This is a genomic window from Methylobacterium nodulans ORS 2060 (assembly GCF_000022085.1).
Classification (GTDB): Bacteria; Pseudomonadota; Alphaproteobacteria; order Rhizobiales; family Beijerinckiaceae; genus Methylobacterium; species Methylobacterium nodulans.
The window spans coordinates 114,980-171,121 of record NC_011887.1 but is presented as its reverse complement, the minus strand read 5'-3'; the positions used below and the strand labels follow the sequence as shown (position 1 = coordinate 171,121).

At 65.0% G+C, this 56,142-nt stretch carries 51 protein-coding genes and 12 pseudogenes (1 of these 63 running past the window's edge); 35 read left to right on the top strand and 28 right to left on the bottom strand.

Annotated elements, in window-relative coordinates; all coding sequences use genetic code 11:
* The 3 genes in view from MNOD_RS39225 to MNOD_RS39215 are tightly spaced (each overlapping or abutting the next) and all read left to right on the top strand, a layout consistent with a single transcriptional unit that may run on beyond the window.
* Positions 1 to 1,170, top strand: partial view of an FAD-dependent oxidoreductase gene (locus MNOD_RS39225; RefSeq protein WP_012631152.1) — the 3' portion only. 201 nt of this gene lie to the left of the window's left edge; 1,170 of the gene's 1,371 nt are visible here — the last part of the coding sequence; its start codon lies beyond the left edge, outside the window; its stop codon occupies positions 1,168 to 1,170.
* The gene (locus MNOD_RS39220) at positions 1,167 to 2,564 is read left to right on the top strand and encodes an MmgE/PrpD family protein (protein ID WP_012631151.1); all 1,398 of its coding nucleotides are present in this window, start codon (positions 1,167 to 1,169) and stop codon (positions 2,562 to 2,564) included. Before MNOD_RS39225 ends, MNOD_RS39220 begins: the two co-directional genes overlap by 4 nt.
* Complete coding sequence (locus tag MNOD_RS39215; protein ID WP_012631150.1) at positions 2,561 to 4,000, top strand: dihydroorotase; 1,440 nt, start codon at positions 2,561 to 2,563, stop codon at positions 3,998 to 4,000. The genes MNOD_RS39220 and MNOD_RS39215 overlap by 4 nt, the downstream gene beginning before the upstream one ends.
* Here MNOD_RS39215 and MNOD_RS39210 read toward each other — a convergent pair.
* From MNOD_RS39210 to MNOD_RS45215, 3 genes are all read right to left on the bottom strand, one after another.
* The gene (locus MNOD_RS39210) at positions 3,988 to 4,251 is read right to left on the bottom strand and encodes a zinc-binding metallopeptidase family protein (protein WP_012631149.1); all 264 of its coding nucleotides are present in this window, start codon (positions 4,249 to 4,251) and stop codon (positions 3,988 to 3,990) included. The two genes, MNOD_RS39215 and MNOD_RS39210, sit on opposite strands and share 13 nt — an antisense overlap.
* A gap of 143 nt (positions 4,252 to 4,394) precedes the next feature.
* Positions 4,395 to 4,868, bottom strand: coding sequence for a YidB family protein (locus MNOD_RS39205; protein ID WP_012631148.1), 474 nt, complete (start codon positions 4,866 to 4,868; stop codon positions 4,395 to 4,397).
* Positions 4,869 to 4,928: 60 nt separating this feature from the next.
* Positions 4,929 to 5,210, bottom strand: a complete 282-nt coding sequence (locus MNOD_RS45215) for a hypothetical protein (protein WP_012631147.1) — start codon at positions 5,208 to 5,210, stop codon at positions 4,929 to 4,931.
* Between the two features lie 80 nt (positions 5,211 to 5,290).
* Here MNOD_RS45215 and MNOD_RS39200 point away from each other — a divergent pair.
* The 3 genes and pseudogenes from MNOD_RS39200 to MNOD_RS39190 form a co-directional block, all read left to right on the top strand.
* Positions 5,291 to 6,244 (top strand): annotated as a pseudogene (locus MNOD_RS39200) (acetyl-CoA C-acyltransferase); the annotation flags it as partial.
* A 22-nt stretch (positions 6,245 to 6,266) separates the two neighbouring features.
* Positions 6,267 to 7,016 (top strand): electron transfer flavoprotein subunit beta/FixA family protein, encoded by a 750-nt coding sequence (locus MNOD_RS39195; protein WP_012631146.1) that lies wholly within the window; start codon positions 6,267 to 6,269, stop codon positions 7,014 to 7,016.
* A 31-nt stretch (positions 7,017 to 7,047) separates the two neighbouring features.
* Complete coding sequence (locus MNOD_RS39190; protein ID WP_012631145.1) at positions 7,048 to 7,995, top strand: electron transfer flavoprotein subunit alpha/FixB family protein; 948 nt, start codon at positions 7,048 to 7,050, stop codon at positions 7,993 to 7,995.
* A gap of 138 nt (positions 7,996 to 8,133) precedes the next feature.
* Here the strand turns inward: MNOD_RS39190 and MNOD_RS42250 are convergent, their stop codons facing one another.
* From MNOD_RS42250 to MNOD_RS39160, 7 genes are all read right to left on the bottom strand, one after another.
* Positions 8,134 to 8,619, bottom strand: coding sequence for a transposase (locus MNOD_RS42250; RefSeq protein WP_050783625.1), 486 nt, complete (start codon positions 8,617 to 8,619; stop codon positions 8,134 to 8,136).
* Positions 8,597 to 8,980, bottom strand: a complete 384-nt coding sequence (locus MNOD_RS42245) for a transposase (RefSeq protein ID WP_050783624.1) — start codon at positions 8,978 to 8,980, stop codon at positions 8,597 to 8,599. Before MNOD_RS42245 ends, MNOD_RS42250 begins: the two co-directional genes overlap by 23 nt.
* A 95-nt stretch (positions 8,981 to 9,075) precedes the next feature.
* On the bottom strand, positions 9,076 to 9,846 hold the full coding sequence (locus MNOD_RS39180) for an aspartate/glutamate racemase family protein (protein WP_012631144.1): 771 nt from the start codon (positions 9,844 to 9,846) through the stop codon (positions 9,076 to 9,078).
* Positions 9,843 to 10,622 (bottom strand): maleate cis-trans isomerase family protein, encoded by a 780-nt coding sequence (locus MNOD_RS39175; RefSeq protein ID WP_012631143.1) that lies wholly within the window; start codon positions 10,620 to 10,622, stop codon positions 9,843 to 9,845. Before MNOD_RS39175 ends, MNOD_RS39180 begins: the two co-directional genes overlap by 4 nt.
* An 8-nt stretch (positions 10,623 to 10,630) precedes the next feature.
* Positions 10,631 to 11,092, bottom strand: a complete 462-nt coding sequence (locus MNOD_RS39170; protein WP_157091832.1) for an amidohydrolase family protein — start codon at positions 11,090 to 11,092, stop codon at positions 10,631 to 10,633.
* 2 nt (positions 11,093 to 11,094) lie between these two features.
* Positions 11,095 to 11,871: an ABC transporter ATP-binding protein gene (locus MNOD_RS39165; protein ID WP_012631142.1), complete on the bottom strand. Its 777-nt coding sequence runs from the start codon at positions 11,869 to 11,871 to the stop codon at positions 11,095 to 11,097.
* Positions 11,872 to 11,873: 2 nt separating this feature from the next.
* Positions 11,874 to 12,725, bottom strand: a complete 852-nt coding sequence (locus MNOD_RS39160; RefSeq protein ID WP_012631141.1) for an ABC transporter permease — start codon at positions 12,723 to 12,725, stop codon at positions 11,874 to 11,876.
* Between the two features lie 302 nt (positions 12,726 to 13,027).
* On the opposite strand from MNOD_RS39160, the gene MNOD_RS39155 reads away from it, so the two are divergent.
* The 8 genes and pseudogenes from MNOD_RS39155 to MNOD_RS45210 form a co-directional block, all read left to right on the top strand.
* Positions 13,028 to 13,693 carry a GntR family transcriptional regulator gene (locus tag MNOD_RS39155; RefSeq protein WP_012631139.1) on the top strand — a complete coding sequence of 222 codons (666 nt, stop codon included), beginning with the start codon at positions 13,028 to 13,030 and terminating at the stop codon, positions 13,691 to 13,693.
* Positions 13,694 to 13,721: 28 nt separating this feature from the next.
* Positions 13,722 to 14,729, top strand: coding sequence for an ABC transporter substrate-binding protein (locus MNOD_RS39150; RefSeq protein ID WP_012631138.1), 1,008 nt, complete (start codon positions 13,722 to 13,724; stop codon positions 14,727 to 14,729).
* An 18-nt stretch (positions 14,730 to 14,747) separates the two neighbouring features.
* Entirely contained in the window at positions 14,748 to 15,716 is a 969-nt protein-coding gene (locus MNOD_RS39145; protein WP_012631137.1) for an NAD-dependent epimerase/dehydratase family protein, read from the top strand.
* Positions 15,713 to 16,519: an SDR family NAD(P)-dependent oxidoreductase gene (locus MNOD_RS39140; protein ID WP_012631136.1), complete on the top strand. Its 807-nt coding sequence runs from the start codon at positions 15,713 to 15,715 to the stop codon at positions 16,517 to 16,519. The genes MNOD_RS39145 and MNOD_RS39140 overlap by 4 nt, the downstream gene beginning before the upstream one ends.
* A 130-nt stretch (positions 16,520 to 16,649) precedes the next feature.
* On the top strand, positions 16,650 to 18,074 hold the full coding sequence (gene hydA / locus MNOD_RS39135; RefSeq protein ID WP_012631135.1) for a dihydropyrimidinase: 1,425 nt from the start codon (positions 16,650 to 16,652) through the stop codon (positions 18,072 to 18,074).
* Between the two features lie 334 nt (positions 18,075 to 18,408).
* Positions 18,409 to 19,254 (top strand): formate/nitrite transporter family protein, encoded by an 846-nt coding sequence (locus MNOD_RS39130; RefSeq protein WP_012631134.1) that lies wholly within the window; start codon positions 18,409 to 18,411, stop codon positions 19,252 to 19,254.
* A gap of 51 nt (positions 19,255 to 19,305) precedes the next feature.
* The gene (locus tag MNOD_RS39125; protein WP_012631133.1) at positions 19,306 to 21,024 is read left to right on the top strand and encodes a bifunctional protein-serine/threonine kinase/phosphatase; all 1,719 of its coding nucleotides are present in this window, start codon (positions 19,306 to 19,308) and stop codon (positions 21,022 to 21,024) included.
* A gap of 193 nt (positions 21,025 to 21,217) precedes the next feature.
* Positions 21,218 to 21,364: pseudogene (locus tag MNOD_RS45210) on the top strand (transposase); the annotation flags it as partial.
* A gap of 171 nt (positions 21,365 to 21,535) precedes the next feature.
* Here MNOD_RS45210 and MNOD_RS39115 read toward each other — a convergent pair.
* From MNOD_RS39115 to MNOD_RS39085, 7 genes are all read right to left on the bottom strand, one after another.
* Positions 21,536 to 22,306, bottom strand: coding sequence for a class I SAM-dependent methyltransferase (locus tag MNOD_RS39115; RefSeq protein ID WP_012631132.1), 771 nt, complete (start codon positions 22,304 to 22,306; stop codon positions 21,536 to 21,538).
* A 15-nt stretch (positions 22,307 to 22,321) separates the two neighbouring features.
* A complete protein-coding gene (locus MNOD_RS39110; RefSeq protein ID WP_012631131.1) occupies positions 22,322 to 23,050 on the bottom strand; it encodes a queuosine precursor transporter in 729 nt (242 codons plus the stop codon).
* Between the two features lie 53 nt (positions 23,051 to 23,103).
* Positions 23,104 to 23,880: an SDR family oxidoreductase gene (locus MNOD_RS39105; RefSeq protein WP_012631130.1), complete on the bottom strand. Its 777-nt coding sequence runs from the start codon at positions 23,878 to 23,880 to the stop codon at positions 23,104 to 23,106.
* A gap of 7 nt (positions 23,881 to 23,887) precedes the next feature.
* Positions 23,888 to 24,496 carry a GTP cyclohydrolase I FolE gene (gene folE / locus MNOD_RS39100; protein WP_012631129.1) on the bottom strand — a complete coding sequence of 203 codons (609 nt, stop codon included), beginning with the start codon at positions 24,494 to 24,496 and terminating at the stop codon, positions 23,888 to 23,890.
* Positions 24,497 to 24,540: 44 nt separating this feature from the next.
* A complete protein-coding gene (locus MNOD_RS39095; RefSeq protein ID WP_012631128.1) occupies positions 24,541 to 25,269 on the bottom strand; it encodes a hypothetical protein in 729 nt (242 codons plus the stop codon).
* A 197-nt stretch (positions 25,270 to 25,466) separates the two neighbouring features.
* Complete coding sequence (locus MNOD_RS39090) at positions 25,467 to 25,856, bottom strand: VOC family protein (RefSeq protein WP_012631127.1); 390 nt, start codon at positions 25,854 to 25,856, stop codon at positions 25,467 to 25,469.
* 63 nt (positions 25,857 to 25,919) lie between these two features.
* Entirely contained in the window at positions 25,920 to 27,071 is a 1,152-nt protein-coding gene (locus MNOD_RS39085; protein ID WP_012631126.1) for an MFS transporter, read from the bottom strand.
* Positions 27,072 to 27,291: 220 nt separating this feature from the next.
* Between MNOD_RS39085 and MNOD_RS39080 the strand changes: the two genes are divergently transcribed.
* The 6 genes and pseudogenes from MNOD_RS39080 (at position 27,292) to MNOD_RS39055 (ending at position 32,410) form a co-directional block, all read left to right on the top strand.
* Positions 27,292 to 28,284, top strand: a complete 993-nt coding sequence (locus MNOD_RS39080) for an AraC-like ligand-binding domain-containing protein (RefSeq protein WP_012631125.1) — start codon at positions 27,292 to 27,294, stop codon at positions 28,282 to 28,284.
* 128 nt (positions 28,285 to 28,412) lie between these two features.
* A pseudogene (locus MNOD_RS39075) lies at positions 28,413 to 28,852 on the top strand (transposase); the annotation flags it as partial.
* A 32-nt stretch (positions 28,853 to 28,884) separates the two neighbouring features.
* Positions 28,885 to 29,136 (top strand): hypothetical protein, encoded by a 252-nt coding sequence (locus MNOD_RS39070; RefSeq protein WP_198157712.1) that lies wholly within the window; start codon positions 28,885 to 28,887, stop codon positions 29,134 to 29,136.
* A gap of 16 nt (positions 29,137 to 29,152) precedes the next feature.
* Complete coding sequence (locus tag MNOD_RS39065) at positions 29,153 to 29,704, top strand: hypothetical protein (RefSeq protein WP_012631123.1); 552 nt, start codon at positions 29,153 to 29,155, stop codon at positions 29,702 to 29,704.
* 6 nt (positions 29,705 to 29,710) lie between these two features.
* Entirely contained in the window at positions 29,711 to 30,277 is a 567-nt protein-coding gene (locus MNOD_RS42240) for a TetR/AcrR family transcriptional regulator (protein ID WP_012631122.1), read from the top strand.
* Positions 30,278 to 30,832: 555 nt separating this feature from the next.
* Positions 30,833 to 32,410 (top strand): PQQ-dependent sugar dehydrogenase family protein, encoded by a 1,578-nt coding sequence (locus MNOD_RS39055; protein ID WP_012631121.1) that lies wholly within the window; start codon positions 30,833 to 30,835, stop codon positions 32,408 to 32,410.
* A 213-nt stretch (positions 32,411 to 32,623) separates the two neighbouring features.
* Here the strand turns inward: MNOD_RS39055 and MNOD_RS39050 are convergent, their stop codons facing one another.
* Complete coding sequence (locus tag MNOD_RS39050; RefSeq protein WP_012631034.1) at positions 32,624 to 33,958, bottom strand: IS1182-like element ISMno38 family transposase; 1,335 nt, start codon at positions 33,956 to 33,958, stop codon at positions 32,624 to 32,626.
* Positions 33,959 to 34,060: 102 nt separating this feature from the next.
* Between MNOD_RS39050 and MNOD_RS47650 the strand changes: the two are divergent.
* A pseudogene (locus tag MNOD_RS47650) lies at positions 34,061 to 34,328 on the top strand (transposase); the annotation flags it as partial.
* Between the two features lie 346 nt (positions 34,329 to 34,674).
* Positions 34,675 to 34,926, top strand: a pseudogene (locus MNOD_RS50890) (DDE-type integrase/transposase/recombinase); the annotation flags it as partial.
* Between the two features lie 320 nt (positions 34,927 to 35,246).
* On the opposite strand, the gene MNOD_RS39045 reads toward MNOD_RS50890, so the two are convergent.
* Positions 35,247 to 36,047 (bottom strand): LysR family transcriptional regulator, encoded by an 801-nt coding sequence (locus MNOD_RS39045; protein ID WP_244424893.1) that lies wholly within the window; start codon positions 36,045 to 36,047, stop codon positions 35,247 to 35,249.
* A gap of 150 nt (positions 36,048 to 36,197) precedes the next feature.
* Here MNOD_RS39045 and MNOD_RS47640 point away from each other — a divergent pair, with 150 nt between their 5' ends.
* Positions 36,198 to 36,833: an alcohol dehydrogenase catalytic domain-containing protein gene (locus MNOD_RS47640; RefSeq protein ID WP_157091830.1), complete on the top strand. Its 636-nt coding sequence runs from the start codon at positions 36,198 to 36,200 to the stop codon at positions 36,831 to 36,833.
* A 238-nt stretch (positions 36,834 to 37,071) separates the two neighbouring features.
* Here the strand turns inward: MNOD_RS47640 and MNOD_RS45185 are convergent, their stop codons facing one another.
* Together MNOD_RS45185 and MNOD_RS39035 are read right to left on the bottom strand one after the other, a co-directional pair.
* A complete protein-coding gene (locus MNOD_RS45185) occupies positions 37,072 to 37,527 on the bottom strand; it encodes a helix-turn-helix domain-containing protein (RefSeq protein WP_012631119.1) in 456 nt (151 codons plus the stop codon).
* A 596-nt stretch (positions 37,528 to 38,123) separates the two neighbouring features.
* Positions 38,124 to 39,185, bottom strand: coding sequence for a tyrosine-type recombinase/integrase (locus tag MNOD_RS39035; protein WP_012631118.1), 1,062 nt, complete (start codon positions 39,183 to 39,185; stop codon positions 38,124 to 38,126).
* A gap of 174 nt (positions 39,186 to 39,359) precedes the next feature.
* On the opposite strand from MNOD_RS39035, the gene MNOD_RS39030 reads away from it, so the two are divergent.
* The 3 genes and pseudogenes from MNOD_RS39030 to MNOD_RS45175 all read left to right on the top strand — a co-directional run.
* The gene (locus MNOD_RS39030) at positions 39,360 to 40,595 is read left to right on the top strand and encodes an RHE_PE00001 family protein (protein WP_012631117.1); all 1,236 of its coding nucleotides are present in this window, start codon (positions 39,360 to 39,362) and stop codon (positions 40,593 to 40,595) included.
* Between the two features lie 147 nt (positions 40,596 to 40,742).
* Positions 40,743 to 41,078: a hypothetical protein gene (locus MNOD_RS49750; protein WP_244424888.1), complete on the top strand. Its 336-nt coding sequence runs from the start codon at positions 40,743 to 40,745 to the stop codon at positions 41,076 to 41,078.
* 48 nt (positions 41,079 to 41,126) lie between these two features.
* A pseudogene (locus tag MNOD_RS45175) lies at positions 41,127 to 41,414 on the top strand (DSD1 family PLP-dependent enzyme); the annotation flags it as partial.
* A 229-nt stretch (positions 41,415 to 41,643) separates the two neighbouring features.
* Here MNOD_RS45175 and MNOD_RS39020 read toward each other — a convergent pair.
* The 3 genes and pseudogenes from MNOD_RS39020 to MNOD_RS49745 all read right to left on the bottom strand — a co-directional run.
* The gene (locus MNOD_RS39020; RefSeq protein ID WP_012631116.1) at positions 41,644 to 41,937 is read right to left on the bottom strand and encodes a type II toxin-antitoxin system RelE/ParE family toxin; all 294 of its coding nucleotides are present in this window, start codon (positions 41,935 to 41,937) and stop codon (positions 41,644 to 41,646) included.
* Positions 41,934 to 42,242 carry a type II toxin-antitoxin system RelB/DinJ family antitoxin gene (locus tag MNOD_RS39015; protein WP_012631115.1) on the bottom strand — a complete coding sequence of 103 codons (309 nt, stop codon included), beginning with the start codon at positions 42,240 to 42,242 and terminating at the stop codon, positions 41,934 to 41,936. Before MNOD_RS39015 ends, MNOD_RS39020 begins: the two co-directional genes overlap by 4 nt.
* A 52-nt stretch (positions 42,243 to 42,294) precedes the next feature.
* Positions 42,295 to 42,506, bottom strand: a pseudogene (locus MNOD_RS49745) (hypothetical protein); the annotation flags it as partial.
* A gap of 2 nt (positions 42,507 to 42,508) precedes the next feature.
* Between MNOD_RS49745 and MNOD_RS45165 the strand changes: the two are divergent.
* Positions 42,509 to 43,586 (top strand): annotated as a pseudogene (locus tag MNOD_RS45165) (IS1380 family transposase); the annotation flags it as partial.
* Between the two features lie 151 nt (positions 43,587 to 43,737).
* On the opposite strand, the gene MNOD_RS45160 reads toward MNOD_RS45165, so the two are convergent.
* The 3 genes from MNOD_RS45160 to MNOD_RS39005 form a co-directional block, all read right to left on the bottom strand.
* Positions 43,738 to 44,157 (bottom strand): MaoC family dehydratase, encoded by a 420-nt coding sequence (locus MNOD_RS45160; RefSeq protein WP_198157707.1) that lies wholly within the window; start codon positions 44,155 to 44,157, stop codon positions 43,738 to 43,740.
* 379 nt (positions 44,158 to 44,536) lie between these two features.
* Positions 44,537 to 44,752 carry a helix-turn-helix domain-containing protein gene (locus MNOD_RS45155; protein WP_083786741.1) on the bottom strand — a complete coding sequence of 72 codons (216 nt, stop codon included), beginning with the start codon at positions 44,750 to 44,752 and terminating at the stop codon, positions 44,537 to 44,539.
* A gap of 473 nt (positions 44,753 to 45,225) precedes the next feature.
* Positions 45,226 to 46,395 carry a CaiB/BaiF CoA transferase family protein gene (locus tag MNOD_RS39005; RefSeq protein WP_012631113.1) on the bottom strand — a complete coding sequence of 390 codons (1,170 nt, stop codon included), beginning with the start codon at positions 46,393 to 46,395 and terminating at the stop codon, positions 45,226 to 45,228.
* Positions 46,396 to 46,732: 337 nt separating this feature from the next.
* Between MNOD_RS39005 and MNOD_RS39000 the strand changes: the two are divergent.
* The 6 genes and pseudogenes from MNOD_RS39000 to MNOD_RS38980 all read left to right on the top strand — a co-directional run bounded on the left by MNOD_RS39000 (position 46,733) and on the right by MNOD_RS38980 (position 53,976).
* Positions 46,733 to 48,408: pseudogene (locus tag MNOD_RS39000) on the top strand (AMP-binding protein).
* An 89-nt stretch (positions 48,409 to 48,497) separates the two neighbouring features.
* The gene (proC, locus tag MNOD_RS38995) at positions 48,498 to 49,328 is read left to right on the top strand and encodes a pyrroline-5-carboxylate reductase (RefSeq protein ID WP_012631112.1); all 831 of its coding nucleotides are present in this window, start codon (positions 48,498 to 48,500) and stop codon (positions 49,326 to 49,328) included.
* Positions 49,325 to 50,224: a methyltransferase gene (locus MNOD_RS38990; RefSeq protein WP_012631111.1), complete on the top strand. Its 900-nt coding sequence runs from the start codon at positions 49,325 to 49,327 to the stop codon at positions 50,222 to 50,224. Before proC ends, MNOD_RS38990 begins: the two co-directional genes overlap by 4 nt.
* 102 nt (positions 50,225 to 50,326) lie before the next feature.
* A pseudogene (solA, locus tag MNOD_RS49740) lies at positions 50,327 to 51,481 on the top strand (N-methyl-L-tryptophan oxidase).
* A gap of 69 nt (positions 51,482 to 51,550) precedes the next feature.
* Positions 51,551 to 52,077 (top strand): annotated as a pseudogene (locus MNOD_RS42225) (integrase core domain-containing protein); the annotation flags it as partial.
* A 105-nt stretch (positions 52,078 to 52,182) separates the two neighbouring features.
* Positions 52,183 to 53,976 carry an L-tyrosine/L-tryptophan isonitrile synthase family protein gene (locus MNOD_RS38980; protein WP_012631110.1) on the top strand — a complete coding sequence of 598 codons (1,794 nt, stop codon included), beginning with the start codon at positions 52,183 to 52,185 and terminating at the stop codon, positions 53,974 to 53,976.
* Between the two features lie 125 nt (positions 53,977 to 54,101).
* Here MNOD_RS38980 and MNOD_RS47635 read toward each other — a convergent pair.
* Positions 54,102 to 54,215, bottom strand: a pseudogene (locus MNOD_RS47635) (IS5/IS1182 family transposase); the annotation flags it as partial.
* 78 nt (positions 54,216 to 54,293) lie between these two features.
* On the opposite strand from MNOD_RS47635, the gene MNOD_RS50430 reads away from it, so the two are divergent.
* The gene (locus tag MNOD_RS50430) at positions 54,294 to 54,557 is read left to right on the top strand and encodes a VOC family protein (protein WP_341874512.1); all 264 of its coding nucleotides are present in this window, start codon (positions 54,294 to 54,296) and stop codon (positions 54,555 to 54,557) included.
* A 268-nt stretch (positions 54,558 to 54,825) separates the two neighbouring features.
* On the top strand, positions 54,826 to 56,061 hold the full coding sequence (locus MNOD_RS38975; protein WP_012631109.1) for an MFS transporter: 1,236 nt from the start codon (positions 54,826 to 54,828) through the stop codon (positions 56,059 to 56,061).
* Positions 56,062 to 56,142: the final 81 nt, after the last annotated feature.

Genomic DNA, 56,142 nt, shown 5'->3' with positions numbered 1-56,142 from the left:
CCGGCGCGCATGGTCCGCGACCTGATGGCGATCGCCCGCGAGACCGACGACCGCGCCCTGGTGGAGCGTCTCGCCGGCGTCTCGGCCGAGACCGTGGAATGGCTCGTTGACACGGTCGGGGCGCGGCTCGCGCTCATCACCGCCTACAAGCACATTGGCCATTCGGTGCCGCGCCTGCACGCCCCGGTCTCACGGCGGGGCCAGGACCTCGTCGACGATCTCGTCGCCGCGGCGGAGCGGCGCGGCATCCCGATCGCCGTCGGCAACGGGGCGACCGACCTCCTCGTGGAGGACGGCGCGGTCCGCGGCGCGATCGTCAGCGTCGAGGGCGAGCGCACGGAGATCCGGGCAGGCAAGACGATCCTCGCGCTCAACGGCTTCGCCGCGAACCCGGACCTCGTGCGGCGCTTCTGCCCCGAAATCGCCGGAGCGCAGTATTTCGGGGCCCGAGGCTCCACCGGCGAGGCGGTGCTCTGGGGCGAGCGCCTGGGCGCGGCCCTCGCCAACATGGCCGCTTACCAGGGCTATGCCGCCGTGGCCTACCCGCAAGGCAGCCTTCTGTCCTGGACCACGGTGGAGAAGGGCGGAATCATCGTAGGCGACGACGCCCGGCGGTTCGGCGACGAGAGCCTGGGCTATTCGGGCTATGCCCGGATCGTGCTGTCGCGCGGCGGCGACGCCTATGTCGTGTTCGACCAGAAGATCTTCGACGTCGCGGCGGCCGAGGAGGAGTTCATGGAACTCTGGACCTATGGCGGGCTCAAGCGCGGCGAGACGCCCGCCGAGATCGCCCGCCCGTTCGGCCTCGACGCGGCGGCGCTCGGGGAAGAGATCGCGATGCGCAACGCGGCCGCCGCCGGGACCGCGCCGGATCGCCACGGCCGGCGGGATTTCGGCCTCGGGCCGCTGGAGCCGCCCTTCTACATCGGCCGTGTCGTGCCGGGGCTCTTCCACACGCAGGGTGGGCTGAAGGTCGACGGGGACGCCCGGGTGCTGCGGCCCGATGGAACGCCGGTGCCGAACCTGTTCGCAGGCGGCGGCGCGGCGGCCGGGATCAGCGGCCGGTCCGGCGCGCTCGGCTACGCTTCCGGCAATGGCCTCCTGTCGGCCATCGCGCTCGGGCGCCTCGCCGCGCTCGCCGCGGCGCGCGAACTCGGACGGACGCCGTGACGATCGCCCGCAGCCTCGCCCGGCGCGTCCGTGCGCTCGCGCGGGACAAGCTGCCGCCGGCGGTCGATGCGGCGGCGCGCCTCCACCTGCTCGACGCGATCGGGGTGGGCCTCGCCGCGGCGGCCTCGGAGGCGGGTGCCCCCTACCGGCGCTACGCCGCCGGAGTGGCGCGCGGCGGTCCGGCCCCCATCCTGGGCCTGTCCGCGACGGCCGCGCCGGCGGATGCGGCGCTCGTCAACGGTGGGCTGATCCACGGCCTCGAATTCGACGACACGCATACGGGCTCGATCGTCCACGGCTCGGCGGTGCTCGCGCCGGCCGCCCTCGCGGCGGGTCAGGCCGCCGGAAGCTCGGGGGCGGCGGTGCTGTCCGGCTACGCCCTCGGCTGGGAAGCTCTGATCCGCATCGGCCTTGCGGCGCCGGGCGCCTTCCAGGCATGGGGCTTCCAGATCACCTCGGTGGGCGGTGCCCTGGTCGCCGCGCTGATCGCCGCCGAGCTCGCCGGCCTGTCGGAGGACGAGACCGTCGCGGCGGTTGGCATCGCGCTGAGCGGCGCCTCGGGCGGGTTCGAGTTCCTGACGAACGGCGCTTCCGTCAAGTCGCTGCATCCGGGCTTCGCCGCTCACGCCGGCCTGACGGCCGCAGCCCTGGCGCAGGCCGGCCTCACCGGGCCGGAGACCGCCTTCGAGGGGCGGTGCGGGCTGTTCGCGGCCTTTGCGGGCGATGCCCGGGCGGCGGAAGCCTTCGCGGCTTCGCTCGATGACCTCGGCACCGTCTGGCACCTGCAGGACGCCGCGTTCAAGTTCCATCCCTGCTGCCACTACCTGCACCCCTTCGTGGAAGCGGCCGGCATGCTGGCGGCCCGGGGCGTGGAAGCGGACGACATCGCATCCCTGACCTGCAGGGTTCCGGCGGGCGCAGGCCCCGTCATCTGCGAGCCCTGGGAGGCCAAGCAGGCCCCCGTGACCGGCCATGCCGCGCGCTGGAGCCTGCCCGTGGTGGTCGCCGCGCGGCTGGTGGAGGGCCGCGTCGACCTCGCCACCTTCGAGGCGCCAGCCGGCGAGGCGGTGCGGGCGCTCAGCCGACGCATCGGCTGGGAGCCCCTGGCCGGCGCGCGCTTTCCCGCAGTGTTCGAGGCCGAGATCCTGGCGCTCATGCGGGATGGCGAGCAGCATCACGTGCGGGTCGACGACGTCTATGGCAATGCCGGCCGGCCCGCCGAGGCCGCGGCGGTCCGCGAGAAATTCCGCAGCAACGCCGCCCGCGCCCTCGCATCCGACGCCATTCGAGGCGTGGAAGCGGCGGTCGACGAGCTCACGGCAGCTCCGAGCCTCGACGCGCTGGAGGCCGCGCTATCCAAAGCCGCATCACATCCCGCTCGGAGCGACGCATGAGCACGGACTACGATCTCCTCATCCGCGGCGGCGAAGCCGTTCTCCCAGGGCGCGGGCGCACCGCGTGCGACATCGCCGTTCGGGACGGCCGCATCGCCGCGATCCTCGCCCCCGGCGCGCCCGCAACGGCTCCGTCCGAACTCGATGCGCGCGGCCTCGTCGTCATGCCGGGCGCCATCGACGTGCACCTTCACCTCGGCCACGGCCGCGACATTGCGCGACCCCGAGTGCCGGAGGATGCCGCGCGCGAGAGCGCCGCGGCGGCATCGGGCGGCATCACCTGCTTCATCCCCTACCTGATGACGAGCGAGCCCTTCTCCACGGTGCTGCCGGAGGTGATCGCGGTGACGCAGGCCGGGTCGCGGATCGACTTCAGCTATCACCCGATCATCTCGACGGAAGAACAGCTCGCCGAGGTGGAGCGCTGCGCCCGGGAGTTCGGCGCCCCAACCTTCAAGATCTTCATGAACAACCGCGGCGGCGAGGGCGCGCGCCTCGGGCTGCCCGACATCGACGATGGCTTTCTCCTGCGCCTGTGCGAGGCGGCCGCGCGTGCCGGGGGCATGGTCTGCCCTCATCCCGAAACGATCGAGCTTGCCTGGGTGACCCGGGACCGCGCCAAGGCCGCAGATCCTGACGGAATCGGAGGCCTCGCCACCTGGAACGCGAGTCGGCCGCCCTTCGTGGAGGCCGATGCGGTGCAGCGCGCCGGCTATGTCGCCAAGACGGCCGGGGCACCCCTCTACGTGGTCCACACCTCCTCGGCCGAAGCCTTGGCGGCGGGCCTGCGTCAGCGGCAGGCAGGCGCGACTCTCTTCCTTGAGACTTGTCCGCACTACCTGACCCACGACATCGGCTGGACTGGGGGCGACCTCGGGAAGATCAACCCGCCCCTGCGCGAGGCGGCGGATCGCGAGGCGCTTTGGGCGGGAATCCTGTCGGGCGCCATCGACACCATCGCGACCGATCACGTGCATCGCGGGCTCGAAGCGAAGGCGGGAGGCATCTGGGCCGCGTCGCCGGGCTGCCCCGGCCTCGAGACCCTGCTCCCGGTGCTGCTCAGTGAAGGCTACCATGCGCGCGGTCTCTCTTTAGAGCGCGTGGTCGATCTCGTCTCGACCAATCCGGCGCGCCTGATGGGGCTCGCGCACCGCAAGGGTGCGATCGCACCGGGGCTAGACGCGGACCTCGCCGTCATCGACCTCGACGCCGCCTGGACCTTCGACCGGGGAGCCGTCCTGTCGAGCGCCGGCTACTCCTTGTACGAAGGCTGGCAGTTCAGGGGCCGCGTCGTGCACACTGCCGTCCGTGGCCACCTTGTGCTGCGGGACGGAGCGCTTCAGGACGAGAGAATTGGCATCGGGCGTTACGTTTCACGCAGCCTTGCGACTCAACATCGATGCGCAGCGCCCTCCGGCCTGCTTCACGCCCACTGAATGCCGTAGCACTCGTTCGTCTGATGCGCTTGGCTATGCTCGCCAGGGCCGAGGATGACTGTCGGACACCTGCCGAATGCTCCCTGCAACACCGAGCCGTCGGTGAAACAAGGCATCCCGATCACCTCGCCTGCGGCCTGCGTGACCTCGCGAACGATCCAAGACTTCGTCATCGCGAGCCGGTCCGATGGCTCGGTTCCGACGGCTGGCAGATCGGCGAGCGGGAGATCGAAAACGACATCCTGCCCCATCTACTCCTGCAGCATGGCGAGCGTGGCGGCGTGGTGTCTGGACGCGCTCCCCAAAGCGCTCAAGGTTGTAGCGGCCGCCAAGGAGGTTTCGCGTCCAGACAACTAGGTAGGCTGAAGTCAGCGGGTGAGAGGCCGGAACCTCGTTAGTAAGCTGGCACCCTGCCGTCGGGCGTGTAGCGGTCAACCGCCTGCGGCAGGTCTCGCGAGAGACGAGACAGCAATTCCTCTCGGGACAGCCCGGTGCGCTGCGACAGCGTGGCCAGGACGTCCGGGCCGATCGCCTGTTCAAGCTGCTGCGGGCTGATCTCCTGGTTCGGGCCGTGGTTCACCCACGACTGCGCAATCGGCCCATGTCCGCTCTGCTGGAAGCGCTCCAGCATCTCAGCGAGACCACTATGAAGGAAACGTCCCGCTCCAGCGCCGCCCGGAGCCCCACCGAGGCTGCCGAGAAGGCCCCCCAAGCCGCCCGAGTTGCCCTCTCCGCTTGGCGCACCGGCAACCGGTGCGCTTTGCTGCCCGCCCCCGCCGAACAGCTCTGCGAGCTTGTCCCGGTTCTGGTAGCCTGCCAGGGCTAGAAGGCCCAGAAGGGCCGTCATGGACGGATAACCCTCGCTCATGTCTTCCGCTCCGTAGCTGTTGCGCAGGCGTAATCCGGCGCGTTCCGAGCATCCTGCACCCTAGTAGTTGTACTCCCGGCGCGAATACGGACGTCCCGGCCCGTAGCCGCTGCCAGGCGGAGCAACGCGCGCGCCGTAATCGACCTCGCGCCGAGCGTTGCGAGACGCAATGTAACGACCGCCCAGGCAGCCGGCTACAGCTCCTACGATCCCGCGATTCGCAAGGTAGTGCCCGGCTACGCCGCCAATGATGGCGCCCTTGATACAGCCCTTCGCTTCGGCGGCTCCGATGCCGAGCGCGCTGAGCACGATCGCCACCGCTGCCGTTCCTGCGGTTCTCATTCCGGCCTCCCGTCACAAGGGCTTGGAGAACGACCCGACTCGCCGGGACGTTCCACATCGGCCCCTGACGAAGTCATCGGGGTGCTACCGTCAACCGCCTCTGCGGCTCGGGAATGGAGGCTGTCGCGCAGGCTGCCCGCGCGATCGCGTCGGGGCAGGGCGACTTCTACATCGCTGGCGGCGTCGAGAGCATGAGCCGCTCGCCGTTCGTGCTTCCCAAGGCCGAGACCGCCTTCGCGCGGGAGGCCACGATCCAGGACACCACGATCGGTTGGCGCCTGATCAACCCGCGCATGGAAGCGCGCTACGGCGTCGATCCCCTTGGGATCACGGCCGAGAACGTGGCCGAGGAGTACGGGGTCGGGAGGGCCGACCAGGACGCCATGGCGCTGCGCAGCCAGGAGAGGGCGGCACGGGCGCAAGCGAACGGCTGGCTCGCGCGCGAGATCGTGCCGGTTCGGGCCCGCCGCGGGCGGGAGATGGTCGAGGTGAGTGCCGACGAGCACCCGCGCGCCACCTCCCTGGAGCAGCTGGCCAAGCTGAAGCCGGCCTTCCGCCCGGACGGCAGCGTGACGGCGGGGAACTCGTCCGGCGTCAACGACGGCGCAGCGGCCATCGTGGTCGCCTCGGAACGAGCCGTTCGCGCGCATGGCCTCATGCCGCGCGCCCGGTTCCTCGGGGCTGCGAGCGCTGGCGTCGCCCCGCGCGTTATGGGCATCGGCCCGGTGCCGGCCACGATGAAGCTCCTGGATCGGCTGGGGCTGACGCTCGGCGAGACTGACCTGATCGAACTCAACGAGGCCTTCGCGGCGCAGGGCATCGCCGTCCTGCGCGCCCAGGGCGTCAAGGAAGACGCCGAGCATGTGAACCCGAACGGCGGCGCCATCGCGCTCGACCATCCGCTCGGGATGAGCGGCGCGCGCCTCATCATGACGGCCACAGAGGAGCTCGTGCTGTCGCGCAGGCAACGGGCGCTCTGCACCATGTGCATTGGTGTCGGCCAGGGCATCGCGAGTGTCATCGAGCGCGTGTGATCAGGGAGGGTAGGGGAGACGAATGAACATTCTTGTCCCGGTGAAGCGGGTGGTCGACTACAACGTGAAGATCCGGGTGAAGCCGGACGGCTCGGGCGTCGACCTCGCCAACGTCAAGATGGCCATGAACCCCTTCGACGAGATCGCCGTCGAGGAGGCCATCCGGCTGAAAGAGAAAGCCAAGGTCAGCGAGATCGTCGCCGTCTCGATCGGGCCGCAACAGGCCCAGGAGACGCTGCGCACCGCGCTCGCCATGGGCGCCGATCGCGGCATCCTGGTCAGGACCGACGCCCCCGTCGAGCCGCTCGCCGTCGCCAAGCTCCTCCGGGCCCTGGTCGACAAGGAGCAGCCCCAGCTCGTCATCCTCGGCAAGCAGGCCATCGACGACGATGCCAACCAGACCGGCCAGATGCTCGCCGCCCTGCTCGGCTGGCCGCAAGGCACCTTCGCCTACCGGATCGAGCTCGGCGAGGGCAGCCTCGAGGTCACCCGCGAGATCGACGGCGGCCTGCAGACGCTGACGCTGGCGCTGCCGGCGATCGTCACCACGGATCTGCGCCTCAACGAGCCGCGCTACGCCAGCCTGCCCAACATCATGAAGGCCAAGAAGAAGCCCCTCGACACCCTCGAGCCGGCGGCGCTCGGGGTCGATGTCGCGCCGCGGCTGAAGGTGCTCAAGACTGTCGAGCCGGGCGGCCGCCAGGCCGGGGTCAAGGTCGCCTCGGCGGCCGAACTCGTCAGCAAGCTGAAGGGCGAGGCCGGCGTCCTCTGACGCGCCTCCCGATCGAGAGGAAACACGGAAGATGGCCACCCTGCTTCTCGTCGAGCACGCCCACGGCGCGCCCAAGGACGGTTCCCTGAAGGCGCTCACCGCCGCCCGGCAGCTCGGCGCCCCGGTCCACGCCCTGGTGACCGGCGCCGGCAGCCGGCCGGCGGCCGAGGCCACCGCCCGGCTTGAGGGTGTCGAAAAAGTGCTGCTGGCCGAGAACGCCGCCTTCGACCACCTGCTGGCCGAGCCGACCGCGGCGCTGCTTGCCGAGCTGGCGGCGGGCTACGACGCGGTGATCGCGGCGGCGAGCACCGAGGGCAAGAACGTGCTGCCGCGCGTCGCCGCGCTGCTCGACGTGGCGCAGGTCTCGGACATCACCAAGGTGGTGGCGCCCGACACCTTCGAGCGGCCGATCTATGCCGGCAACGCGATCCAGACCGTGCAGGTGAGCGAGCCGAAAAAGGTGATCACGGTGCGCACCGCCGCCTTCAAGGCGGCCGAGGCGGGCGGCGCGCCAGCCCCGATCGAGGCGGCGGCAGCGGCAGTGGCGCCGGAGGTGAAGTCGGCGTTCAAGGGCGAGGAGATCGCCCAGTCGGACCGGCCGGAGCTGGCCTCGGCCCGGATCGTGGTGTCGGGCGGGCGCTCGCTGGGCTCGGCGGAGAAGTTCAGGGAGCTGATCGAGCCGCTGGCGGATGCGCTGGGGGCGGCGGTGGGGGCCTCGCGGGCGGCGGTGGATGCGGGCTACGCGCCGAACGACTGGCAGGTGGGCCAGACCGGCAAGGTGGTGGCGCCGGAGCTCTATGTGGCGGTGGGGATCTCGGGGGCGATCCAGCATCTGGCGGGGATGAAGGATTCCAAGGTGATCGTGGCGATCAACAAGGACGAGGAGGCGCCGATCTTTCAGGTGGCGGATTACGGCCTGGTCGGCGACCTGTTCCAGATCGTGCCTGAACTTATGGACGCGATCGAACACGGACGCTGAACGCAACCACGGATGCGGCGATTGCTGAAGCGAGACGCGATCCGCGGCCGGCAGCTTGGACGAGGTGCGCGGCGTCTTCTCAGACGCTGCAGCCGCAGCATCAATTCGGCCAACCTCTCCTGGTTCAAACGCTCAAGCTCAGCCTGATCGACCTCTTAGAGCCTGTTTGAGGGCGTGATCTCGGGCTGGATTGTTGAGGGCGTTGGCAGCCATGAGGCTGGCGACGCAGGCGCGGCGGCCGGTTGCGCCATCTAGGCGACCGGCGCGCTCGCGGTGGAGACCGCCCCCGTGGCTGAACCAGCCGAAGGTCCGCTCGACGAGCCAGCGGCGCTCCAGCACGACAAAGCCCTTCTGATCCGGGTCCATCTCGACGACGCGGCAACGCATGCCATGCCGATGGCACCCGTCCTCGCAACGCTCGGCCGTGAAGGCTCCGGCCAGGATGGCCAGGCGCAGGCTCGTCCACTCGACCTTGCCGGTGTCGAGCGCGGGCAGCGGGTCGCGACCCTGCCCATGGGCCGGCACGACGGCCAGTGCCAGGATATGTCCCTCGCCATCCACCAGCGCCACGCGCGTGCGCCCGACCCGCTTCTTGGCCCCGTCATCGCCGCGCGGGCCGCGCACGCCGATGCACCTGACGCTTTGCGTGTCGATGATCGCCAGGCGCGGACCGGCGACCGCAGCGGCGGCGCTGGCGGCGGGCCAGAGCTCGCATCAGGCGCGCGAACAGGCCCTTGTCGATCCAGCGCCGGAACCAGCCGCAGACCGTGCGCCAGGGCGGCAAGCCCGCCGGCAGCGCCCGCCACGCACCGCCGACCCGCAGGTGCCAGGCGACCGCCGCGAGCACCCATCGCGCAGGCTGTGCGTTCGCGCGGCCCGGCGGGTCCGCCCGCGCCAGGAACCGGGCCACCTCGTCCAGGCCCGCCGGCATCAGCATGTCCTTCAGACGCGCCTCATGACGCGTCCGATGCCGGTCCGTCCACATCTGCTCTCCTCTCCGCCCCGCCAAGCGGAACTTGTGTTTGCACAAGAGACAGATGGGGACGCCCGGCAAAGGACCTCAAACAGGCTTTTAGACAGCTAAGTCTCGAAGTTGCCGTCAGAATGTGTGATGCGGGCGGCGAGCGAGTCGGGCAGCCCGATCACGCGCTTGGCGGGCGGGCGTTTGAATGTGCCTTCGGTCGCCTTGCGGGGCTTGAGCGCAAGAAGCGCCTCGGCCTGCTTCACGGCGGCCGCCACCTGGTCGACGACCGGCACCAGAATGCGGTGGGCCACTTTGGCGGCGAGCCCCGACAGCGGCGCCCCGGCCAGGATCACGACATCGGCCTCGTCCTCGCGGACGGACTTGTTGGCCAGTTGAACGAGAAGGTCCTCCTTCTCTTCCTGCACCTCGGCCACTTGCTGGAAGGGGCTGTCGAGCAGGCGGATACCGGCGCAGCGGCCGGCGAGCCCGTGCATCGCCACGCATTCCTCGTACCAGGGGCCGAGCGCGCGGGCGAAGCTGACGATCGCGAAGCGGCGCCCGAGCATGCAGGCGGTCAGCATGGCGGCTTCGGCCAGCCCGACGACCGGGATGTCGAAGAGTTCCCGCGCGCCGAAGAGGCCCGGATCACCGAAGGCTGCGATGATGGCCGCGTCGACCTCGCGATGATGCTCGGCCAGCATTTCGAGCGCGATCGCGCCCCCGATCTGCGCCTCGGCCCGCGTCGCGATGTAGGGCACGCCGCGGCCGGCCGTTAGCGGCACAAGGGTCGTTCCGGGTGCCGCCGCCGATTGGCCGGCCGCAAGCATCCGCTCCGTCATCTCGGCGGAGGTGTTCGGATTGAGGAGCAGAATCCGCGGGCCGGTCACGCAATGGCCTTGACGTTGAGGCTCGCGCCCGATGCTGCGTTTGAGATAGAGAAGATCTGGCCCCAGTCGACGAAGTCACCCGTTGCGGCACCGATCAGGCGCAGGCTCGCCCAGAGCGTCACGGCGACGGAATCGATGACGGGGATGCCGAGCTCCCGTTCAAGCATAGGCGCGACCGCGGCGCCGCGCATGTTGGTGCACACGATCGCCGCCGCCTCGCACCCGTCCCGGGCGACCTGCCGAACAAGGTCCGCGATCACCTCCCCGGTGGTCTCGGCGAAGGAAAAGTTGTCGGCGAGGCCCAGATGCCGCTCCGCCGTGCACGGAAAGCCAGCCGCCTCCCAGTTCGCCGTGATTCGCCGCTGCACATCGGTCGTATAGGGCGTCACGAGCCCGACCCGCTTCGTCCCGAGGCTGCGGAAGGCATCGCGGAAGGCCAGGACCGAGCTCGTCGCCAGGATGCCGGTCGTGGCCGTGATGCGGGCGCAGAGTTCCTCGTCCTGCGGGAAGCCGAGCCAGCCGGCCGAGGTGCCGTTCCAGGCGATGACGTCGACCTTGGCATGGGCCAGCAACTCGGCCGCCTGCACCATGGCGTCGAAGGCGAATTGCCCGAGCCCCTGCTGTGAGAGCGAGATCTCGGTGACGCGGAAGCGGCTGTAATGAACGCTGATATCGGTCTGTGCCGTCATCCGCGCGAGCACGGGCTCGAGCACGGTGTTGGAGGACGGCGTCAACATGCCAAGCCGGATGGGCTTGGGCGCATGAGAAACGGTCATGTCTGGTCCTAGTGGGCGGGCCGGTGGGCCGGCCCGGTGATCGGGCGCTGGCCGGCACGGCTCCAGAGGTTCTCCGCGACGGCCTGGGCCTCGCGGACGATGGCAGGACCGTCGGCGGTCAGCAGCGTGCCGTCCTCAAGGACGAGGCGGCCGTTCACGACGACGCTGCGCACGTTCATGCCGTTGGCGCCATAGACGAGGATGCCCCAGCCATCGATCAGCGGCGCCATGGTGGGCGCATCGGTGTCCATCACCAGGATGTCGGCGCGCTTTCCGACCGCGAGCGAGCCGATCTTCTCGCCGAGACCCAGGCGGTCGGCGCTCGCGATCGCAGCGATCCGGCCATCCACGACGGCGCCGTCGGCCACGATCCGGTCCTCGGCGTCGAGCGTCAGGACTGTGCCGCCCGTGAGCAGGAGGTCGCAGGCTTGGCGCGGATCGCCCTTGTCCGTCATAGCCCCAGCCGCCACGGTCAGGCCGCCTTACGGCTCGTGCCGGCCTCTTCGCGGATGAGCCCGAGCACGCGCCGCTTGGCATCGTTGAACTCCGGCGAGGTGATGTCGCGCGGCCGCGGCATGTCGAAGTCGAAATAGTCGCGGATGCGGCCCGGCCGGCGAGTCATCACGGCGATCTTATTGCCGAGCACGAGCGCCTCGTCGACGCTGTGCGTCACGAACACGATCGTGCACCTGATACGCTGCCAGATGGCGACGAGCTCCTCCTGCATGTCAAGCTTGGTCTGCGCGTCAAGCGCCGCGAAGGGCTCGTCCATCAGGATCACGCGCGGGTTCATCAGGAGCACACGGGCGATGCCGACGCGCTGGTTCATGCCGCCGGAGAGTTCCGAGGGATAATGCCCCTCGAAGCCGTTGAGCCCCACGAGGTCGATGAAGTGCTGCGCGCGCTCGCGCCGCTCGGCGCGGCGGACGCCCCTGAGTTTGAGGTGGAAGGCGACGTTGTCGGCCACATTCAGCCACGGCATCAGCGTCGGCTGCTGGAACACGACGCCGCGATCCGCGCCGGGCCTCGTGACCAGACTGCCGCCGACCTCGACCCGCCCCGAGCTCGGCCCCTCGAAGCCGGCGATCATGTTGAGCAGCGTCGACTTCCCGCAGCCGGACGGGCCGAGCAGGCAGACGAAGTCGTGGTCGCCGATATTCAGGCTGACATTGTCGAGCGCCATCACCTCGCGGCCGCGCGCGCGGTCCGTAAAGGTCTTGACGATGTTGCGGATCGCGATCTCGGCCATGCTCAGCCCTCCCGGCCCTGGACGGTCGTGTTGCGCTGCCAGCGCAGGACGACGCTCATCAGCTGCTTGATCGCGAAGTCGGACAGGTAGCCGAGCAGGCCGATCGACACCATCGAGGCGATGACCATATCGTAGCGGAGGAAATAATAGGAATCCCACAGCACGTAGCCTACGCCGCTCTTCACCGCGACCATCTCGGCCGTGACCGTCAGCATCCAGGCCGACCCGATCGCGATGCGCAGGCCTGCGAAGATCGACGGCAGTGCGGCCGGCACGACGATGTGCATGAGGAGCTGCCGGCCGGTCGCGCCCATCATGGCGCCGGCGCGGATGAGGTTGCGGTCGATCGTCTTCACCCCGTGGATCGTGTTCATCAGGGTCGGGAAGAAGGCGCCCAGGAACACGAGGAAGATCGCTGGCTTGTCGGCGATGCCGAACCAGATGATCGCGAGCGGGATCCAGGAGACCGGCGGAACGGGGCGCAGCATCTGCAGCGTCGGCTCGAGCGTCTTCTCGGCGGAGCGCGACCAGCCGATCGCAGTGCCAATCAGGATGCCGGATAGGCCCGCGATCACGAATCCGGCGAGCACCCGCCACGTGCTCGACAGGGCGTGGCGGAGCCAAGTGCCCGAATAGTCCTGCGTGCTGCCGTCGACGCCCAACACCCAGTCGCCGAGCGCGTGCAGCACCGCCGAGGGTGGCGGCAGCAGGCTCTGCGGCAGGTAGCCGGAGCGCGAGAACGCCTCCCAGCCCGCCAGGATGAGCACCGGAACGACCACGCGCTCCAGTTTCGACCAGATGCGCCAGGCCGCGGCATGACGCACGGCCGGCAGCCTCTCGCTTGCCGTCTGCATGATTGGCTCCGGATGGGATCGTCGCGAGCCCGCCCGGGCAGGATCATCGCGGTTGCAGAACACTACTTGGCGAGCCGGCGGCGCAGCGCGCAAGCACTTTCTGGCGGCTGCATGCAATTTGCGCGAAGTGGCTGTAGAAGCGCCGATAAATGCGCAATCTATCGGCATCGGCGTCGCGAAAATGGGGGTATGAAGCGTTCATGCAGCGCCCTCCACCTACGCCGACCGAAGCAGCCGCCCCTCGCCGTCGCGGTCGTCCGCGCAAACGCCTCGAACCAGCGATCGGCGCCGATCAGCGCGTCGTGCGGGCGGGTCTGCACGAGCGGGCGGCCGAACGTCTCCGCAACATGATCGTGCGCGGCGACCTGGCGCCCGGCGCAGCCTTAATCGAGGTGGAGCTTTCGGAGATGCTCGGCATCTCGCGCACGCCGATCCGGGAGGCGATCAAGCTTCTCGCCCAGCAGGGCCTCGTCGAGTTGCGGGCGAACCGCTCACCTTGCGTGCGGCCGTTGCGGGTGGCCGAGATCCGCGAACTTTTCGAGGCATTGGCCGGGATCGAGCGCATCGCGGCCGAGTTCGCCGCCATGCGCATCACGGAGGCGGAGCTCAAGCGCCTGCACGAGCTCCAGGCCGAGATCGTGCGCGAGCACAAGGCGGGGCGCCGCGACAGCTATTCGGCCGCGAACCGCACCATCCACCGCACCATCGTGCTTGCGGCGCGCAACGCGCCGCTCGCCGAGGCGCATGCCGCCCTGCTCTCGCGCGCCGAACAGGTGCGAGTCTTCGCGCTCGGGCTTGAGGATCGCTGGGAGCAGTCGATCCTCGAACACCAGGCCATCCTGGACGCGCTCGAGACGCGCGATTCGGGCCAAGCCGGCCGCCTCCTGCAAGAGCATGTCGGCCAGACGGCCGATGTGGTCGCTGCGAGCCTTGCCGGCCGAAACAGCCCGACCTCGAGCGCGGCCTGACATCTCATAGCCGAAGGGGAATACTAGGATGAAAGCAGTGCGACGCTGGTTGGCCTGCCTGGCCATGATCCCGCTCATGGCCGCCGCCGCCTCGGCCCAAGACAAACCGAAGATCAAGCTCGGCTTCGCCAAATGCGCCCATTGCACCCCGCTGGTGCTCACGCCCGAATACGCGAAGGACATCGATCTTGAGGTGGTGCCCTTTAATACGGGCAACGACGTGCTGACCGCGCTCGTCTCGAAGAGCATCGATGTCGGGCAGATCACCTACCTTCACTACGCGACCGCCCTCGACAAGGGCTTCGACGTCATGGCGATCTCCGGCCAGGTGAATGGCGGCTCGCAGATCCTGCTGAGCAACGACCTGCCGGTGGAGCCCAACGATTGGGCTGGGCTGAAGACGATGATCGCGGAGCGCAAGGCGGCCGGCAAGCCGCTGAAGGTTGCTGCGTCCCGCGGCAACGCGCAGGACATCCACATGCGCGGGGCCTTCGCCAAGCAGGGCATCGACATCGCCAAGGACGTGGAGTTCGTCAACATCCCGAACCCGTCCGATCATGCTCAGGCGCTGCGCCGCGGCGAAGTCGACCTGATCTGCTCGGTCGAGCCCTTCGCCACCCAGATTCGCCAAGTGAAAGCGGGCAAGTTCTTCACCTATCCCTACGACCAATCGGCGGGCGAGCTCACCAACCTCATGCTCACCCGGTCTGACGTGATCGTGGCCAACCGCAAGGGCCTGCAATCGACCGTCGGCGCGATCGTCAAGGTCGACGACTTCGTCGCCAAAAACCACGATGCCTGGGTCGGCGTCATCACCAAGGTGACCGGGCTCGACAAGACCATCGCCGAGGGCGCGATCGAGAACCTGAAGCCCGATTACCGGATGTACAAGCCACAGGCTCTGGCGATCGCGGCGATGATGAAGGAACTGAAGTACATCTCAAAGGACGTCTCGGCCGAAGTGTCCAAGAACATGGACTACAGCTTCCTCCAGGCCGCGTCCGGTCTGTCAGCGGCCGATCTCGGCAACAAGTAGCATCGGGGACGAGGCGCCGTGACCACCCTCATCACCGGCGTCTCCGGCTTCGTGGGCGGCGCGCTTGCCGCCGCTCTCGTCGCCCGGAGCGAGGACGTGATCGGCGTGGATCGTGCCCCATCCCCGGCCGATCCTCGGGAAGGACACGGCACGTACCGGTTCCAGGCTGCCGACCTGCGCCAGAATGGAGCGCTCGACCCCATCCTCGCCGAAGCCCGTGTAGACCGGCTCATCATCGGCGCAGCGATCACGGCCGATGCCGCCCGCGAGCGCAGCGATCCGGTGGGCGTCATCACGGTCAATGTCGCCGCCGTAGCTGACGCCGTCCGCTCGGCCGCACGCCACAATGTGGGGCGTGTGCTTTATCTCGGCTCCGGCGCAGTCTACGGCGACAGCGCAGCCGGCGCGGGAGCGCTGGTTGAGGACGAGACGCCGCTCAGGCCGCGCTCGCTGTATGCAATCACCAAGCAGGCCGGCGAGGCCACGGCCCTGCGCCTCGCCGACACCTTCGGCCTGGATCTCGTCGCAGCCCGGCTCGGCACCTGCTTCGGCCCCTATGAACGCGACACGGGCATGCGCGATACCTTGAGCGCGCCCTACCAGATCCTGCGCCTTGCCGCGTCAGGCGAGCCGGTCCGGCTGCCACGCCCGGGCCGGCGCGACTGGCTCTACATTCGCGATGCGGTCTCGGGCCTGCTCGATGCCGAGCGGCTGAACCATCCCGTCTACAACGTGGCGGCGGGCCACGAATGGCCGCTGACGGAATGGTGCGCGCATGTCGCGAGCGCCTATTCAGACTTCCGCTGGTCGGTCTCGGGGCCGGAGACGGCCAACGTCAACCTCTACGATGCCTTCGACCGGGCGCCGATGAGCGTTGCCCGCATCACGGCCGACACCACCTACCGGCCAGCCTTCGACCTCGCGGCAGTCGCACGAGATTTCCTCCAAGAGCCTTTCCTCCAAGAGCCCTGGAGCGCACGGCAATGACGGACGCAGAGCCGATCGCCGTCGACGGCAATCGCCGCCTCGCCGGCCAGACCTGCATCGTTACCGGGGCGGCCTCCGGGATCGGGCGAGCCATCGCGCGCGTGTTCGCCCGCCACGGCGCCCATGTCGTGGTCGCCGACATCTCGGAGACGGTGCTCGAAGGCGGCGAGCCGACGGTTAAGCTGATCGCCCACGAGGGCGGCAGCGCCAGCTTCCGCAAGACCGACGTCTCAGATGCCACGGCGGTGGACGCGCTCGTGGCCGACACATCGCGCCTCACCGGCCGGCTCGACGTGATCGTTAACAATGCCTGCATCCGGCATGCCCGCCGCCTCGCCGAACTCGAGGAAGGCGACTGGGACCGCATGATGGCAGTGAACCTGAAGGGCGTCTTCCTATGCTGCCGGGCCGCGGTGCGCCAGATGCTGACGCAGGAGATCCGGAACGAGGCGCGCGGGCGCATCATCAATCTCTCGTCGCAGCACGGGATGATCGCCGCGCCTGACGACCTCGCCTACGGCGTCGGCAAGGCCGGCATCGCCTACCTGACACGCCAGGTGGCGGCCGATTACGCAGCCGACGGAATCATCTGCAACGCCGTCGCGCCCGGCAAGATCGTGACCGGCCAGGGCGGCCGGCTGCTGGACGAGGCGGTGCTCGACCGCGCCCGCCGGCGCACGCCCTGGCCGCGCTTCGGTCGCCCCGACGATGTCGCGCAGGCGGCCCTGTTCCTGGCGAGCGGCGAGGCGAGCTTCGTGACCGGCATCAACCTGATGGTCGATGGCGGCTGGATGGCCGCATAGGCCTATCTCGGCGCCGGCGGTTCCGATCGGCAGAGGCGCGATTCACGGGCGCAGTGCCGCCATGTCCTGCTGTGCGGGGCAGAACCTCTCACCCAACGGCGGCGACGTGATGATCTGAGGGACACGGTCGATGAGCAAATACGATCTGATCATTCGCGGTGGCACCGTGGTCACGGCAGCCGATACGATCCGGGCGGACGTGGCAATCCATGCTGGCCGAATCGTCGCCGTCGCCGACAGGCTCTCCGGCGGTACGCGCGAGATCGACGCCGGCGGCCTGCTGGTCATGCCAGGAGGTATCGACAGCCACGTCCACCTTGCTCAGCCCGCGTTCGGCGGGCCAGCGATGGCCGACGACTTCGAATCCGGAACGCGCTCGGCCATCGCCGGTGGCACGACAACGATCCTGCCCTTCGCGCTCCAACCCCGAGGCGCCTCCTTGCGACAGAGCGTCCTCGACTACCATAAGGAAGCAGACGGCAAGAGCTACTGCGATTACGGGTTCCACCTGATCATCTCGGACCCAACACCCAGCGTTCTTGGGCAGGAGCTGCCCGCCCTGGTGGCGGACGGTTATACCTCGTTCAAAGTCTTCATGACTTATGACGACTTGGTTCTGAACGATCGGCAGTTGCTTGAGGTATTCGACTGCGCGCGGGACTGTGGTGCCCTCGTCATGGTCCATTGCGAGGGCTACGACGCAATCCGCTTCATGACGGAGAAGCTCGAACGCGCAGGAAAGACCGCGCCTTACTATCACGCTGCGTCGCGTCCGGCCTCGGTCGAACGCGAGGCGACTCACCGGGCGATCAGCCACGCCGAGCTGGTCGAGGTGCCAATCATGATCGTCCACGTCTCAGGCCGCGAGCCAATGGAGCAGATCCGTTGGGCGCAGCAGAAGGGGCTGAAGGTCTATGGCGAAACCTGCCCTCAATACATCGCTCTGACTGCCGACGATCTCAAGGGCCTTAACATGGACGAGAGCGGCGGGAAGTATGTCTGCTCTCCGCCGCCGCGCGATCGCGCGAGCTGGGATGCGATCTGGGAAGGCATCCGGACGGGCGTCTTCCAGACCTTCTCCTCCGACCATTGTCCATTCTTCTACGAGGGCAATCAGGGCAAGCTGAACCCGAAGGCACGAACCTCATTCCGCTGGGTCCCGAATGGGATTCCGGGTGTCGAGACGCGGCTCCAAATTCTGTTCTCGAAGGGCGTGGTTGAAGGACGGATCACGCTCAACGACTTCGTCGCGCTGACCTCTACCAACCACGCCAAGATGTACGGCCTCTATCCGGGAAAAGGCTCCATCGCGCCGGGCTTCGATGCCGATATCGTGATCTGGGATCCGAACCGGAAGGAGACGATTCGCCAAGAGCTGATGCACCACGGCGCCGACTACACGCCCTATGAAGGAATTGCCGTCACAGGTTGGCCGATCATGACGATCTTGCGAGGGAAGCTCGTCGCGGAGGAAGGCCGTATCCTCGGAACGCCTGGCCGAGGCAGATTTCTGAAGCGGTCGCTGTCGCCCTTTGCAGAGCCGCGTCACTCGTAGTATTTCACGCGAGGTGAGCACTGCGAGATCCTGACGATCGCCCCGAGCGTGTCGGCCTAAGCAGGTTTCGGAAAAGTGCCCTGCGGTTTTCCGTCAAAAACCTGCGACACAGCAAAAACCGAAGCGGACGAAGCGGTGGCACGCCCCGCCAAGTCCGCTTAGGAACTCACGGTATGGCCGGCACCGGCCAGACTCCCTTACCGGCGAAGCCGCCGCTGTAGCCTACGCCGTAGCCTAACCGGTGGCCCCGACAAATTGGGGGTGGAGCGTCGATCGCCGTGGCACTGCTCCTGCATCGCCGCTCGCGTGTATGGCTGTGTTCTAAGGAGCTGCCGTGGCCTATCTCGCCCCGTCCGAGTTCGTCACCAAGATGGTGGACGCCGGTGAATCCAAAATCTTCATGTCGACGCGTGACACGGTGATCCGTGCCTATATGGCCGGTGCGCTACTCGCGCTTGCGGCCGTCTTCGCCGTCACCGTAACCGTGCAGACCGGCTCGCCACTCGTGGGCGCGATCCTGTTTCCGGTGGGCTTTTGCATGCTCTACCTGCTCGGCTTTGACCTTCTGACCGGCGTCTTCGTACTGGCGCCCCTTGCCCTGATCGATCGGCGGCCAGGCGTGACGCTCGGCGGCGTGCTGCGCAACTGGGGCCTTGTTTTCATCGGCAATTTCGCGGGCGCCCTGACCGTGGCCGTGATGATGGCGATCATTTTCACTTTCGGCTTCACCACTCCTCCCGATCCGGTCGGCCAGCGGATCGGCTCGATCGGCGAGTCGCGCACGGTCGGCTACGCCGCCCATGGCGCGGCGGGCATGCTCACCCTCTTCATTCGCGGCATGCTCTGCAACTGGATGGTCTCGACGGGCGTCGTCGGCGCGATGATCTCCACCACCGTCCCAGGCAAGGTCATTGCCATGTGGATGCCGATCATGGTCTTCTTCTTCATGACCTTCGAGCATTCAGTTGTGAACATGTTCCTGTTTCCATCGGGCCTGATGCTCGGCGGCAAGTTCTCGATCGGCGACTATCTGATCTGGAACGAGATCCCGACTGTGCTCGGCAACCTCGTCGGCGGCCTCGCCTTCACGGGCCTGACCCTCTACACGACCCACATCCGCACCGGCGAGAAGCGTCCGGCGCGCGACGCCAGAGGTGCCGTGGTCTACCCGGCTGAATGAGCGCGGGCCGCGGCTCCGTCCTGGACGTGGGGCCGCGGCCGTGAGGGGCGCATGAGGAGCGTGCTGTCCGTCTCGATCGGGCAATATTCCAGCGCTGGGCGCAAGGCCGCCAATCAGGACTTCCATGGGGCCCTGATTCCGGATGGCGCGATGCTTGCCGCGAAGGGCATCGCCGTCGCGCTCGCCGATGGCATCAGCACGAGCCGGGTCAGCCATGTCGCTGCCGAAACTGCGGTCAAGAGCTTGCTCACGGACTACTATTGCACGTCGGACGCCTGGTCAGTGAAGACCTCGGTTCGGCGCGTTTTGAACGCAACGAATTCCTGGCTGCACGCCGAGACAAAGCGTGGCCAGCACGCCTACGACCTCGACAAAGGCTATATCTGCACCCTGAGCGCCCTCGTGCTGAAAGGGCGCCGGGCACACCTGTTCCACGTCGGCGATTGTCGCGTCTTTCGGCTGTCGAGAGGAACGCTCGAACAGCTCACGGAGGACCATCGGGTCATCCTCTCGTCGCAGGAGAGCTATCTCGGTCGCGCCCTCGGCATGGCGCCTCACGTCGAGATCGACTACCAGGCCTTCGATCTTGACGAGGGCGACATCTTCATCCTGGCGACAGACGGCGTCTACCAGCATGCCGCGCCAGGCTTCATGGCCCGGGCCGTGCAGGACGCGGGCGACAAGCTGGACGCCGCTGCCCGCCGCATCGCTGAGGAGGCCTTTGCGCGCGGGAGCCCCGATAATCTGACAGTCCAGGCTGTCCGGATCGACAGCCTGCCCGACTGGGACGCCTCCGCCTTCGCAGGCTTCTCGCAGACCCTGCCGGCCCCGCCTCTCCTCGAAGCGCGAGCGGTTCTCGACGGCTACACCATTCTTCGTCCTCTTCATCATAGCCACCGCAGCCACCTGTACCTGGCCTCCGACGACGCATCGGGTAGCTTGGTCGCGCTGAAGATCCCGTCCGTGGACCTGAGGGACGACCCCGCCTACTTGCAGCGCTTCATGATGGAGGAGTGGATCGCGCGCCGGCTCGACTCGCCGTACGTCGCCAAGGCCCCTGCGCAGGACCGCCGGCGCACGCAGCTCTACACCGTGATCGAGTACGTGGACGGACAGACGCTGGCACAGTGGATGACTGACCATCCCGAGCCGGATCTGGAGACCGTCCGCCGCATCGTGGAGCAGATCGCTGCAGGGCTGCACGCTTTTCACCGCCGCGAGATGGTGCACCAGGATCTCAGGCCCGAAAACATCATGATCGACCGGCACGGGACCGTGAAGATCGTGGATTTCGGATCGACGAGAGTGCTGGGCGTCGAGGAGGCGCAGCCGCTCCCGCACACGGACGAGGGGCTCGGCACCTTGCAATACGCAGCACCAGAATACTTCGTCGGAGAGGTTGGCACACCGAGCTCGGACCTGTTCTCGCTCGGCGTGATCGGATACCAAATGATGACTGGCCGGCTGCCCTACGGCGTTGAGGTGGCGCGCGCGCGGACGCACAAGCAGCAGAAGCGACTGACATACATTCCAGCGGAGAACCTTCCCGATTGGATCGACGGTGCGCTTCGCAAGGCGGTGCACCCTGACCCGTTCAGGCGCTATCGAGCTTTGTCCGAGTTCCTGTACGACTTGCGCCATCCCAATCCGGCCTTCCTCGGCCGGGGCCGTATCCCGCTGTACGAGAGAAACCCGCTGCTCGTTTGGCAGGCACTTTGCTTTTTTCTCGTGCTGATCATCGTCTGTTTGCTCACGGTGCACAGCCGCTAGGCGCCCGAAGAGTGATCGGTCCCCGTGGCCCACATGCGAGGCGCACCTGTCTTCCAGCGGCATTCGGTGTCCGCGCGTAGATCCCCGATCGGCAGCGGGATCTCCCGACCGCTCTCGTCGGAGGCGCGGCGGAGATTGCGGCGTCTCACGGACCAGCCCCAGCGGCTACCCCTTGATAGCGCTCACAAAATTGTATTGCTGGCGGGCTGGCATCGAGGGAACGCTCTCGCAGGGCGTCCGTGATCTGCACCTGCGGCGCGCTCGCTATCTCGGGCTGGCCAAGGTCCATCTCCAGCACGGGCTGACCGCGGCCGCCCTCAACCTCGTCCGACTTGCCGCCTAGCTGGCCGGAGAGCCCCTGGCCTTCGCCCGCCTCATCAGCCAAGCAGCCTGACATCCCAAATTCGCCAGCAGTATCGCCTTGGAGCCAACCGCTTTCACGGTAAGCCGCCGCTGATCGGCCTTGGAGTCCATCGACGCAGCGGAGAGGGAAGAATGCGAACCTTTGACATCATTCGATTTCTTTTCGGCCGGGCTCTGAGAGAAGACACGACCTGCCGACGCTGCGGCCGCGTTCAAGTTCCTGTGACAGCGCCCCCGTCGCAATCCCGACTGTCTCGGCCTCGCGGAGCTTCCTCGCCACGAGAAGCCCATCGCCGACGGAAAGGACGCAGCTATCGACGCGAGAATCGGCCGTGATCCGGGCTGCGATCGCCCGCATGGCGGCCGCATCGGGGTCGGTGCTGTCGGGATCCGCGACCCTGCCTTCCCAGAGGACGTTGTCGACGACGATCAGACCGCCCGTCCGCACCAGCCGCAGGCAAGCCTCATAGTACACATTCATCGGCTCCTTGTCGGCGTCGATGAAGGCGAGATCAAAGCTTCCCTCGGCCCCCTGGTCGAGGAGCTTCGCCAGGGTGGCTTGGGCTGGTCCGACGGCGAAATCGATCCTGTCGATGAGGCCGGCCTTGCGGAGATACGGTTCGGCGATCGCGAGCACTCCTGGGTCGATGTCGCAGGCCAGGAGAAATCCGTCCTCGGGCAGGACGGAGGCCATCCAGATCGCACTGTAGCCAGTGTAGACGCCGATCTCGAGGATGCGCTTCGCGCCGCAGGCACCCACGAGCATTCTGAGCGCCGCCCCCTGGTCGGGCGTGATCTGGAGGAAGCTGTCCGGCCGCGTCGCGTTGTACTCCCGCAGCTCCCGCAGGACCGGGGTCTCGCGCGTGTAATGCGCACGGATGTATTCCTGAGACCGCGCATCGGCGATGCAGTTCGTCATGGTCGCCGTCCAGAGCTAGAGGGGTGAAACGGCCGACCCGGCTGCGGGTCGCGCCCGTTCGAGGGAGCGCTTGCGGTCGGCCAGCGTGAATGGCGAGAAGTCCGTGTCGCGGTCGTAATAGTCCTCATTCTCCTGCCTCTTGAGCCAAGCGATCAGCGGCATGGACACCGGCAGCGCGACGAGTTCCCAGACCACTTTGAGGAACCAGACAGACAAGCCCATCCAGAACATCTGGCTGATCGTGTAGATGCCCGCGAAGGCAATGCCGAGAACGATGACCGTGTCGGCTGCGGCGCCGAACACCGTCGAGCCGACGAGCCTCACGGCGAGATAACGACCGCCGGTCATCACCTTGAGCTTGGCGAGCACATAGGAGTTCACGAACTCGCCCACGACGTAGGCGGTCATGCCGGCGACAGCGATGCGCGGCGTCAGGCCGAGCACCGTCACGAAGGCGTCCTGGGCAGACCAGAATGGGGCCGGTGGCAGGGCAGCCGCCGTCCAATATCCCGCGACCCAGACGATCTCCGAAATCAGCCCGGCCCAGACCACCTGCCTCGTGACGCTGTAGCCGTACACTTCGGTGAGGATGTCGCCGAACATGAACGTGGCGGGAAACAGCACGATCGAGGCGGGAAACGTCAGACCGAAGATGCTGACGATCTTACCAGACAGGATGATTGTGCAGACGAGAGTTCCGCAAAACACGCCCGCAAGCAGCAATAGATATTTCCTGTTTTGCATTTGTGTTTCCTCCTCTTGTGCCGGTCCGAGTCATCGTGCATCCGAAGCTCGCCTCATTCGGCGATGCCGTCGACGTCGGGGGTCCGCCAGGCGAGATGCTGGCCACCATCGACCGCGATCATCTGTCCGGTGATGCTCTTGGCCGCCGCCAGGAAGGCGACGGCTTCCGCGACATCATCGGCCGAGCTCCCGTTCCCCAGGAGACAAGCGGATCGCTGCATCTCGAAATCCTCGAACGACTGCCGGGCGTTGCCGAGGGTCGGTCCCGGCCCAACGGCATTGACCCGGATCCGCGGTGCAAGCGCCTGTGCGAAGGTTCTCGTGGCGGTCCAGAGCGCCGACTTGGACAGGGTGTAGGAGATGAACTGCGGCGTCAGCTTCCAGACCCGTTGATCGATGATGTTGACGATGGCACCCGTCGCCGCCGGCGGCAGCCGCTGGGCCATGTCGCTCATCAGGAATGCCGGTGCGGCGAGGTTGACGTCGAAGTGGCGGTTCCACTGCCGGCGGCAGAGATCGTCGGCCGAATCGTTCTCGAACTCGGAGGCGTTGTTGACGAGTAGCGTGACCGGGCCGAGTGCCTGCTCGGCCCGGTTGACCAGGGTGGCGATCGACGCCGGGCAGGCAAGATCCGCCCGCAAGGCGACGGCGTCCCCGCGGCTGCCTGCGATCTCATGAGCGAGAGCGCAGGCCTCACCGTAGGAGCGATGGGAGTGGATCGCGACCGCGTAGCCCTCCAGGTAGAGGCGCTTCGAGATCTGGCGCCCGATGCGCTTCGCTCCCCCGGTGACCAGGGCCACGCCTCTCCGATCCGTGAACCGGATGCACATGCCCTCATCACCCCTTCAGCATCTGGAACGCCTCGGCTCGCTGCTCCGGATCGGTCTTGAGGCAGCCGGACGCCACGAGGGTCCGCGTGAAGCTATGGGACGAGCGAACACCGCGCATGGCCATGCAGAGGTGCTCGGCCTCGACCAGAGCCATTGCTCCCAGAGGGGTCAACGCCTCCTCCAACGCCGCCACGATCTGCGACGTGAGCCGCTCCTGCAGCTGCGGGCGGCGCGCGATCGTCTGGACGCAGCGCGCGATCTTGCTGAGACCCGTGAGCCTGCCGCCCTGGGGGACGTAGGCGACGTGGGCCTTGCCGAAGAACGGGACGAGATGGTGCTCGCACATCGAATAGAACTCGATGTCCCTGACCACCACGATCTCCTCGTGCCCGTCATCGCAGAACTGGGTCTTGAGGTGAAGGACGGGATCCTCATTGAGACCCGAGAACACCTCCTCGTACATTCTCGCCACACGCGCCGGCGTGTCGCGCAGGCCCTCGCGGTCGACATCCTCGCCAACGCACACCAGAAGGGATCGGACGGACGCGGCCATCGCCTCCCTGCGCTGCAGGATAGCCCCAGCCGCAATCTTCGCGGTGGTATCGATGTTCCCCATGGCGCTCTCCCCTTATGAATCATGTGGCAGCAAGCCACTCTTCTCTACAGGAAGTGGATCTCGATCTTCCTCGTGCGAAGCAGCTCCCAATCGATGTCTTCGACGGAGAAAAATCGGCGATCGAATATCTTTTCTTCGTTATGCTGCTGAGGCACGCCGAGTCCGGAGAGGACATAGCCTTCCACGTAGTCCCGGTCGGAGACGATTGCGTCGACCCCGCCGTCCATGACGTCGATGATGTAGCGGATATCAGCAGGCTCGTAGAGGCGGATCAAAGGGACGAGCTGCCCAAGACCAAGGGCCCGGGCAGTTTCCACGGCAAAGTCGTTCGCCCTCACCTCAAACTCGATCCTGTCGCACAGGATTTTTGGCGTAACAACCGGTCCGCCGCCGCTCGCCGCCCTGTACCGGTAAACGTGCGCATCACCGTCTTCGGAGGTTTCATAGATATAGTCGTAGCGTTGGATACCGAGACGTGCCGCCCTTGTGATGAACTGATAGTGCCCCAATGTGTGCAGAAGCATGAATATCTTCGTCGGAGACGAAATTTCATGCAGATAATGGAAGCTGCGCCCCTTGATGACGGCCTTGATGCCATGATCGAAGCATTTCGAGATCCTGAGATCGAGCCCGAATCGAGAGACCAGCTTCGTGGCCAGATCCTCGTACAGCGTCTCTGGATAGGAGCTTGCAACCTCATCATAGGTCAGGTTGAGGCCGATCTTGAGAGGCACGATCGACTCATTGCGAGCGAGATAGAATGCGTTAGTCATGAATCCCACTCTCTGATGCGGCGACCCTGCCACGGGCAGTATTGATCGCCGCATATCGCATGATATTTCAAGGCATATACTAGCAGGATCCGCTCGCCAACAATTAGGGTTTCTTAATATTTACTTAGTCTTGACTCTGTGCGCGACAAGACTTGTCCGCAGCCGCGGTCCGGGCTGCTGGTGCGTTCGGCGCCGATTCACCCGTGGAACACGCAGCAGAGCTTGTTGCCGTCCGGATCGCGCGAGTAGGCGGCGTAATATCCGGGATGATACTGAGGCCGCAGCCCGGGTGGCCCCTCATCGCTTCCGCCGGCCGCCAGCGCGGCGGCGTGCCACTGTCGAACGACCTCCTCGTCCTGGGCCAGAAAGGCGACCGTGGTCCCGTTTCCCGGTGCTGCGGCGCAGCCGTTCAAGGGCGGTCCGACGAAGAACATGGGGGCTCGGCTGCCTCCATCGGCTGCGTACCCGATCGCCCCACTGACATCGTCCGCAGCGATCCTGCGCAGACCGAGGACGGCCAGGACACGGTCATAGAAGGCCAAGGCCGTCTGAAGGTCGTCGGTGCCGACGACGATGTGGCTGTACATGAGATGCTCAATGTTTGCGTGTTCTGAACTCATGCCAACGGTCATTTCCAATGACCGTTGGCATCAGGTCATAGGGGCAGCGCGCGCCTGCATCCGCGGAACGGCGAGGCAGGCGCCGAGCGCCAGCAGCAGGAGGAGCAACGATGCGCTGGCATGATGGGCCGGATGCTGTTCGTGAAGGATGCCACCGATCAGCGCGCCGATGCCGATGCCGACCTGGATGCCGGAGTTGTTGAGGCCGAGGGCGACATCTACCGAGCCTTCGCCCGAGGCCAAGATGGCCTGGACCGGCGCCACCACCATCCAGGAGGACAGGCCCCACGCCGCCATGAAGGTGACGGCGCTCGCAAGGCCTCCGGCCAGAAAGGGGAAGGCGGCGATCACCAAGGCATTCAGCACGATTGCGAGGATTGCAGCCCGGTGCTCCGAAATCGCGTCGCTCAACGCGCCGCCGAGATAGCCGCCGCCCATGCAGGCGGTCCCGAAGGCCACGATCGCGACGCTCAAGCCGGCCCCATCCAGGTCGAACCGGTGCTTCAGCAGGGGCGCTGCGTAGCTGAACATGGTCGAGTAGGCGCTCATCCAGGCGAGACTGACAACGAGCGCGGCCACCTGCCTTCGCCCCATCGGCTGCGGGTGACCTCCACCCTCGTGCCGGCCGTGCGGGCCGGCTTGGCCGAGATCGGGCTGGGCGATCAGGAGGCCGCAAAGTCCGGCGCCGCCGGCCGCTACGCCGTAGAACGCGGATCGCCAGCCGGAGACCTCTGCGATCAGCACGCCGAGAGGGACGCCGGCGACCAGGGCGAGGCTCAAGCCCATCAGAACGGTCGCCATCGCCCGTCCCCGTTGGTTGCCCGGAACGGACTCGCCCGCACAGGAGATGGCGATGGCCAGGACGATGCCGGACGCACCTCCCTGCACGACCCGCCCGACCAGGGCCGTCCCGATCCCCGGCGCACCTGCGACGGCGACCGAGGCCAGCGTGAAGATGGCTGCCGAGACCAGTAGCAGCGTGCGCCGCTCACGCCTGGGCCTCAGCGACAGCAGCAGGGGAGGTGCGACCGCATAGGCAACCGCATGCCAGAAGATCAACGAGCCGACCGACGCGACGGACACGCCGAGATCCGTCGCCATCACGTCGGAGATGCCGGCCGTCATCAGCTCGGAGACGCCGACGACGAACGCGCCGAACGCCATGGAAAGGGCCGTCGACACGTCGTCCTCCCCCGACCGAAGGTTCCGCCCCGGTCCGCAAGGATCGGCCGTTCCGTCGCTCTGTGCTTGGTCTCAGCCGCGAAAACCCTTGCTCGAGAGCGCGGTTGCAGCGTGTGACCGCCACGGCCCGGCTTGGATTGAACCGTATAGCACGTTAGAAACGGGATAACCGGCCGACCAAGACGCTGGTGCATACAGTATACAAGGGAGATGCGACCGAATGCCGTTGGAGGACATTTCTATTGACGGCCGCGATATGTCTCTGAGGGAGAGAAAGTTGTGCTGGCAGGCACTTGTCGGCGAGCATTTGGCCGATGTCGAACTCGACGCCTCCCCCGATATTCCCGCAGGTGAGGCATTCGCCGGGACGCTTCGGATCCGAAGCTTCGAGCGCGGCACGCTCGCAGACATCGCCAGCGGGGGACAGGTGCTCACCCGCACGGCCGATCGCATCCGTCGGGCGAAGTCCGACGCGGTCCTGTTCAATATCATCCTCTCGGGGCATTGCCGCCTCGAGCAGGACGGGCGCCAGGCTGTACCAACGGCGGGCAGCCTCTTCCTCTATGAGAGCGCGCGTCCCTACCACATCGAGACCTCGCCCGATTTCCGCACCATTGTCGTCATGATCGACCGCGGACGGCTCGAGAGGAGCCTCGGAAATCTGCGCTTCTATACCGGACGAGCGATGTGCTCGGTCGACACGGTGGCGCGCATTGCAGGCTCGTTCTGGCAGACTCTCTCGAGTCAACTCGACGGCGTTCCGGATGCTGCGGCCAACACGCTGATCGAAGCCGGCATCGACGTCGTCATCCCCGCTCTGAGGTCGATGGCGGGTGACCGGGCAGAGGGATCGGAAGCCTGCGAACTGACGGTCATGCGCGCCACGGCGTTCATCGCCAGCGCCTTCCACAGGGAGAGCCTGACCGTCGACGACATTGCCGCGGCCGCCGGCGTTTCGACGCGCCGTCTCCAGGAATGCTTCAAGGAAAAGGGGCTCACGCCGATGGAGCAGTTGCGCAAGCACCGCCTGAAGCACGCCCACGATCGCCTGAACGACGGCCATTGCCAGAACCTGTCGGTCCTCAGCATCATGAGCCAGTCGGGCTTCAGCGATCCGGCGCATTTCAGCCGGGCGTTCCGCAAGGAATACGGCATATCCCCATCGGCTGCTCGATCCGCCTCGCAGCGCCGCCCCGCAGTTCGGGTCGCCTGACAAGAGGGCGATCTCCCGCCGGTATTGTCACGAGAAACGATGGCAGACGAGCTCTGGTCGAGGTAGGGAGGGGGACTGTCGGGAATTCCGTGTGCAGGCGGACAAGATGGGAGTGCAGGAGACCCCCGATGGCCCGCCGCAAAGACCCCAGCATCCCCGACGCCGTGCTCGATCAACTGCTCGACGGCCTGAAGAAGGCCTTAAACGAGCTCTGAACGCGGAGATGGACCACGATCTCGTCGGCGAGACCGAGGCCGGCAACAGCCGCAACGGCTCCGGCACAAGACCGTCACCACCGATACCGGCCAAAGTCGATCTCGCCGTTCCCCGCGACCGGCAGTCCCCCTTCGATCCGCAGCTGATCGCCAGGACCAGCGCCGCTTTCCCGGCTTCGAACGAGAAGATCATCGCGCTGGACGCCCGCGGCATGAGCACCCGCGAGATCGTCGGGCACGTGCGCGATCTCTATGGCGTCGAGGTCTCGCCGGACCTGATCGGCGCGGGGACCGACGCGGTCCTGGAGGAGGTTGCCACTTGGCAGGCTCGGCCGCTCGAGCCGGTCTACCCCCCTCCACCATGATCCGGCCGGACAGCCCGACGGTGGCTGAGGCCGAGCAGAAGATCGCCGAGCACTTCCATTTCGTTCCGCCCGATCATCGCGCGGCTGAGGCGGGCCGGCTCATCGAGTGGTGGGATCGCCGGATCGTCTACTCCCTGTGCGGCGAGCGCGAGCGCGTCATCGTCCTCTCGCTCCGTGCTGCGCTACTCGATCGGCCGGTCGGCAACGAAGGTATTCTTACGTCACTGTTGCGCCGTCGAGAGCGCGCGTGTACTGGCGGTACACACCGATAGTCCATGCAGATGCACCGTGATCCCGCTGAAACTCGCACTGACCGCCGTCATCGTCGCCTTGCTCACCCAGCCTCTCTGGGCGCCGCAATGGGGAGGCGGCATCCTCGCCGAAATCGGGGCCTTCGGACCGGCGGGCGCCGCCATCGTCGTGCTGGTTTTCTTCAGCCTGGTCGCTCTTTACTGCCTCAGCCTGCAACGGATGCTCGAAGCGATAGCCCCTGCGAAGCGTGCTGCGTCACCGCGTTCGGTGTGGCTCATGTTTGTGATCCCCTCCAATTTCGTGGAGGATTTCTTCATTGTCGGCTCAATAGCGGCATCGCTCAGGAATGACGGTCGAACACACGCCCGGACCCAGCTCGTTTGGCTCATTCTTGGCATGTCATGGTGTGGTCTGCAGATCGTGTCCCTCCTGCCCGGACCGGTCGGGGTTGTCAGCGGCGGTATCGCCCTTCTGGCCTGGGCGGCCCATTGGATGCTCACCAACCACATGACCCGAGCCCTGCTCGACTCTTCGCCGAGCGAAGTCCCTGCGCCTTCCGCCGGGCAGGCGCCGGCCTCCCGGGCGTGATAGGCCATGCCGCTCCCTCGCTTTGAACGGCTCCCCATTGAGACGCGAACTGCGTTCCTCGCGGTAGCGCGCTCGCATTTCGCGCGCGATGGACGAGACGGAGCGTCGCTCAACAAGATCATCGGCGACTCCGGGTTCTCCAAGACTTCGGCCTACAACTACTTCGACGGCAAGGACGACCTCTTCGAAGCGGTCGTCGCGGATTCGTTTCGCCGCGTCAGCGAAGTTCTCGGCGAGTGGCCCGTCGCTCGTGACGAGGCCGCGCTGTGGAGAAACTTCCACGCCGCGAATGACAGGCTCAATCGCTTCCTGCTCGCAAACCCGGATGATCGCTCGCTGCTTGCAGGTGCCGGCTCACGGTCCGAACCGCCGAAGTGGCTCCATGCGTTCTTCACCAACGCAGTCGAGCTCGGACTCGTCGACGTCTCGCCGGGCCGAGAGTTGCTGGAGAGCGCGACGCTCGCGGTCCTCCGCTCGTTTGACGAGTGGGCGCTCGGCCGATTGCCTGCCGAGGCGGATGCGGGCGCGACCGCTCGCGTGAAGGAGCTCTTGCGTCGGCTCTGGGCTTGCTGAACACCGCGATCGCGCAGCAGACGCGGCGAACGGCATGGCCGCAAAGGCCGGGGATACCGGCACGCAGCGGCTTGCCGGGGAGAAGGGCAGGGGGCCTCTTTCCCCAGCTGTAGAGGCAAATGCGGCCCGCTAGAGCGGTGCCCGCTCAGGTTGAAGCGTAAGCATCGTGCTCGTATCCGGCGGCCGCGAAGGAGTTGCGGCCCTCCTCGGGTGAGAAGTGCATGCAGGCTTGGCGGATACACCACGCGCTGGCGCAGATCGGCGGACAAGGTGGTCGGCATCAGCCTCCTCCTTGGGTCGTCAACTCCTTCACATCCTGCACAGCTTCAGAACGGATGAACACCGCTCTAGCAGAGCAGCGCCTCGGCCCGAAGCACAAGACCGAGGGAGGCCTGCGCCGGCTTAATCAATATAAATTGATAACAAAAAACTATGTAAATGGAAACATATGTGAGAGACGCGTGCCTCAAATCCCTTAGAACCAGTCGCCCGCCGTTGAGCGCGTATGTTGCTTGTTTTTTGGTTAGCCAAATTCTCATCGTGGAGGAGGCTACAATGCAAGCGATTAGCGATTCCCAGTTGAATGGTTGCCCGCCGAATGGCAAAATCGGCGACGGTCCCGACAACGACAGCCACGCATCCCCTGAGAATGTTGTCCTCCCAGACGGCTACTCCCTGCAGGCTTTCGCGACCGGTTTGACGTTCCCGACCGCCATTACGTTCTCGAACGATCAGGTCTGGGTGAGCGAATCAGGACCCACACCCGACACGGTGCCTCAGGTCGTGCAGATCGGTCCCGATGGGCACCCGATCCCTGTGCTCTCGAGCGACCAGCTCCCTGCGGGCGTTCTGGCCGGCCCCATCACCGACATCACCTTCCACGACGGCGAGATCTGGGTTGCGCACCGGCAGGTCGGCGCCAACGGCTGGCTGGTCGGCGCTATCTCGAAATTCGATCCCGCCAATCCGGTCGACACCTTCACGACCGTGTTGACGAACCTGCCTTCCACCGGGGACCACTACACCGAAGAGATCACCTTTGACGCTTCGGGTCGCCTGTATTTCTCACAGGGGAGCGCCACGAATTCGAGTGTTGTCGGGCCGGACAACGAGCTCGTGTCGGGCTGGCTCTCGCAATTCCCCGATTTCCACGATTTCGCGGCGCACGACGTCGTGTTGAACGGCACCGAATTCCATGCGCCCGTTTCCATCCCCGGGCTCAACCCCGAGAACCAGGTAACAGCGCCGTTTATGCCGTTCGGCTCCGGCCCGATCGCACCGGGCACCGTCATACCCGCAGCCACGCCGGACGCACCACAAGAAGGGATGATCGCAGGGAATGCGGCCGTCTATTCCTTTGATCCGACGGCTGATGATCCCGCGTCCACCCTGCAGCTCGAGGGCTGGGGATTCCGCAATCCCTTCGGCATTGGCTTTGACCCGTTTAACCCCGATTTGCTGTTCGCGACCAACAACGGCGCCGATATCCGGTCCGCTCCGTTGGATGGGCTGCAAGTGGTCGAGTCGCGGCCGATCGCGAACGATTTCGACGATCTCTTCGTCATGAACGCGGGCGGGACAGCGGAGTTCTTCGGATGGCCGGACTTCTTCCATGATCCAAATACGGGCGCTGTGCTGCCCGTTACCGATCCTCTGTTCGCTCAAGGCGACCTGCCGATCCCTCCTCCGGGCTTTGTCTTGGACGAGAACTTCCGGAGCGGCTTGCAGACCGAACCTGCTGTTGCCCAATTCGAGTATCACTCATCGGCCAACAAGTTCGATTTCTCGACGGACGACCAGTTCGGCTCAGTGGGAGATTTGTTTGTCGCCGAGACCGGCTCGTTCGTGCCGGTCACGGGAGCACAGGACCTGGTCGGCTACAAGGTCGTCCAGGTTGATCGCGACACCGGGACCGTGAGCGACTTCATCACGCACACCAGCAATACGGTCGATGATATCTTCGACCCGAACGGGTTCAACAAGCCGATCGACATTAAATTCCAGGATAGCACGATGTTCATCGTGGACTTCGGAGTGTTCGAGCCGGGACTTAACCTGGCACAACCCGAGACCGGAAAGGTGTGGATCCTCTCTCCAACCACCAACGACCCAAACGGCGCGCTGTTGGAGTGAAGTGCGCCCGTTCCTCTGTGCTACGAGGCCGAGTAGGCTATAGCACCGGAGGTGGTTCTTGGGCACTCGCGGAGACAGCAGTCGGGCGGTACAGAGGCGAACCGGCCAACTGCGGGATGGGCGGTAAGCGTTAGCTAGGAGCCCGTCCGAGTAACGGTTTGATGCGTTGGGACTAAGGTTGAGATCTGGGCGGATGGCTCCTGCGCCACAGGCTCAGCGCGCGGCCTGCGCCAGCTTCAGGAGGTTATGGGCGGTGCAGATCATCGCCCACTCGCCGCGGACCTGATCGAGCCCACGTAGCAGGAACTGTCGGAAGCCTCTGGCCTGCTTGATCTGCCCGAACACCGGCTCGACGACCTGCTTCCTGAGACGGTAACGGCTCCGGCGCCCAGCCCGCTTCAGGCGGACGGCCATCGCGCTCATCAGGGGCATCTTCGTCAGCCTCCGGCGACCTGCTGCATCCGCCTCGCCGTGACGGGCACGGCCCGGAGCGAGATAGGCTGTGATCCGTCGCTCCTGCAGCGCGGCCAGGTTCGCCTCGGTGGCAAAGCCGGCATCTCCGGAGACCTCCCGCGGCTTGCGCCCGAGATGGGTGCAGACGCCGTCGACGAGCGGCACGAGAGCGCGCGAGTCGGCGGGGTTCGTCACGAGCCGATGCGCGACGATCACCTGATGGGCCGCATCAACCGCAATCTGGCCGTTGTAGCCCTGCACGAACCCGTCGCGCGTGGGCAGGATGCGGCTGTCCGGGTCGGTGAAGTTGCGCTGCGCCCGGTCGGGCGGACCGCCGTCCTCGCCCCGCAAGGGCCGACCTTGCCAGCGCATGCCCGACGAGGCCCCCGGCCCGTCCTCGTCCTCCGGATCGGGCGGATCGGCAGCCTCTGCCTCCAACGCGGCCTTGGCGGCGCGGATCGTCTCCAGCCGCCGCTGCTTGTCGGCCATCCAGGCCGGTGTCTCGTCGCCACGATGGTCGGTCCCATGAGCCCGATCCTCCGCCGCGTCGGCCTCGCGCGCTTGATCCAGCCAAGCCTCGACCTCGGCGGCCAGCGTCGACTCGGCCGCCTTCATCCGGCCGTAGCTCATCGCCTTGTGGCGCGAGGCGTTGGCCTTCAGCTTGGTGCCGTCCACCGCCACGTGGGCAAAGCCGACCAGCCCGGCCGCCCGGCACAGCCGCAGCACCTGCACGAACAGGTCCGAGAGCGCCGTCAGATGCCGCTTGCGGAAGTCAGCGATGGTGCGGAAGTCGGGCCGGTTCAGGCCGGTCACGGCCATGAAGTCAACCCGCTCCTCGCAGGCGCGGGCGAGCTGACGCGACGAGTACAGACCGCGGCTGTAGCCGTAGAGGAGCAGGGCCACCATCATGCCGGGATGGTAGGGCGGGTAGCCGCGCTCCTCGGTGTAGGTGTCGAGAATGGCTGAGAGGTCGAGCGCCTCGCGCACCGTATCGCGCACGAAGTGCGCCATGTGCCCGGGCGGCACGAACTCATGCAGCGAGGGTGGCAGCAGCCAGCCCTGATCGACGTCCCAGGAGCGAAACACCTTGGCCATGAGCCGAGTGAATCATCCCAAAGCGCCGCCGTCGAGGTACTTACTCGGACGGGCTCCTAGATCATCGGAGGAGGTGGGGATTGACCCGCTTGCTCTCCAGTCCTCGGCGCCCACAAGGTGGCCGGCGTGCGCGAGGCGATCGCGGCGGTCGGGGCTCGGCTGCTTTATCTCCCGCCGTATTCGCCCGACTTCAACCCGATCGCGCAGGTCTTCGCCAAGCTGAAGGCGGGGCTCGCGCAGCGCGGCGGTCCGCACGGTCAACGACCTGGGAGAGGTCATCCGCCAAGCCTGCATGCACTTCTCACCCGAGGAGGGCCGCAACTCCTTCGCGGCCGCCGGATACGAGGACGATGCTTACGCCTCAACCTGATCGGGCACCGCTCTAGCGGGCCTCCAGAGATTGGACTTGGCGAGGGACAGGTGGGCGATTTAGGATTATTTTCACATACCTCATTTCGTCTCATCGACTTGCTCTGGCACAAGAACATAGTAGGAACTTTGCCCCATATCGAGGGGCAAGAACCTATGACCAATGGCCGAAATTTGCGCGTCTCGCGCCACAGGAGAGCTTTGCGTGCGTCGGCCGGAGACCATCGAGCGTCTATATCTGGATTTCGACGGCTTTTTCGCCTCGATCGAATAACAGTGCGGTCGACGACTACGCTGCCGTCCGATTGGTGTCGTGCCGTACACGGGCGAAGCTGCAGAGCTAGAGCATGGCCATCGTCGCGCTGGATCTGCTGGTTCAGTCCAAGCGCGACCAGAAGGCGGCCCTGAAGCTGCTTTGCAAGCTGATCAAGAAGCAGGGCTCTGCGCCGGAGGTGCTGGTGACGGACCAGCGCCGCTCCGATGCGGCCGCGCACCGAGACCTCGGCTTGAACACCCATCAGGAGCAGGATCTGCGCCAGAACAATCGGGCCGAGAACTCGCATCAGGCGGTGCGACGACGCGAGCGGAAGCTGCAGGGCTTCAAGTCGCCCGGCTCAGCCCAGCGATTTCTCTCGCTGCAGGCCGCCGTCCAGAACACGGTCTCCATTCAACGTCCCCTGATCTGCCGCTGCACACTCCGCCAGTTCAGGGCTGAGTGGCGGACGCATGGCAGCAGGCGACGGCTGCGGCCTGAGGGAAAGCCGGTCCCGCCGCTGCTGCGACCACAGCTCAGATCCCGTGACAGGGGGCCAAGTCGTGTGTTCTCTTCGAACGCGTTCGCATTGACCAAGGATTGGCACAGCGGATGGCGGGGCTTCGCTGCTTGTCACAAGCCTGATCGATCTCGCGAGACGAAAGCTCAAACCGGCAGTGCTGCCGCCAATTCCTGTGCGACGCGATCCGCAACGAGGCGCACGCGCTGCGAACGCCGGATATCGGCGTGCATCACGAGGAAGACCGGGCGGACCGGAGCCTGGCTGTCCAACGGCAGGGCTTTCAATCGGTCATGCGCGCGGGCCAGGAAATCAGGGAGAAGCGCGATGCCAAAACCGGACAGCGCCGCCTGCAGCAGCGTGGCCATATCATTGGACCTGACACTGAACCGCCGCCCGGCGACATGCCCGTCAAGCCAGAGCTTCTGCGGCAGGTCCGGCATGCTGTCGTCAAAGCCGACCAAGACCTGCTCCTCCCCCGGCCGCCCGATCTCCTCGGCAAGCCCATACAGGCCATAGGAGATCTCGCCGAGCGGCCGGGCCACGAGATCCGGTTCGGTCGGGCGACCGAGACGAATCGCGATATCGACTTCGGCGCGTGCCAAATCGGCATCTCGCCGCTCGCCGGCCAGCTCCAGCGTCACGCCGGGATGGGCGGACGAGAAGGCGCGCAAGCCCGGCAGGATCAGGTGGCTGAGAAGAAGGGGCGGAGCCGAAATCCTCACCTTCCCGGCCAGCAGATCGACACCCGATGCGGCTTGGCGCAGGGCCAGCACTTCCTGCTCGACGGCCTCCGCCCGCCGCAACAGCGCCTCGCCTTCGCTCGTCAGCGACCAGCCGCGGGCCAGCCGATCGAACAGGCGGACCTGAAGCTCGGTCTCCAACTGACCGACGCGACGCGCGACGGTCGAATGCTCGACCCCGAGCGCGCGGGAGGCGGCCGACAGGCTGCCGCCGCGCGAAAGTGCCAGAAAATAGCGGATGTCATTCCCAAAGCATCACCCCGACCCGATTATTGATGCACAGACAGTGCCGATTTTTTCCGAATTCCGATCGTGGATACACACGACATCGGTTCCCCCCACAAGGGGGCCGCCATGAAGTCCGTCGGATTGTTCAAGTCTCTGCCCATCGAAGACCCGGAATCGCTGGTCGAGCGGGACATTTCCACCCCGATACCGGGCGACGCCGATCTTCTGGTTCGGGTCGAGGCCATCGCGGTCAATCCCGCCGACTACCGCGTGCGCCGCCGCAAGGCCGACGATGGAGCGTTCGCCGTGCTCGGCTGGGATGTCGCGGGCGAGCTCGTCGCGACGGGGAGCGCAGGTGCGGGGGTCTCGGTCGGTGATGCGGTCTCCTATGCCGGCGACCTCCCGCGCCCCGGCGGCACCAGCGAGTTCCACGCCGTCAACGCCGCGATCGTCGGGCATCGGCCGACATTGCTGACCCCGGCCCAAGCGGCGGCGCTGCCCTTGACCGCTTTGACGGCGTGGGAGGCGCTGTTCGACCGGTTCGGCCTCTCGCCCGACGCGTCATCCGAGCGCCGCACGCTGCTGATCGTCGGCGGCGCCGGCGGGGTCGGCTCGATCGCCATCCAGCTCGCCCGCCTCGTTCCCGGCCTCACCGTCATCGCCACCGCCTCCCGGCCCCTATCCCGGGCCTGGTGCGAGCGGCTGGGAGCGCATGGGCGCCGGTACGAACGGATAGAAACTGGTCGAAGCCGGTTACCATAGCCTCTTCGAACGCGGCTTCCATGGCCCTCCGGGCTCGCACTGCGCGCTCCTCAGCGTCGGGAACTTCCTTGCCCGTGGGGATCCGCTCGATAGCCCGTTGGGTCTCATCAATCACGGTCTCAGACCACCGGATACGATAGAATTCCGCCTCTGCCAGAGTGAGCAGGAGGTTTCGTTTCAACGCGCCCGCAAGCGCGCAGGCGTCCACGAACGCGGTGAAGCGATTGGCGAACAAAGCTCAAAGATACTCCGCGTCCATCTCGGTCAAAGCCGAAAGCGCCTCGTTATGCCCTTCATCTCTCCTTTTTTTGTATGCAAATAGATCTTCGGCTTTAATCCGGCGGTGGCGCCCAACCTTGGTGTGCCTGATATCACCTCTGTCGAGCAGTGATATAAGGAAAGGTCGCGACACATTGAGGATATCTGCCGCTTGCTGCGTAGACATCATTTGTCCAACAGGAACAAGCGTTACAACATCACCGCTACCAACATGCCGAAGCACCTCCATGAGGAGGTTCGACAGCGCGGGAGTCAACGTAATATCAATTGGTTTCTTGTCTTCATCAATGACGCGCAGCTTCGCATCGTCCGCAGCATGTGCGGCAATGATCTTGCGCAGCTGATTGGCTGCCGCCTTCTCATCGTCAGACGGAAGGCGGCCGCCTAGCGGTTCGGCAAAGGCTGGCATGGTCATCCGGGGTGCCTCCGTTTAAACGACTCCGCACCTGCTATCCGCAGCAAACGCAACCAATGCAATATACGCAATGTGCGCCTCATTGCGGGGTTCCGCCCGAGCGGTCCGAGCGGTCATCCCAACGGGTCAGCGAGCCGATTGGAACGGTCTGTGTCCATGCAATGAGCGCTGCCGCAGGAAGGGCCTGAGCGAGACCGCTCGCCTGGGTGGACCTCGTGTAATCTCTCGGCGCAGCGCCGCTGGCTCGCCGCGCTCGGCTTCGATCTCTCCGAGGCGCGCCAAGAGAGTGGTGATGCCAGCTCCATGGCTGCCTGCGAGCGCAACCTTCAAAGATGAGTTTGATCCGGCGCCGGGTTAGCATGCCGCGGCGTGCCATCGTTCTGGCTGTAGCGCCGTTGTAGCGTCGCACGTCGGGCAGGTCACTTCTGCATGTTCGGGAACGACGAATGGTGCGTCGGTCAGGTCGTCGGCGCTTGGTCGACGCGCAACGGATCGTGGCGCCAGCTGTTCAGAGTTGTGTAGCGTCGCAACTTTTGACGCCGGGTCGAGAACGCTGGCGCTTGTCGTGTCGGGCCGGCGGTCACCGCCATCCGGGCTCATGCTCGGTTCTGCAGCGTCGCGAGCTTGCGGGCGGCGCCGCGCTGGGCTCTCAGCCGCTCGCCGTAGCGGGCCGGCATGGCGGGCGTCTTCCACGAGCCCGCCTGCATGACCTCGAGCAGCTCGAACCCCGCCGCGAACATGTCCTGGGTCGCCCCGACCCGGGTCGAGTGCCCCGACGGGGGACGCGCGAGCTTCACGCCCGCGGCCAGCGCGATCTCGCGGTAGAGCCGGTACACCTCCGCGTCGCCCAGCGCCGCGGCCCCGACCCGACCACCCTTCGTCACCGGCCGGAACAGCGGCCCGCTCGTCAGCCCGGCTGCCTCCAGCCACGCGGACACATGCCCGACCGTGTCCGGCGCCAGGTACTTGACTGCGCCTTCGCCCTCCTGGTCGGTCTTGGTCCGCCGCACCAGGATCGTGCCCGAGCCGTCCTCCACGCGCTCGAGATCCTCGATGAGCAGCGACACCAGTTCCGAGCGCCGCAGCAGCGTATCGTAGGCCACGGCCATCAGCGCGGCATTGCGCAGCGCGATCAGCGGCACCTCCCGATCGCCCTCGGCCACGCGCCGGTGCAGCCGCTCGGGGGTCTTCACGGCGAGCATGCGGTCGATGCTGGGCCGGTTGAGCGGCTCGGCCTGCTTCTGGCGGCGGCCCTTGGCCCGGCTCATGCGCTTGACCGCCAGCCGCACGCGCTCGTCCGTGCACGGGTTGGGCAGACCGGCCGCGCGGTGGAGCATGGCGATCGAGGAGCGGTAGCGCTCGACCGTGGCGCGCGACTTCCGCGCGGCCTGGGCGTCGATGAAGTCGGCGACCGTCTGCGGCGCGGCGGGCAGGACGGAGCGGCCGTGCGCGCGGCACCACGCGGCAAAGATGCGGCTGTCGGCGGCAAGCGCCCGCAGCGTGTTGGGGGCGAAGGCGCCCTGGGCGGCGCGGGCGTAGGCCTCGAGCCGCTCCAGCAGCGCGGGTCCGGGCGGCAGGGCCGCGGCGAGCGGGACGGAGAGGGCGAAGGATGAGCCGTGGGGCGGCGCGGGGGCGGGATCGGCGGGGTCGAACTCCATGGCCGCAGCGTAGCCGTACGACCCTTAACAATCCACCTATTCCCGACGATAGGCGGCATTATCGGGGGCGATTGTGAGGGTGTTTGGCGGGGTGTTTCGGTGCGGCCACGGACCATTCCTGAGTGAACCAAGTGATAGTGCGATTCGCTTGGTTCACGTATCATCAACCACATCGTGAGAAGCCCTTACGCCATAGACGAGCTCTTCACCGGTTCGACTTGGCGCCGGCTCGCCGGTCCGGCCGAGCGCGCGGCCGAGGCGCTCCTGCGCCTGGACGAGCGCCTCGCCCGCACGGAGCCGGCGCTCGCCGACGGCGTGAGGGCGCGCGCGCACTTCGTCGACGCTCAGGCCGCGCTCGGGCTCGAAGGTCGGCTCGTGCTCATGGAGGACCTCGTCCTGCACGACGCCGCCATGCCCGTGCGCCAGCCAACCCCGGAGCTCGCCCGGGCCATGCACGTCCTCGCGATCCGCCGCCGGATCGCCGCGGCGCGCCCGGACTGGCCCTTCGCGCGCGAGGGCTGGTCCGCCCTGTTCGGAGCCGTGGGACGCGATCCCGACGGAACGGAAGCACCGCTCGAGAGCCCACGGGTGGAGGCGCCGCGCCGCGGTGACGCCACCGAGCCGCAACCCTGGGCCATGCCGCGCTTCGGGCAGGATTCGTTCGACGACGAGGACGACGGGGCCACCAGCTCAGGTGATGAGGATGAGCTCTGGACAGCGGACGAAGCCAGCGATCCGGCCTTCGCCGGCATCGACCGCCTGCTCGCCCGCAGCCGGCGCACCCTCGCCGACTACAACGACCTGACCACGGATGAGGGCCGGGCCGCGCTTCGGGTGCGCGATCCGCAGTACGGGGAAGCCGAACGGCTGGCGGCCTGGCGGCGGATCGCCCTCAAGGACGTGCGGGAGCTGCCGGCGGTTCTCGCCGCCGCGGTCGTGCTCGACGCCTGGTTCGTCCTGGACCCGTCCGAGCGCCAGCCCTTCCTCGGTCCCCTCCTCGCGGCCGCCCTCCTCCATCAGCGCGGGACGGCGCGCCATCACCTCCCTGCCCTCGCGCTCGGCCTGCGCGAGAGCCGGACGCGGTGGCTGACGGTGCACCCCGCGCCCGAGCGCCTCGGCGCGATCCTGCGCGCCGCCGAGGCGGCGGCACACGCCGCCTCGCGCGATCTCGACCGGCTGAGCCTCGCCCGCGCGCTGATGCTGCGCCGGGTGCAGGCCAAGCGCCGCACCTCGCGGCTGCCGCAACTCGTGGAGGTGTTCCTGGCGAGCCCGCTGGTCACGGTCCAGAGCGCGGCCCAGCGGCTGGGAACCTCAGCCCAGGTGGTCGAGGCCATGCTGACCGGTCTCGGGCCGGCCTGCCCGCGCGAGCTGACCGGGCGCAGGCGCTACCGGGCCTGGGGCATCGTGTGAGGCGCGCGCCGCGAGGCTCAACGTGAGCGTGAGGCTCCGGTGCACCGCCGAACACCGCGACCGCGACCTTGAAGTGGGCCCCTTCAGGTGGACAGGTTCGGGCACAGCAATTGACCACCTGGCCGGGCTTTCGAAGGATGAAAGCCCATGCCGAAGCACCGCACTCACAGTGCCGCGTTCATGCGGCAGGTCGCCCAGGAGGCCCGGGGCGGCGAAACGCTGCACGGATTGGCGAAGCGGCACGATCTCTCACGCAACCTGATCCGGATCTGGGTGGAGAAGGATCGCCTACATCACCTTCCACCACGTGCCGCCGCTTGGCGACCTCCTGACCGGCAAGGCGCAGGTGTCGCGGACGGCCGAGGACATCACACGGTCTTCGACATGACCGGGCTGGCTCTGCAGGACATGACGGTCGCCTGCATGCTGCAGCGACGCGCGACCGAGGGCGGTCGCGGCACGCGCATTCCGTGGCCCTGGTGAGAGGACACCCAGCCTGTGACCCAATCCAACGTCTAACTCCCGGCGCCGCTGGATGCTTTGCCGACCCCGTGCCTGCTCCTCGATGAGGTGCGGGTCCGGGCCAACGTGGCGCGGATGCAGGCGCACCTCAGCGGCCTCGGCGTCACCTTCCGGCCGCATCTCAAGACCGCGAAGTCGCTCGCCGTGGCGCGTATTGCCATGCCGGCCCCCGAGGGACCTGCGACGGTCTCGACGCTGCGCGAGGCGGAGTGTTTCGCCGCTGGCGGCGTGCGCGACCTGATCTACGGGATTGGTATCGCACCCGACAAGCTCGCCCGCGTCGCGGCGATCCGGGCACAGGAAGGACCTCCAATGAAGGCGAGCCTTGCATCCCCGCTCGTGACCCCGATCCGGCTTAACGCCGCATCATCCGGTGCAGGTCATGCGCCGACGGAGGAGACGACCCCTCTTCGCCCGCGCCGGAACCGCGAGGTGAGTTCCTCGTCCAAGAGCCCGCTTGCCGAGATGCGGCTTATCCCGCGCAGCGCCGGGAGCAGCCGCCATGACCGGCCTACACAAGGTCGCATCAGCCCTCGGGGAGATCGTCCGGCCACTGTTGCGCCCCGTGCAGCACACGGAGGATTCGGACTGTCTCTCCGGTCACTTGATAGGCCGCGATGTAGGGCGTCCCGGTAACGACAAGCTCGCGGGTTCCGGCAATGCGGCCGGGTCGGCCACTTTCGGGAAAGTCCCGAAGACGGCGGGTCGCGGCCACGATCCGCTCGTCGATGACAATGGCGGCCGCAGGGTTGTCGGCCTCGATATGCGTGAAGATGCCGCCGCGATCCGAAAGCGCGAAGGCCGACCAGACGAGCTTCACGATTTCAGTTCGCCGGCCCTGCGCCGGGCCGCAGCGCGCCGCTGCGCGAAATGCGCCTCAGCCTGATCGTCAGGAACGTCGGGCCGGGTGTCGTCCAGCGCCTCAAGGACCTTGGCCCGGAACCAGGCGTCGTGCGCCTCGCTGTTCGTGACCAGCTCGAGGGGGAGCGCACCCTCATTGGCGGTCCGGGTGAGCAGAATGCGCACCGCATCCGAGACCGTAAGGCCCATGTTCTCGAGCACCGCCGATGCGCGATCCCGGACGTCAGCGTCGATGCGTGTCTGAACGAGTGCGTTTGCAGGCATGGTCACCTCCCTTGTCGCAATGTAATGCATTTGAATGACGAATGCCAGCCCGTCAGAGGCCGCCCCTCCCCTCGCATTCGTTCGGCCAGAGGTCGAGTTGGCTGTGATCGGCGGCCGTCGAGAGATCGGCCTGATCGAGCGGAACGCAAGAGCGGTGCAGGAAGACCTCGCCGCGTATGCTGCGCAGGCCGGTGCGAAGCGCCCGGTGACCTCAACGGCGTCGGTCCATGCCTCAGCGTCGCGATCGCCCATATGCCGCCAGCGGGCACCTGCGCACCGATCCCGCCTTCAAGCTCGCCTGCGGTCGCCTGCCGGAGAGCGGCCCCGACCTGATGAGCCAGCCCACCATCTCGCGCCTGGAGAACACACCCGCTCTGCGCGACCTGATCCGGCTCGGCCGCGTCCTGGTCGATGTTTTCTGCGCCCGTTACCCCGCGCCGCCGGCCAGCCTCACCCTGGACATCGACGACACCCTCGATGTGGTGCACGGCCACCAGCAGCTGTCGGTGTTCAACGCTCATCACGATGAGCGCTGCTTCCTGCCCCTCCACGTCTACGACACCACCGCGGCCGGCCCGTCGCGGTGATCCTGCGGCCCGGCAAGACCCCGTCAGGGCGGGAAGTCCGCGGGGGCCTCTGCGCCGGCTGGTGCGGGCCATCCGCCGGCACTGGCCGAGCACCGCGATCACGATCCGGGGCGACGGCCACTACGGCCGCCCTGAGGTGATGGACTGGTGTGAGGACAATGGCGTCGTCTCCGTCTGTGGCCTGAGCGGCAGGCGGGCACTGGCGGCCAAGGTGGAGGATGTCGCGGACCCGATCCGGGTCGAGCGGGCGATCGGCAACAAGGAGGCGGTGCGTGGTTTTGCCGAGACCCGGCACACGGCCAGGTCCTGGCGGCAGGAGCGCCGGGTCGTTGCCCGCATTGAGGCCACCCGGCTCGGTCTCGACATCCGCTCCATCGTCACGAACGTTACGACAGGAACACCGCAGTGGCTCTATGCCAAGGTGTCCTGCGCGCGGGGGCAGGCCGAGAACCTGATCAAGCTGCACAAGACGCAACTCGCGTCGGACCGCACGTCCTGTCGGAGCGCGGCCGCCAACCAGATGCGGCTGGTGCTGCACACCGCGGCCTACTGGCTGATCCTGACCGCGCGCGAGGCTGTGCCGAAGGCGCATCCGCTGGCCTGCGCAGAGTTCGCCACAATCCGGCTGCGGCTGCTCAAACTCGGGGCACGCATCCAGGAGAGCGCCAGCCGGATCCGGCTGGCCTTTGCGGCCGCCTGTCCGGAAGCGGGGTTGCTGCGCCATCTGGCCGGCGTGCTCGCCCCAGCGCCCGCCTGAGCCACGGGGCTGCGATGCCCCGGCAAACCCGTTCCTGTTCCTCCGGCCCTATCCGATCCAACCACATGCAGAGGCGTCCGCGACGGCGCCCGCCGGCGCACGTCCGCACCCCGAAACACCACTTCCCCGCACCCCTCGCGAATAAGACGGGCTAGAGGCGATCCGTGACCAGCACTCGGCCTTTAGCACCGACAGACGTCTTGCCATCCTGACCCTTGATACGGCCACGTAACTCAACAATCTCACCTCGCAATTTTTCGTTCCAGGCTACCTTCACAACCAGCCATTCCAATCGAATAGTTTCATCCGCATAGATTGGTCGACGGAACCGAACACAGAACTCCAAGCCCAACATCGCTCCTTTCTTGGAAAAATGAGAGGCCGTCAGGGCAAGCAGCAGTGAGGTAGCGTGAGGTCCGCTCGCCGTGGGCCGACCGAACCGAGTGGTGGCGGCGTATTCAGCATCGTGGTGTATCGGGTTGTTATCACCCACAGCATCGGCAAATTGGGTGACCTGCGACAACGACAACGTTACTTCGGAGGAAAAACGCTCTCTTGGGTATGCTCTCATAGCCATCTCCTCATAAGTTCCTGACGCCGAACGATCAGTTTTGCATGCCGAGAATGGCTAGATGTGATCTGATAGTGTCCGATGGATCATGCAGTAGCTCTTGCAAGCCCGCTCAAAGAATCGTCGACGGGCTCGGGTGGAATCGACTGCCTCGACAGCCAGGTGCGTACTGTGGCTGCGAGCGTGCAACGACCTGCTCAAGCACATCCACCACAAACTCAGTCTTAACTGCGAGTCGTATTCGTCCTGTCGCTCCGTGGCCATCTACCGCTTGATCCCTCGCTTCTTCGGAATATCGCTTCGATGTCACCGTTTTGCTTCATCTTTTCATAGTATGGATCCTCCGGGAATACCAGCGCGGCTCACTCGCAATTGGTAGTCAGCTGAGTATGCCCTTCACATAAGCACGCGCCACCGCGTGAGGGATATTGGCAGCGTCCAGTTTTTGCATCGCGTTGCGAATGTGAGCGCGTATTGTGCAAACACTGATGCCGAGCTGCACGGCTATGTTGCTACCTCTTTTTCCTTGAGCGAGCAAATGCAGCACTTCTATCTGTCGCTCCGTCAACGAGATTTCGCTAATACGAAGGCTCATATCTATACCTCCACGCTGTGGGCGCTTCTGCCGCAGAGCACGCCCTGGTTTGAAGGAAGACTGCCGGTATCACGGAGTTCCGTTACCAGCTCATCGCAAATCAGATACCGCACCCACCAAATTCAAACTTGTCTCTGATCCTCTACATCGCTGGACAATCTATCTCTGATAGAGACATCCCTCGCACTCTATTACCGATTAGCATCTCACCTTTCCCCCCTTATCTGACAAATAAAGGTATAGAATAGTCTCTATTTTGGGAAGAAACTATATGAAACAGTCTCTATGGAACCGCACTGCGGCGCATTGAGATTGACTTCATGGCGTCCCAATGCAACGGTTTCTCGCCGAACACGAAATCCGATGCGCGCCTTGTCGGGGCTAACCGAATATCCATCGCAAGCGTCGTCGTGGCACAGACGGCCACGGCCAGCGCGTTGATGCAGCAATCACCGGTTTGAGAGTCTTACAAATCATGACGCGCTGTCTGCTGCAACCGCGCGCTGCGCCGAAAGTGCTGCGATGTTGACCAGTTGCTCCCGGTTACAGCCCCATTGCGACAGTAGTGCGTCTACTGCTGTGGAGTCGGCGGTGGCCAACTCGGGGTGTGCTGCCGGCGTGCGACTGAAGCGCGGAGCGGGCGCGTTTTGCGTGACACCGGCGACCGTGACGAACGCATGCCGTGCCCGATTGTGCGGATGTTGAGCAGCTTCCTCGAGTGTCAGCACTGGTGCGACGCACGCGTCACTCCCTGCGAACACAGCACACCATTCATCGCGCGTGCGGGTCATGAATTGCTCGGCGAGGAGTGGTTTCAGCTCCGCCCAGCGTCGCGGATCATGCCCGGCGGGGCTCATGAAGCTGCTGCCACCAAACACGTTCGGATCGAGCCCGGCCTTGGCAATGAGCTCGCCATAGAATTGCGGCTCGAGCGCACCCACGGCCATGAATTTACCATCCTTGGTTTGATAGGTATCGTAGTAGTGCGCGGCGCCCGATAGAAAGTGACTACCGACTTGGTTGCAGCTCAAGCCACGCGCCTGCATCCCCAGAAACATGGCCATCAGCGCGATCGAGCCGTCCACCATCGCCGCATCCACCACCTGCCCTTGTCCGGACCGCTCACGTTCCAACAGCGCGCACACCATGCCGAACGCGAGCAACATGCCACCGCCGCCAAAATCTCCCACCAAATTCAGCGGCGGTACCGGCCGCTCGCCACTCCGGCCAATGGCATGCAGCGCGCCGCTCAACGCGATGTAGTTAATGTCATGTCCGGCGGTGCTCGCGAGCGGCCCGTCCTGCCCCCAGCCCGTCATGCGCCCGTACACGAGCTTTGCATTGCGTTGCAGGCAGTCATCCGGCCCGAAGCCCAGACGCTCTGCCACACCGGGACGGTAACCTTCGAACAAAGCATCGGCGTGCTCGACGATGTCGAGCAGCACACCCACTTGTTGCGGGTCCTTCAAGTCCAGCGCCAAGCGCAACCGATTGCGTTGCAATGGATCGTGAGCATCGGCGCTCGCCCCATGACGTTCGACTCTGAGCACTTGTGCACCCAGGTCTGACAGCAGCATGCCGCAGAACGGTCCTGGACCGATCCCGGCCATTTCAATGACACGAAAGCCCTTGAGCGGTCCCATTCAGATCACCTCTTGATCGGCTTTACCATTCCGCAACGACAGCTTGCCGCGCGAGCCATTGCACGCGCAGTAATCAATTCTGATGATGGATCAGGTTGGCAACTCTGCCGCACGGTTATTGGAACAATAGTCAGTTGTGCCCATGTCATTCCTGATTATTGTGCATTGCATGGACGCTCTCTATATATATCCATGCAACTTCGTTCATTTCCCAGGTAAGCTGTTTCGCAGTTGTTAGAGTTTACGCGTGCGGACTTGGATGGGTGCTACTTACCGACTTTTGCGCAAGGCTTCGCCATCCAAAGAAGAACCTTACACAGCAGTGAGGAAAAGCGTTATGTTGAGCTACGTCAATGGAACGAGCGACCAACCTTTGTTGTATCAAACGGTCGGTGCGACGCTTGAGCACGCCGCCGAGCGCTGACCTGCGCGCGATGCGCTGATCATCCCACAGCAAAATATTCGCTGGTCATGGCAGCAACTGAACGACGCGGCGGACCGACTGGCGCGCGGCTTCCTGGGCCTCGGGCTGAAACCCGGTGATCGCATCGGCATCTGGTCCCCGAATCGCGTCGAATGGGTCGTCACACAGTTCGCCTCCGCCAAGGCTGGACTCATTCTCGTTACCATCAATCCCGCCTATCGTGTCAGCGAGCTCGAGTCCGCGCTGAACAAGGTGGCAGCGAGCGCGCTCGTGCTCGCGCCTTCGTTCAAGACCAGCAACTACGTTGCAATGATTCGCCAGCTCGCGCCTGAGCTCGGCACCGGCGTTGCTGGAGATCTAAAGCTTGCTCGCCTGCCGCGTTTGCGATCAGTCGTGCTCATGGGCGATGAGGTGGTCCCAGGTTTCATCGCGTACGACTCGTCGCCACGGGATGCCGGCGCAAGCGATGACCTGCAACAACTCGCAACGCAGTTACAACCCGAAGATCCCATCAACATCCAATTCACGAGCGGCACGACGGGCTTGCCGAAAGGCGCGACGCTCACGCATCACAACATCGTCAACAACGGTTACTTCGTGGCGCGACGCCAGCAGCTTACGGAACGCGACCGCTTGTGCATTCCCGTGCCGCTCTATCACTGTTTCGGCATGGGTATGGGTGTGCTCGGTTGCACGACGCACGGTGCGGCGATGATCTTTCCGGGAGAAGGCTTCGACCCGCTTGCAGTCCTGCAGGCCGTCCATCGCGAGCGCTGCACGGCACTGTATGGCGTACCGACGATGTTCATCGCCGAGCTGGATCACCCGGAATTCAATGCCTATGACCTAAGCTCGTTGCGCACCGGCATAATGGCTGGCGCACCCTGCCCGGTCGAGATCATGAAGCGCGTGGTCGCGCAGATGCACATGCGTGAAGTGACGATTTGCATGGGTACGACAGAAATGAGCCCTATCACCTTTCAGAGCAGGTCCGACGATACATTGGACCGACGCGTCTCGACTGTTGGCACGATCCATCCGCACGTCGAAGCGAAGCTCGTGGATACGAACGGACGCGTCGTCCCCGTCGGCGTGCGCGGCGAACTGCTCACGCGTGGTACGGCGTCATGCAGGGCTATTGGGATGAGCCGCAGAACACCGCCGAGACCATCGACCCGAACGGCTGGGTACACACCGGCGATCTCGCCATCTTGGACGAGGTAGGGTACCTCAAGGTCGTCGGCCGGATCAAGGATTTGATTATTCGCGGCGGCGAAAATATTTCGCCGAAGGAGATCGAGGAGTTTTTGTATGGGCATCCGAAGATTCAGGAAGTGCAGATCTTCGGCGTGCCCGATCAACGTTTGGGCGAAATCGTTGCCGCATGGATCAAGCTCAAACCCGACGTGGAGTGTACAGTCGAGGAAGTGCTACAGTATTGCCGCGACAACATCGCTCACCACAAGGTGCCGAAACACGTCTGGTTCGTCGCGGAAATCCCCATGACCGTAACGGGTAAGCCTCAGAAGCACATCATGAGGCAGACGATGGTCGAAAAGCTCGGGTTGCAGGAGGACCAAGCCGGCTGAGGTGTTGCCATGAGTCAAGATTCATCAAGTGGGTGATGTGGTGCACCGTTACTCATGCCTTCAACAACGCACTCATGGGGAGAGTTGCAGTGAAAACCACCCTCGTGCTGTTTGGTGTTGGCCACATGGGTTCGGCCATCGCCCGCGGAATGTTGCAGACCGGAAACACTGATCTTCGAATCATTGACCCAGATCTCAGCGCGCTTCAAGAGTTCAGTGCGCTCGGAATCCGCACTGATACTGCTTGTTTAAGTTTGGCACCGAATGACGTGCTCATGTTGGCTATGCCGCCGCAGGTCTTTGGCGCTTTCTCATCGGACACTCCATGCGTACATCATCATCAGGGGTTGGTCATTTCTGTGATGGCCGGCATTCGGATCAGCAGCATCCAGCAGATGCTGGGTACTCAGAACGTAGTCCGCTCAATTCCCAATACTCCTTCGGAGGTCTTCGAAGGGATGACTGTCTACTGCCGGTCTTCATCGGTAGGCGAGAACCTCGCTCGAAAGGCACGGGACGTCCTTGAATCGTTCGGTCGAGCAGTCGAAGTCAGTGACGAGGCGCTGATAGATCCTGCCACTGCCCTGTGTGGGGGAGGTCCGGCATTCGTCGCCTACTTTGCCGACGCATTGCAAGAGTTTGGCATCAAGGCTGGTCTTTCAAAGGATGCCGCGCTTGCAATCACGATTCAGCTTCTGCGGGGCACTTCAGCACTGTTGGCGACCACAGGCAAACCTGTGATGCAACTTTGCCGCGAGGTCATGACACCCGGTGGTACGACCGAGCGGGGTATCTGGCACTTTGACGACGAAGGCGTTGGCCGTACGGTCCTGGACGCTCTTTCCAAGTCATCCGCACGTTCGCGCGAGCTTGGGCTCGCAATTACTGAGTCCCTTTCTCAGTTCGAGGTGGCAAAATGATCGGAGTAAGCGACAAGAGTTGGCTGGTCGACCTACTGTCGACCGTTGCCCCAGACAGACCGGATCTAGTGCCGGAAATTGCTGCGGACAGCGACAAGCACATCTATTCCACCTACTTCGGTCTTGGCCATCAACTGAAAATGCACGACAGGCCAGGTGTGTTCAAAGTGAGCCTCGCCGGCATGGCGCTCGGAAGCTATTTGCTCAAAGGCTTAGCTCAGGACGAGCTGACAGGCAGATTGCTGGACCTGGGCACGGGAAGCGGCATCTTGGCTCTCCTGTTGCGAAGCTTGGGGGCCCATGACATCACCGCGTCGGACGTCAGCACCAGCGCTGTTGGCTTGGCTCTCGAAAACGAGAGTCTCAACTTTCGTAGCAGTCGAATTCGCTTCTTCTCAGGTGATCTTTTCGTGGGTCTGCCAGAGGGGGACCGCTATGACACGGTGATTTTTAATCCGCCAGGTTGGCGCACACCATCGGAGAAGCTCCTCGACCGCTTACGCGGGAACGAGGATGGTATCGGTATGACGCCCGAAACCATGTTCTACGGAGATGAACTGCTGCTGAGGTTCCTCAAGGATCTGCCGGACAGAATGAACCGTACGGGCCGGGCGATCGTCGGGCTGAATTCCCTGGTAGGAATCCGCGATGTCTTGGCTCGCTACAAGGCCTTCTATCCAACGGGCGCACCGTTGCAGTTCCAGCTTCTGGAGCGCCACTCGCTACCCTTGCTCTTCTACTCCCCAGGCTGGAAGCGCGCAGAGCCCTTTCTCCGTGAGGAGTTCGAAGCGTGGCGTGACTCGTATGGCGCCGCTTATACCATCGACGGGCAAGGTCGGCTGTACTGGTCTTATGAGGTAGTCGAATGCAGACGCGCGCCGACAGCTTTGGGCTAGAGGTTCGTGCTGCCGCAACAGGGGTTTCATCGAACGTAATCCTCGGGGCTTCGTCGCCGAGCCTTTGATCGAGAGTTGGCGAAGGTGACGGAGAACAAGTCAATGAAACAATATGACGTCGTCGTTATCGGCCTTGGCATCATGGGAGCTGCTGCAACCTGGCGCGCAAGCCTGCTCGGCGCAAACGTATTGGCAATCGAGAAGGGCGGACCCACCCATCGAGGAGGTTCGTCGCACGGTGCAACCCGCATCTTTCGACAGGCGTACTGGGAAGGCCAGAGCTATCTGGGTCTGCTCTCACTGGCGGATAAAGGCTGGCGAGAGCTGCAGAACGCCTCCGAAACTCGCCTTATTGTCCAGACTGGCGGTCTGTTCATCGGCCCCAGGAGTACGGGCATTGTTGCTGGCAGTCTTAGCACTGCCGTACATGGCCTAATCGAACACGAGCACCTAACTGCTGCCAGTGTTCGAGAACGGTTCCCACAATTTTGCGTAGGCGACGACATGTAAGCGGTCTATGAGCCCGGCGCCTATGCTGTTCTCGCTGAAGAAGCTCGGCTACAGATGCTCAATGAGGCAGTGAGTCGAGGCGCGCAACTCTCCTATGGTGAAGAGGTCGGATTAATTGCCAGCAATGCTGGTCGACCCACAGTCACCACTCGGTCTGGTCACTCAATAGTCGCTGGTTCTGTTCTCGTGTGCGCGGGAGCAGCAAATGTCGTGTTGCTTCCAGAACTTGCTTCTGTTCTCCAACCTAAACGAGTGCCAATCTACTGGTTCGAGCCTCGCCTTGGCTGCGAAGCGAGGTTTAGTCCAAGAGCTCTTCCCGTTTTTTTGTACGAAGCGAAAGACGGTGCCTTGCTATACGGTATTGCTGCGGGAATGTCTGCGGAATCCGGCGTGAAGATCGGATTCCACAACCGACAGCACGTTACGTATGCGTCAAGCGAGGAACCGGCTCCCGGAATGGAGTCGTATGCACGTGAGATCGAAAGTTACGTGGCAGAGATCTTTCCTGACCTCGTGCCATCGACGGTTAACGGCAAGTGGTGCATTTACACCTTGACGCCCGATGAGTCGTTCATCTTTGATCGAAGCTCCAATCATCCAAACGTCTTCCACGCGAGCGCCTGCTCAGGGCATGGTTTCAAGTTTGCGCCGGCGATCGGCGAAGTCTTGGCGGAACGAGTTATGGGGCTGCAGTCTTCAGTTGATCTTGGAGCGTTCGCTCTTGATCGTTTCAGCGGCCGCGCCTGATGGCCGGTTGCCGATGGAGCCTGCGCGGCGCCAACGCGCGTCGATGGTGTCGAATCCCAGCTAATCGGGGTGCGCAAGCAACGCGCCCGCCGCAAGGCCGTTGGCACGCGGGCGCCGATCCTCGTGGAGGCAAAGCCGAACGCGCGCTGGTCGATCGATTTCGTCCACGACCAGTTTGCCGGCGGCCGGCGCTTTCGCATCCTCAACGTCGACGACGACGTCACCAAGCAATGCCTCGGCGCCATCCCGGACACATCGATCTCGGGCCGGCGCGTGGCGCGAGCTGACGGCGATCCTCGATCGGCATGGCAAGCCAGACATGATCGTCAGCGACCACGCTACCGAGTTCACCTCGAACGCCATGCCCGTCTGGTGCCGCGGCACGGCCGTCGAGTGGCACTTCATCGCGCCCGGCTAGCCGATGCAGAACGGCTCGGTCGAGAGCTTCAACGGCCGCATGCGCGACCAACTGCTCAACGAGACCCTGTTCTTCGATCTCGACGATGCCCGCGCCAAGATCGCGGCCTGGGTTGCCGACCACGAACTCGATCGACCTCACTCGGCGATGGGCTATCTCACGCCTGCGGCCTACGCCGACAACTTCTCAGCAGCAGACGACCGGCTCCGCAACCCCGGCCAGCTCCGCCGACCGTCCGTTGCTCCAGGGGCCGGTCACACGGCGAATAACGCGGAGCATAACAATGCAAATCAGGTACAGCGAGTACAACACGGATTCCGGCAGCGGGACATACGATCGCCTCCGGCAGATCGCGCGTCATCGAACAGCGTCGTCAAAGCGCGCCACGGTAGAGCCGCTTTCGATTCCTCAGCGCGACCTGACCAACCTGATATTCGATCTCTTTCGCGGATTTCGAAGCAATGCCTTCATCGGGCTATCGGAGAGAGCGACGAGGCGCATTCAGAAACCCGGTCGCTGGAAAGAGGTGTCGTGCAGCTCGCTCATCTGCGAAATCGTGACAGACAAATTGGTGCGCAAAGGGCCATTGAGCGACAACGGGCGGCTGGCGCGGTGTGAGCAGATACAGCGTGCCGTTGAGCGAGGAAGCGTTAGGTTCGCGATCCTTCTCCTGCCGTTTCGAACCCCGTCACCACTCAAGCACCGTGTTGGTTTGCCCGATCTCGGAGAAATCTACACCCTGGTTCTACTGGAGTCGATCGCGAAGGCCTGTGAGCATGCGCAGGAAAGCATGATCGCCAAGGCGCGCGTTGTTGCGACCTCGCTGTCCAGCGCGCAACTTGATTCCTACGGTCCGCGCGAGGCGTCGTTCTCTCCCACCAACGTCAACTGTGACGAGATTATGGCGCAGGCGTTCGCGATTGTCGAAGCGCAGTCGCTATCCCGCGCAGAGGCTGCCAAGCGCAAGCGGTGCATCAGAGAATCGCTGTTCAATCGAAAGGCACACAAGATTCGTGACGCGCGTTCGTTCGCGGAGCTACTCGCGGCGCTATCGAAGTGGTCGCTTTCGCTGGAAGCGTTCGCTGCGTTTCGGAATGGAGAGGTCGTGCCCGTCAGTATCCTGGCTATCCAAGACGCAGAAAGATATCCCTGCTATTCAGATCTCAGCCATGCCGTCGTCGCAGAGTACCGCTCTTTCTTGATGAAGATGACAGATCTTTTGGACATCGAGCGGCGCCATCTCGACTTGGTTGCCTATCGTGATGTTGCAGAGCGGACCGACGAGACGGCGCAGAGGCGGCGAGATGCCTTCTATGAGAACAGGTTACAGGCACTGCGCGCTCCAATAGCGGCGGGTCTGTCGCGGTTGCTCTTGTGCTGCGGGAAAGAAAAGTTTACGCAGTGCCTTCGCGAGGTCGACGCGGATGGGATTGTTGGGCCGCTATTCGAGCCGCTTCTGCTCTCGGTGCAGCATCCTCGGCTCGCGGAGTGCGCGCTAAAATGGGATCGCGAATATGAAGAAGTCTTCTTCCAATGCATGACGAATATCTACGATCCGTCTGAGGATGCAGAATTAGAACAACTGCGACAGCACCTCATCCAGAGAACCTTGGAGGCGGCGTGCCAGTATTGCGCTGCCTACGAGGCGAACACGGGTCTGAAGAACGGGGATAGGTTCGATGATGTGTCGATCCGTTTCCCGAATACGCTACGCATGTCGATCCACAGCAAGAGCGAGTCGATGGGACAATTCTCGATTTCCGTATCTCCGACCAAGACTCGAACGCCATGGCATGGAACGGCGGCGCTCAGTGGGAGCAGCGATGGTGCGCCGATTGTTCTATCGATTGACCTGGCCGGCGGTCTGGAAGCGACCGGAAAATATGCTGCGGTAGTGGTCGAGGCTGAAGATGGATCCCAGCGGTCGGGACCCTTTGAAGGGCATGCCTACTGCGGGCAGCCGATCTTCTATCTTTCGGCCGATCTTCTGTCCACGGACCGGGAAGGAGGACCAGGCGCAATCTGGCGTGAACTGGCTTTTCGAGGTCTGCGCGGTTTTACGCAGGCGGCACAATGAGCATTGCTAACAGGCTGGGGAAAAAGAGCCTGGGTGGCTGCCTTGATCTCTGGTGGCGGTGGGTCTCTGGTTGCCATTTTGGCTCATGGGCGGCGGGAAAGCGGCCTTCTTGCCCTGCTTGCTGCTCATGAGGGCGATACGAGGAGCTTGGGTAGCCTGATCAGGTTGTAGGCTGCCATTGTGAAGGTGAACTGCCAGCCGACGCGGTCGATCCCGCGATGACGCGTCTTGCGCATGCCGAACAAACGGCTGCACGCGACCGCGTTAGGAAACGCGGCGCGTGAGCAATGGCGTTGGGCGGTAAAAAAGAGAGTGCGATGGAGCCACGTCTCAACATAGTCACACTTGGGGTTCGTGACCTCGTCAAGGCGGTTGCGTTCTATCGTGACGGTTTAGAATGGCGTCAATCGAGCGCGAGTGTCGGTGACTTCGCGATCTTCAAGCTCTCCACGGGCACCGCTGTGGCCCTGTATCCTCGTCGTCTCCATGCTGTTGATGCAAAAACAAAAGACCACGGTGGTTTCGGAGGGATCACACGTGCCCAAAATGTTTCAGCAAAGAAGCATCTTGTGCTATCGTAAGCCGTAAAGGCATGGCGGCATGCCTTTGAAATCATCTGAAGATGCTGAATGGGGCGGGTATTCCGGCTACTTCGCGGACCCTGACGGACATTGTTCGGGAGGTTGCATGGAATCCGTTCTTCGTTATTGAGCAACGTTGTATTCAGCTGCCCGACTAGACGCGACGCTGCCCAAGCAAGCCGTCCAACAGACGCGTAAGACAACGCACGTCGCTGAAGGCGGATGTGATGCGCGCTGAACTAGAAAGCCCTGCCAGCGGAGAACCCAGTTGATCACATCTTCTGCCCCCGGACGGAGCGTTTCGACATTTGTGCCCGACTCGCCTGCGGCGTGGCGGCGATTGCTGATCGCCCTAGCAATAGCCGCAGTCGGCACCGTCGGCACATGGTCGGTCGTGGTCGTGCTGCCAATGGTGCAGGCCGAACTCGGCGTCACGCGCGGCGCCGCATCGCTGGCATACACCTTGGCGATGATCGGCTTCGCCCTCGGCGGCGTCGTCACAGGCCGCCTGACGGACCGCCTCGGCATCATTCCCGCGATGGGAATGGGCATTCTGTCTCTGCTGTTCGGTTATCTCGGCGCCGGTATTTCGACGGCGCTGTGGCAATTCGCCGTGGCGCATTTCTTCATCGGACTGGGCGCATCGGCGACCTTCGCGCCGTTGATGGCAGAAGCGTCGCGCTGGTTCGTGCGCCGGCGCGGAATCGCGGTGGGGATCGCCGGCAGCGGCTACTATCTCTCCGGCGCCTTCTGGCCTCCGCTCATCGAGCGGGGCATAGCCCAATATGGCTGGCAGATGACGCACATCGCCCTCGGCATTCTCTGCGGGGCCGCGATGACGGTGCTCCTCCTCATCCTCCGGTTGAGCATTGGCAGGTCGCAGCAGCGCTCGCTCGGCACCGAGGGTCGCCCGAGCGTCGATATCGATCTCAGCCCCAACGCTCTGACAGCCGTTCTCTCGGTCGCGAGCTTTTTCTGCTGTACGGCCATGGCGGTGCCACAGGTGCATATCGTCGCCCTTTGCGGCGATCTCGGTTACGGCGTCGCGCGCGGAGTGGAAATGCTGTCGCTGATGCTGGCCTTCGGCGCCGTCAGCCGGATCGGCTCGGGCTTAATAGCCGATCGACTCGGCGGGCTCGCGACATTGCTGATCGGCTCGGTGGCGCAAGCCTCGGCGCTCACAATGTATCTGTTCTTCGACGGCCTCACGCCTCTCTATGTGGTCTCCGCCTTGTTCGGCCTGTTCCATGGGGGAATCGTGTCGAGCTATGCCATCATCGTTCGCGAGACGATGCCTACGAGAGAAGCGGCAACGCGCGTCGGCACGGTGATTATGGTCTCTTTGTTCGGCATGTCGTTCGGCGGTTGGATCTCCGGCGTGATCTTCGACATGACTGGGTCGTATAAGGTGGCCTTTCTGAATGGGCTGGGATGGAACGCGCTGAATGTCGCAACAGTGCTGCTATTGCTGTTGCGCTCGCGCCGTCGCGCCGCTTTTGCCTGATCCGACCCGCACGGTTATCCTCGAATTCCGATCCCCAAGCCCGAAACGTTGCCTAGCTCGGGCTCGCGACAAACAGCGCGG

Coding starts and splice junctions, on each gene's coding strand:
- MNOD_RS39215 (WP_012631150.1), top strand. CDS start 2,561: ATGAGCACGGACTACGATCTCCTCATCCGCGGCGGCGAAGCCGTTCTC.
- MNOD_RS39210 (WP_012631149.1), bottom strand. CDS start 4,251: ATGGGGCAGGATGTCGTTTTCGATCTCCCGCTCGCCGATCTGCCAGCC.
- MNOD_RS39205 (WP_012631148.1), bottom strand. CDS start 4,868: ATGAGCGAGGGTTATCCGTCCATGACGGCCCTTCTGGGCCTTCTAGCC.
- MNOD_RS45215 (WP_012631147.1), bottom strand. CDS start 5,210: ATGAGAACCGCAGGAACGGCAGCGGTGGCGATCGTGCTCAGCGCGCTC.
- MNOD_RS39195 (WP_012631146.1), top strand. CDS start 6,267: ATGAACATTCTTGTCCCGGTGAAGCGGGTGGTCGACTACAACGTGAAG.
- MNOD_RS39190 (WP_012631145.1), top strand. CDS start 7,048: ATGGCCACCCTGCTTCTCGTCGAGCACGCCCACGGCGCGCCCAAGGAC.
- MNOD_RS42245 (WP_050783624.1), bottom strand. CDS start 8,980: ATGTGGACGGACCGGCATCGGACGCGTCATGAGGCGCGTCTGAAGGAC.
- MNOD_RS39175 (WP_012631143.1), bottom strand. CDS start 10,622: ATGACCGTTTCTCATGCGCCCAAGCCCATCCGGCTTGGCATGTTGACG.
- MNOD_RS39165 (WP_012631142.1), bottom strand. CDS start 11,871: ATGGCCGAGATCGCGATCCGCAACATCGTCAAGACCTTTACGGACCGC.
- MNOD_RS39160 (WP_012631141.1), bottom strand. CDS start 12,725: ATGCAGACGGCAAGCGAGAGGCTGCCGGCCGTGCGTCATGCCGCGGCC.
- MNOD_RS39150 (WP_012631138.1), top strand. CDS start 13,722: ATGAAAGCAGTGCGACGCTGGTTGGCCTGCCTGGCCATGATCCCGCTC.
- MNOD_RS39140 (WP_012631136.1), top strand. CDS start 15,713: ATGACGGACGCAGAGCCGATCGCCGTCGACGGCAATCGCCGCCTCGCC.
- hydA (WP_012631135.1), top strand. CDS start 16,650: ATGAGCAAATACGATCTGATCATTCGCGGTGGCACCGTGGTCACGGCA.
- MNOD_RS39125 (WP_012631133.1), top strand. CDS start 19,306: ATGAGGAGCGTGCTGTCCGTCTCGATCGGGCAATATTCCAGCGCTGGG.
- MNOD_RS39115 (WP_012631132.1), bottom strand. CDS start 22,306: ATGACGAACTGCATCGCCGATGCGCGGTCTCAGGAATACATCCGTGCG.
- MNOD_RS39110 (WP_012631131.1), bottom strand. CDS start 23,050: ATGCAAAACAGGAAATATCTATTGCTGCTTGCGGGCGTGTTTTGCGGA.
- MNOD_RS39105 (WP_012631130.1), bottom strand. CDS start 23,880: ATGTGCATCCGGTTCACGGATCGGAGAGGCGTGGCCCTGGTCACCGGG.
- folE (WP_012631129.1), bottom strand. CDS start 24,496: ATGGGGAACATCGATACCACCGCGAAGATTGCGGCTGGGGCTATCCTG.
- MNOD_RS39095 (WP_012631128.1), bottom strand. CDS start 25,269: ATGACTAACGCATTCTATCTCGCTCGCAATGAGTCGATCGTGCCTCTC.
- MNOD_RS39090 (WP_012631127.1), bottom strand. CDS start 25,856: ATGTACAGCCACATCGTCGTCGGCACCGACGACCTTCAGACGGCCTTG.
- MNOD_RS39080 (WP_012631125.1), top strand. CDS start 27,292: ATGCCGTTGGAGGACATTTCTATTGACGGCCGCGATATGTCTCTGAGG.
- MNOD_RS42240 (WP_012631122.1), top strand. CDS start 29,711: ATGCCGCTCCCTCGCTTTGAACGGCTCCCCATTGAGACGCGAACTGCG.
- MNOD_RS39055 (WP_012631121.1), top strand. CDS start 30,833: ATGCAAGCGATTAGCGATTCCCAGTTGAATGGTTGCCCGCCGAATGGC.
- MNOD_RS39050 (WP_012631034.1), bottom strand. CDS start 33,958: ATGGCCAAGGTGTTTCGCTCCTGGGACGTCGATCAGGGCTGGCTGCTG.
- MNOD_RS47640 (WP_157091830.1), top strand. CDS start 36,198: ATGAAGTCCGTCGGATTGTTCAAGTCTCTGCCCATCGAAGACCCGGAA.
- MNOD_RS45185 (WP_012631119.1), bottom strand. CDS start 37,527: ATGACCATGCCAGCCTTTGCCGAACCGCTAGGCGGCCGCCTTCCGTCT.
- MNOD_RS39035 (WP_012631118.1), bottom strand. CDS start 39,185: ATGGAGTTCGACCCCGCCGATCCCGCCCCCGCGCCGCCCCACGGCTCA.
- MNOD_RS49750 (WP_244424888.1), top strand. CDS start 40,743: ATGCCGAAGCACCGCACTCACAGTGCCGCGTTCATGCGGCAGGTCGCC.
- MNOD_RS39015 (WP_012631115.1), bottom strand. CDS start 42,242: ATGCCTGCAAACGCACTCGTTCAGACACGCATCGACGCTGACGTCCGG.
- MNOD_RS45160 (WP_198157707.1), bottom strand. CDS start 44,157: ATGAGAGCATACCCAAGAGAGCGTTTTTCCTCCGAAGTAACGTTGTCG.
- MNOD_RS45155 (WP_083786741.1), bottom strand. CDS start 44,752: ATGAGCCTTCGTATTAGCGAAATCTCGTTGACGGAGCGACAGATAGAA.
- MNOD_RS39005 (WP_012631113.1), bottom strand. CDS start 46,395: ATGGGACCGCTCAAGGGCTTTCGTGTCATTGAAATGGCCGGGATCGGT.
- MNOD_RS38990 (WP_012631111.1), top strand. CDS start 49,325: ATGATCGGAGTAAGCGACAAGAGTTGGCTGGTCGACCTACTGTCGACC.
- MNOD_RS38980 (WP_012631110.1), top strand. CDS start 52,183: ATGCAAATCAGGTACAGCGAGTACAACACGGATTCCGGCAGCGGGACA.
- MNOD_RS50430 (WP_341874512.1), top strand. CDS start 54,294: ATGGAGCCACGTCTCAACATAGTCACACTTGGGGTTCGTGACCTCGTC.